This window comes from Leclercia sp. M50 (assembly GCF_037150775.1).
GTDB lineage: Bacteria > Pseudomonadota > Gammaproteobacteria > Enterobacterales > Enterobacteriaceae > Enterobacter.
Window position 1 is genome coordinate 1 of the sequence record NZ_JBBCPK010000033.1, and the last position, 45,646, is coordinate 45,646.

Genomic DNA, 45,646 nt, shown 5'->3' on the forward strand with positions numbered 1-45,646 from the left:
CCCGGGGCGGTCATCGGCACGAAACAGATCGGCCAGGCCCAGAATAGGGTCGGCAGGGGCGGCGGTAATGTTCTCAAACATGACGAAGTTCCATTGTGGTTACGGAAGTGAAATCCGCTATCAGGTTAACGATAGTTCTACAAAATGCCAACCGTTTGCTACAAAAAGCGTGCGGCTTTTCAAAAGTCGCCATTTTTTGCTTTCAGGCATAAAAAAACAGGGCCGAAGCCCTGTTTTTTAGACATATAACAAAGTGGTGTACTGATTAGAACTGGTAAACGATACCTACACCCGCCTGGTCGTCGGTAGACAGGCCAGTTGCTTCGGTGTAGTTGTTGTCGTCCAGCAGGTTGAAGCGGTACGCAGCGTACACGTTCATGTTCTTGTTGAAGTAGTACCAGGTACCCACTTCTACGTATTTCACCAGGTCAGCATCGCCGCCGGAGAAACCGTTACGACCAGTCAGATCTTTACCTTTGGACTGTACGTAACCCACGGATGGACGCAGACCGAAGTCGAACTGGTACTGAACCACAGCTTCAACGTTCTGAGTCTTGTTCGCGAACTCGCCGTCGTTTTCACGGGTCATGTTCTGAGATTCGCCGTACATTACTGCTGCGTACAGGTTGTTTGCATCATATTTCAGGGAGGTTGCCCAGCCTTCAGCACGTTCGCCTTTATTGTCTGCACTCTGCGCAGTAGAGCGGTCAGAGTTAGAGTAGGCTGCGGTTACGTTGAAGCCTTCAGCGAAGTCATAGCCCAGAGAGTAGCTGCCGCCGTCGCCGTTCTGACGGCTGGTGGTGTGGCCAGACTCGTTTTTACCCTGATACTGCAGACCTACTGCCAGGCCGTCAACCAGACCGAAGAAGTCAGAGTTACGGTAGGTAGCCAGACCGGTGCTACGTGCGGTCATGAAGTTGTCGGTTGCCGCCAGGGAGTCACCGCCCCAGATAACGAACATATCGGTAGAAGCCAGCGCATCATAGAACACGCCGTAGTTACGACCGTAGTCGAATGAACCGTAGTCACCAGCTTTCAGGCCTGCGAATGCCAGACGGGTCTTGGTGCCCTGAGCGCCTTCCTGGGAAGAAGCGTCCATGTTGTATTCCCACTGACCGTAACCGGCCAGCTGGTCATTAATCTGAGTTTCACCTTTGAAGCCGATACGCGCATAGGTGGTATCACCGTTGTTGGTGTCACCGTTGGTGGTCCAGATGTGCTCACCTACAGCTTTACCGTAGAAGTCCAGCTTGTTAGCGTTTTTGTTATAGATTTCTGCTGCGTTAGCTGCACCGGCTGCCAGCAGGGCAGGGATAACCACTGCCAGGATATTGCGCTTCATCATTATTTATTACCCTCATTGGTTTTTTTATGACACTCGCCACTGCCGTCAATAAATTCTGTCAATAAATATTTCCGGAACTATTGATGAGAGTTTGGTGTCTTTATGTGTCTGACAGGCATCTTTCCATTCAAATAGCGGTTTCGCTAGCCTGAAAGTGCTACAAACATAAAGAATCAGTTACAATAAGGAAATATGTGTAACTAAATGTGAATTTTAAGGAACTTTGTGAGGCACCTCAAAGTTCAGAGTTGAATGGCTAAATTTAAAGCTTCACATATTCTATCTATATGAATTGCTTATCTTAATTTCAGATAATGACTTTTTTTATGATCCGAAGCATTAGCGAACAATTTTTCTTATTTCTGAAGATGGACGTCTGGATAGCCGGGAGTTTGTGCGAAAAATGTGCTAATGCTTAAGAAAGAGATTAGGCGCAATAAGAATAGGGTTTATTTTTTATTCAAAGATGTTTCATGGAAATAAAGCGTAACACTGTAGAGGATCTGGCGGGGTTGCGCTTTAAAGATGCTGACTTTCAACTGACACAAGTTGACACGGCAGGATAAAATAATGGCCAGCATAGCTGGCCATTGAGTATTACGGGATTAGAACGTTGCGCTGCGCGGAGTACGCGGGAAAGGAATAACATCACGCACGTTCTGAACACCGGTGACATAGGCAATCAGACGCTCAAAGCCGAGCCCGAAACCGGAGTGCGGCACGGTGCCATAGCGACGTAAATCGCGATACCACCAGTAGTCCTCTTTGTTGAGGCCCATTTCAGCCATACGCGCATCCAGCACATCCAGACGCTCTTCACGCTGAGAACCCCCGATGATTTCACCGATGCCCGGCGCCAGCACGTCCATCGCGGCAACGGTTTTGCCATCTTCGTTAAGGCGCATATAGAACGCCTTAATGTCTTTCGGATAGTTTTTAACTACTACTGGCGCCTTGAAGTGTTTCTCGGCCAGGTAACGTTCATGCTCGGAAGCCAGATCAACGCCCCAGTAAACCGGGTTCTCGAACTTCTCACCGCATTTCTCGAGGATCGCGACGGCATCGGTGTAATCCACCTGCGCAAAGTCAGCAGAGACGAAACGCTCCAGACGGGCAATCGCATCGCTGTCGACGCGCTCGGCGAAGAACTTCATGTCGTCTGCGCGCTCGGTGAGCACGGCCTTGAAGACATACTTCAGCATCGCTTCTGCCAGGCCCGCAACATCATTGAGATCGGCGAAGGCCACTTCTGGCTCCAGCATCCAGAATTCTGCCAGGTGGCGGCTGGTGTTGGAGTTTTCAGCACGGAAGGTCGGGCCGAAGGTGTAGATCTTAGACAGCGCACAGGCGTAAGTTTCGCCGTTCAGTTGGCCAGACACGGTCAGGAAGGCCTCTTTACCAAAGAAATCTTTGTCGTAATCCACTTTGCCTTCTGGCGTGCGCGGCAGGTTTTCCATATCCAGCGTGGAGACGCGGAACATCTCGCCTGCGCCTTCGGTATCAGAGGCGGTGATAAGCGGCGTGGAGACCCAGAAGAAACCCTGCTCGTCGAAGAAGCGGTGCAGCGCCTGTGCAAGCGTATGACGAACGCGGGCCACGGCACCAATCATGTTGGTACGCGGGCGCAGGTGAGCCACTTCGCGCAGATACTCGATGCTGTGGCGTTTTGCCGCCATCGGGTAGGTATCTGGATCTTCAACCCAGCCGGTCACTTCAATGGAGGTGGCCTGCAGTTCATAGCTCTGACCCTGGCCCTGAGAAGCCACGATTTTACCGGTGACGACAACGGAGCAACCCGTGGTCAGACGCAGCACTTCCTGATTGTAATTGGGCAGAGAATTATTAATTACGGCCTGTACAGGATCAAAGCAGGAACCGTCATAGACGGCGAGGAATGAAAAGCCAGCTTTTGAATCTCGGCGGGTACGCACCCATCCGCGCACGGTGACTTCGCTGTCAACGGCTACGCGGCCCTGGAGTACGTCGGCTACAGGCACAACGCTCATAATAGTCTCTCTATGTTGTCCAAAAATAAAATCTGTATCCCCCTAAACAGGGGGATATCTATGTTACCTGGCATCCGCCATCAGACAAGCAGATTTCGCAATCATAAGAGAAGAAATAGGAAATAAATAAGAGAAGGGAGCGCGGCAGGCTCCCCGAAGAGATTAGCTGGCGATTTTTACCTGAGGCAGGTCGAACGCTTTGCGCAGTGCCCGCACGAAGGCTTTGTCATGACAGATGGTTTTGCCCGGGCTGTCGGAGAGCTTCGCCACCGGCTTGCCGTTACATTCCACCAGTTTAATCACGATATTCAGCGGTTTTACCTGCGGAATATCGCAGGTCAGACGGGTGCCGATCCCAAAGGCCAGATTTACGCGCGAGGAGAAGTGTCGGTACAGGCCTACCGCTTTTGGCAGGTCGAGATTATCTGAGAAGACCAGCACTTTGCTCATCGGGTCGATGCCCAGCTTTTGATAATGGGCAATCGCTTTCTCACCCCACTCCAGCGGATCCCCGGAGTCATGGCGCAGCCCCTGATAGGCGTTGGCGAACTCAGGCCCGAAATCACGCAGGAAGGCATCCATGGTAATGCAGTCGGTTAAGGCGATGCCGAGCTGCGCCGGATACTCTGTAAGCCAGGCGGCCAGCGCCGCACGCTGGCTGGTCGCCAGCTCCGGACTGATCTGCTGATGCGCCTGGAACCACTCGTGCGCCTGGGTGCCCATTGGGGTCAGGTTCAGACGGCGGGCCAGATCGTAATTGCTGGTGCCGACAAACCACGGCTCCTGCTGCAAACGCTCGACAATGGCCTGCTGCACCTCGCGGGAGAAACGGCGACGGGTGCCAAAATCCATCAGACGGAAACGCGACATATCCAGCGAGTCGGTCAGCCGGGCAAAATCAACCAGCTTCTGTTCCAGCGTCGTCAGAGCCAGTTCAACGCTCGCCTCCGGTGAACGGAAGCGGTGCACCAGCTCGCTGATCACCGCCAGCAGGGGCACTTCCCACATGATCACTTCCCGCCACGGACCTTCAAGGCGAATATGCAGCTTGCCATTATCGTTGCTGATGTTGACCTGTTTCGGGTCGTAGCGGAAATTGCGCAGCCACTGAAGGTAATCTTCTTTAAAGAAGGGCAGGCTGGAAAGCCACTGGAATTCATCATCCTGCAGACGAAGATGCTGCATTGCGTCGACTTGCTCACGGATGGCGTCAGCATAGATCCCCAGCAAATCGTCACCACGGCAGCGGAATTCAGCCGCGACCTGTACGTCGTGGTATTGGTGGAAAACGGCTTGCTGCATATGCAGTTTGTACGCGTCGGTATCCAGCAGCGTATGCAGAACAGGAGAAGCGAATTGAGTCATAGGTGCGCAGTAGCATCCTCTCACGGGAGCGTTTAGTACAATAAACGACTAATGAAACCGCTGGAGTATACCTTGTTTAGCGATTTATTGAACCCCGATCACACCATAAGCCTGGTTCAGGGTCGAGAGCATTTCGTGCCGCGTGTTATAAAAATGTAGCAAATAGAGTGTTTGTGACTGAAAAGATGAACATTCTGCATAGCGCGATTTAGACAACAGGAATAGACTGGTTCGTTATTCGACAAACGATGCAAAAGGTTTTCTATGACACAACAGCCTCAAGCCAAATACCGCCACGACTACCGTGCGCCGGATTACCTGATTAGCGATATCGATCTGACTTTTGACCTGGATGCCACAAAAACCGTTGTGACGGCGGTAAGCCAGGTGACGCGTCACAACGCCACGGCGGTGCCGCTGCGTCTTGACGGCGAAGACCTGACCTTAGTGTCGGTTCATGTAAATGACACCCCATGGACCGACTATAAAGAAGAAGATAACCAGCTGGTGCTGGATAACCTGCCGGAACGTTTTGCGTTACGCATCGTTAACGAGATTAGCCCGGCGTCTAACACCGCACTGGAGGGGTTATACCAGTCGGGCGTGGCGCTCTGCACCCAGTGTGAAGCCGAAGGTTTCCGTCACATCACCTGGTATCTCGACCGCCCGGATGTACTGGCCCGCTTTACCACCAAAATTATCGCCGATAAAGCCACCTATCCGTTCCTGCTCTCCAACGGTAACCGCGTAGGCGAGGGCGAGCTGGAAAATGGCCGACACTGGGTGCAGTGGCAGGATCCGTTCCCGAAACCGTGCTACCTGTTTGCGCTGGTGGCGGGTGATTTTGACGTTCTGCGCGACACCTTCACCACCCGTTCAGGCCGTGAAGTGGCGCTGGAGCTGTTTGTCGATCGCGGTAACCTCGACCGCGCCCCGTGGGCGATGACCTCGCTTATCAACTCCATGAAGTGGGATGAAGAGCGTTTCGGTCTCGAGTATGACCTCGACATCTATATGATCGTCGCCGTCGACTTCTTCAATATGGGCGCGATGGAGAACAAGGGTCTTAACGTCTTTAACTCCAAATATGTGCTGGCGCGTACCGATACCGCCACCGATAAAGACTACCTCGATATCGAGCGCGTCATCGGCCACGAGTATTTCCATAACTGGACCGGCAACCGCGTCACCTGCCGTGACTGGTTCCAGCTGAGCCTGAAAGAGGGCTTAACCGTCTTCCGCGATCAGGAGTTCAGCTCCGATCTCGGCTCGCGGGCGGTGAACCGCATCAATAACGTGCGCACCATGCGCGGCCTGCAGTTTGCCGAAGACGCCAGCCCAATGGCGCACCCGATCCGCCCGGATAAAGTGATTGAGATGAACAACTTCTACACCCTGACGGTGTATGAAAAGGGTTCTGAAATTATTCGTATGATCCACACCCTTCTGGGCGAAGAGAATTTCCAGAAAGGGATGCAGCTCTATTTCGAACGCCATGACGGCAGCGCCGCCACCTGCGACGATTTCGTTCAGGCGATGGAAGATGCCTCTAACATCGATCTCTCTCACTTCCGCCGCTGGTACAGCCAGGCCGGTACGCCGATCGTGACCGTTAAAGACGACTACAACCCGGAAACCGAGCAGTACACCCTGACCATCAGCCAGCGCACGCCGCCGACCGCCGAGCAGGAAGAGAAGTTCCCGCTGCATATTCCGTTCGCCATTGAGCTGTACGATAACGAAGGCAAGGTGATCCCGCTGCAAAAAGGCGGCCATCCGGTGCATAACGTATTGAACGTGACTCAGGCCGAGCAGACCTTCATCTTTGATAACGTCTATTTCCAGCCGGTACCTGCGCTGCTGTGCGAATTCTCCGCGCCAGTTAAGCTGGAGTACAAGTGGAGCGATCAGCAGCTGACCTTCCTGATGCGTCATGCACGCAATGACTTCTCCCGCTGGGATGCGGCGCAGAGCCTGCTGGCGACCTATATCAAGCTGAACGTCAATCGTCATCAGCAGGGGCAGCCGCTGTCGGTACCGGCGCATGTTGCCGACGCCTTCCGCGCCATTCTGTTAGATGAGAAGATCGATCCGGCGCTGGCGGCTGAAATCCTTACCCTGCCGTCGGTAAACGAAATCGCCGAGCTGTTTGAGATTATCGATCCGATCGCTATCGCGACGGTGCGTGAGGCCCTGACCCGTACCCTGGCAACCGAGCTGGCGGATGAGTTCCTGGCGGTCTACAACCACCATAAACTGGACGCCTATCGGGTTGAGCATGCCGATATTGGCAAGCGCTCACTGCGTAACACCTGTCTGCGCTATCTGGCATTTGGGGAGACGGCGCTCGCCGACGAACTGGTCAGCAAGCAGTATCACACGGCCGACAACATGACCGATGCGCTGGCTGCGCTGGCTGCCAGCGTTGCCGCAGAGCTGCCGTGCCGTGATGCCCTGATGCAGGAGTATGACGACAAATGGCACCAGGATGGTCTGGTGATGGACAAGTGGTTCATCCTGCAGTCCACCAGCCCGGCGGCGGATGTGGTGAACAAGGTGCGCAGCCTGCTCAATCACCGCTCGTTCACTCTGAGCAACCCGAACCGCGTCCGTTCCCTGATTGGCGCCTTTGCCAGCAGCAACCCGGCCGCCTTCCATGCGGAAGATGGCAGCGGATACCAGTTTATGGTGGAGATGCTGACCGAACTCAACAGCCGTAACCCGCAGGTAGCGTCGCGTCTGATTGAGCCGCTGATCCGTCTGAAACGCTACGATGAGAAGCGTCAGGCGAAGATGCGTGCCGCGCTGGAGCAGCTGAAAGGGCTGGAGAACCTCTCCGGCGATCTCTACGAGAAGATCAGCAAGGCGCTGGCCTGACAGAAAGCCGGGTCCGGCCTGGGTTCTGTTTTGTAGGCCGGGTAAGGCGAAGCCGCCACCCGGCAGTGCTGTGCGGCCTGATGCCCGGTGGCGCTACGCTTACCGGGCCTACGGTTACCCTCCCTCTCCCTGTGGGAGAGGGTCAGGGTGAGGGCATCAGGCATTAGCCGTAATCAACTGCCGCTCCGTTACCCCACGCTTCATCACCCGATCCAGGACCTCCGCTTCCAGCTCCGCCAGCCGTGCCGAACCCACCCGGCGAGGGCGAGGAAGGTCAATCGTCAGATCCAGCCCAATCTTGCCCTCCTCAATGAGCAGTACCCGATCCGCCATGGCCACGGCTTCGCTCACATCGTGGGTCACCAACAGCACCGTAAAGCCGTGCTCCTGCCATAACGAGACGATAAGATCCTGCATCTCAATCCGCGTCAGGGCGTCCAGCGCCCCCAGCGGCTCATCCAGCAGCAACAGCCCCGGGCGATGGATCAGCGCTCTGGCCAGCGCCACGCGCTGTTTCTGTCCCCCTGACAGGGCGGCAGGCCACTCCCCGGCGCGATTGTCCAGCCCGACGGCGGCCAGCGCCTGTAATGCCTGCGCTTTCCAGTCGCCTTTCAGCCCCAGCCCCACGTTATCGATTACCGGTTTCCACGGCAGCAGTCGGGCATCCTGGAACATCATCCGGGTATCGTCCTGGATCTCCGCCAGCGGGGTGTTCCCGGCCAGCAGTTCGCCGCTGTTTGGCGCTTCCAGCCGGGCAAAAGGGAGCGGGGGGGTGTTTTGCCACCCGCCGCTGCGGCCCACCACCGCCACGAATTGCCCGGCGGGAATATGCAGCTCCAGTTCGTTCAGAATGGTGTTTTCGCCGTAGCGTTTGGTCACGCCATTGAGCAACAGCGGCGTACCCTGGTTTAAGCGAGCTGTATTCATGCGTGTGCCTCCTTTATCGCGTAGGCCGGATTCCAGCGCAGCCAGCGGCGTTCCAGCCACTGGGCGCTGACATCCGCCAGTTTGCCGAGCAGGGCGTAGAGAACAATGGCCACCACGACCACATCGGTCTGCAGGAATTCGCGGGCGTTCATCGCCAGGTAGCCGATACCCGAGTTGGCGGAGATGGTTTCCGCCACAATTAACGTCAGCCACATCAGACCGAGGGCGAAGCGCACGCCTACCATAATGGAGGGGAGGGCGCCCGGCAGGATAACGTGGATAAACAGGGCGAAGCCGGACAAACCGTAGCTGCGCGCCATCTCCACCAGCCCGCGATCGATATTACGGATGCCGTGCCAGGTGTTGATATAGACCGGGAAGAGCGTGCCGAGGGCGACGAGAAAAATCTTCGCCGTCTCATCGATGCCAAACCAGAGGATCACCAGCGGGATCAGCGCCAGATGTGGCACGTTGCGCAGCATCTGGATCGAGGTGTCCAGCAGACGCTCACCCCAGCGGGAGAGACCGCTGATCAGCCCCAGCGTCAGGCCAAACGACCCGCCGATGGAAAAACCAATCACCGCGCGCCAGGCGCTGATCGCCAGATGCTGCCACAGCTCGCCGCTGGCGCTCAGCGACCAGAACGCCTCCACAACGCCCTCCGGCGACGGCAGGATGCGGCTGGAGAGCCAGCCCACGGAGGAGGCCAGTTGCCAGATAAGCACAATGCCTGCGGGAAGCAGCCAGGGTGCAATGCGCAGCAGCCATTTTCGGGAAGAATGAGCCATGCGTTCTCCTTAGCTCTGGGCGACTTTACGCGGAATAAATTCGTTGGCCACCGCTTCGCCCTGCTGCAACAGCTGCTGCGGCTGCGGGATCTCCGGAATGGCGACATCCAGATGCGGGAACAGCAGTTCGCCCACCTTGTACGCCTCCTCCAGATGCGGATAACCGGAGAGAATAAAGCTGTCGATACCGAGGTCAGCGTACTCATTAATGCGCGCCGCCACGGTCGGACCATCCCCCACTAAGGCGGTACCTGCGCCGCCGCGCACCAGGCCGACGCCCGCCCACAGGTTCGGGCTGATCTCCAGATTCTCTCTTTTACCGTTGTGCAGGGAGGCCATTCGGTGTTGCCCCACGGAGTCGGTGCGGGCAAAGGCGGCCTGCGCTTTGGCAATGGTGTCATCGTCCAGATGCGAAATCAGGCGATCGGCGGCCTGCCACGCCTCTTCAGTGGTTTCGCGCACAATCACATGCAGACGAATACCGAAGCGGACTTTACGACCCCGCGCCGCGGCTTTGGCGCGCACCTGTTCGATTTTCTCTTTTACCAGCGCCGGCGGCTCGCCCCAGGTGAGGTAGAGATCCACCTGCTCGGCGGCCAGATCCTGGGCAACGTCCGATGAACCGCCAAAATAGAGCGGTGGACGCGGCTGCTGGATCGGCGGGAAGTAGAGTTTCGCGTCACGCACATGGATATGCTTGCCCTCGAAGGTGACGTTCTCCCCCTCCAGCAGACGACGCCAGACGTGAGTGAATTCAGAGGAGGCTTCGTACCGCGCGGTGTGATCCAAAAAGACGCCATCTCCCGCCAGCTCCTGCGGATCGCTGCCGGTCACCAGGTTAAACAGGGCGCGGCCATTCGACAGACGGTCGAGGGTCGCGGCCTGGCGTGCGGCTACCGTCGGGGAGGTCACGCTGGGACGCAGGGCCACCAGAAACTTCAGGCGTTGGGTCACCGGGATCATCGACGCCGCCACCAGCCACGCATCCTCGCAGGAACGACCTGTCGGGATCAGCACCCCGGTAAAACCAATCCGATCGGCGGCCTGGGCGATCTGCTGGAGATAAGCATGATCCACCGGGCGTGCGCCCTCGTCGGTGCCAAGGTAATGACCGTCGCCATGGGTAGGTAAAAACCAGAACAGATTCAGACTCATGATTTATCTCCTTTCGAGGCAGTGGGCTGCCAGATGCGGTCGCGAATAACGATTTTTTTCGGTACCAGATGGTTGTCGTAAAACAGGTCGGCGGTTTGCTGCTGTAACACGGCGATTTTCGCATCCACCGGTTTGATGACGGTTGGCGGGCGATGGTCAAGGTAGGTAGCAATGACCGGCTCCGGCAGACCCATCGATTTTGCCAGCAGGGCGATACTGGCCTGGCGCTGGCTCTGGGTGAGGGCGTCCGCTTCGCTAAAGGTATCCAGCACGCCCTGAATAAAGGCACCGTTCTTCTCGGCATAGGGGCGTGCGGCAAGGTAGAAAGAGCCGGTCTGTTTAAGGGTTTCGCCATCTTTCAGTACTCTCACCCCCCCCTGCAGCAGCACCGCAGAGTAGTAAGGGTCCCAGATAGCCCAGGCATCGACACTCTTTTGCTGGAAGGCGGCGCGGGCATCCGACGGGGAGAGGTAGACCGGCTGAATATCCTTAAAGGTCAGGCCCGCCTGCTGGAGCGCGCGCAGTAAAAGGTTGTGGGAGCTGGAGCCTTTCTGGAAAGCCACTTTGTGGCCTTTCAGATCCGCCACGCTCTTAATCGGGCTATTTTCAGGCACCAGGATCACTTCGGCTTTCGGTTTTGGCGGCTCAACGCCGACGTAAAGCAGATCCGCGCCGGCGGCCTGGGCGAAAATTGGCGGGATATCGCCCGTGCTGCCGAGATCGATACTGCCTACGTTCAGCGCCTCCAGCATCTGCGGGCCGGCCGGGAACTCAACCCAGGAGAATTTGGTGTCCGGGTAGCGTTTTTCCAGCAGCTGATGGCTTTTCGCCAGCACCATACTGACGCTGCCTTTCTGATAGCCAATACGCAGATTGTCGGGTGCGGGCTCAGCGCCATGCGCCAGGGCGGAGAGAGCCATCAGACTTGCCAGACTCAGGCGTGCGAGGGATTTAAACATGGGCGACTCCTTTCTGAAGACCAAAGGCTGGAACCTGCACGTCGCGGCGATGCAGCGCCTGCCAGAAGGTCTCCAGCGCGCTGTCGAGGCGGGTTTGCAGGTTCGGGGTAAAGTGCGGCTTGTGCTGGTAATCGATGACCTGAGAATCATCGGCAAAGACGCCGTGCAGGATCTCCTGGGCTTTCAGGGCGTTGAGCACCGGTTTCAGGGCGTAATCCACCGCCAGCAGGTGGGCCACAGTGCCGCCCGTCGCCAGCGGCAGGACGACTTTGCCCTCTAACGCGCGCTCCGGCAGCAGATCCAGCAGGGTTTTCAGGGCACCGGAGAACGAGGCTTTATAGATCGGCGTGGCGACGATCAGCCCATCGGCCTCTTTTAACTGTTCATTCAGCGCCTTCAGCGCAGGGCTGTCGAAGCGGGCATAGAGCAGATCTTCCGGGGCAAAATTTTGTAGATTCCAGTGGAACACCTCCACATCCAGAGAGGTAAGCTGCTCCCGGGCGTACTCCAGCAGTGCGCTGGAGCGGGAAGGGAATCGCGGACTGCCGGCCAACGTAATGACGCGCATAGATGCTCCTTATAACCAATTATTCGCTTTTGTCTAACATTGATAACATTTGTTGGCAGTGTGGCACCGCTGGCTTATTCCGCTAAATGATTTATCCGCAAGATAAATGCCGAAAATTGAATAAAGGAGGAGTGAAAAGTAAACGATTGCGCGGCACGGGGCTTTTTTTGCCTCAGGTCAATTCCCTTTCCCGCTGCGATCGCAGATAATACGCCCCCGGTTTGCACACCGGGAATCCAGGAGAGTTCATGTACTACCCCTTCGTTCGTAAAGCCCTTTTCCAGCTCGATCCTGAGCGCGCTCATGAATTAACATTCCAGCAGTTACGCCGTATTACGGGAACCCCGCTCGAAGCGCTGGTGCGCCAGAAAGTGATGGATAAGCCGGTCACCTGTATGGGGTTAACCTTTAAAAACCCATTGGGTCTGGCGGCAGGGCTGGATAAAAATGGCGAGTGCATTGATGCACTGGGTGCGATGGGCTTCGGCTCCATCGAAATTGGTACCGTTACACCGCGTCCGCAACCGGGTAACGACAAGCCACGCCTGTTCCGCCTGGTAGAAGCCGAGGGGCTGATTAACCGCATGGGGTTTAATAATCTCGGTGTCGATCATCTCGTTGAAAATGTGAAAAAGGCCCATTTCGACGGTGTATTAGGCATTAATATCGGCAAAAATAAAGACACGCCGGTCGAGCAGGGCAAAGATGACTACCTGATCTGCATGGAGAAAGTCTACGCTTATGCCGGATATATTGCGGTGAATATCTCCTCGCCTAACACGCCAGGTCTGCGTACCCTGCAATACGGCGAAGCGCTGGACGACTTATTAACCGCCATCAAAAATAAGCAAAATGAACTCCAGGCGACGCACCATAAATATGTGCCGGTCGCCGTTAAAATTGCGCCGGATCTGAGTGAAGAAGAGCTGATTCAGGTGGCCGACAGTTTAGTTCGTCATAATATTGATGGTGTTATCGCTACCAATACCACGCTCGACCGCACTTTAGTTCAGGGGATGAAGCACTGCGATGAAATGGGTGGCTTGAGCGGACGCCCGGTGCAGTTAAAAAGCACCGAAATAATTCGTCGTCTGTCGCAGGAATTAAATGGCCGCTTACCGATTATTGGGGTTGGCGGGATTGATTCAGTCATCGCCGCCCGTGAAAAAATGGCTGCTGGCGCTTCGCTTGTTCAGATATATTCCGGCTTTATTTTTAAAGGTCCGCCGCTGATTAAAGAAATCGTTAATCACCTCTAACCTTTTAGCATGACTGACAACCAGGGCTTTATTTCCAGCTCTGGTTGTTTTATATTCCCGGACTGTTGCTTTATTAGACATAGTAGTCTTTGATTACTGAGGTTAAAAAAACGAAGCGGCAATAAGGACTTTCTTACGACAGGACGTTTCGGGCACGGGAGAGACAGATGCGAATTAAACCTGACGATAACTGGCGCTGGTATTTCTGCGAAGAGCACGATCGTATGATGCTCGATCTGGCCAATGGTATGCTGTTTCGTTCGCGTTTTGCCCGCCGGATGTTAACCCCGGACGCCTTTGCCGATACCGGTTTTTGCGTCGATGATGCCGCACTCTATTTCTCTTTTGAAGAGAAGTGCCGTGACCTGGAACTGTCGAAAGAGCAGCGTGCTGAACTGGTGCTCAATGCGCTGGTGGCGATCCGCTTCCTCAAACCCCAGATGCCAAAAAGCTGGCACTTTCTTGCCCACGGTGAACGCTGGACGCCGGTTATCGGTGATGCCGCCTGTGTCAGCCTGAGCGAAAATGGTGAGCAGGTGAATTTGCTGGTAGTGGAGCCGGGCGACAACGCTGCGCTCTGTTTACTGGCGCAGCCCGCGGTGACCATTGCCGGGCGCACCATGCAGTTGGGCGACCCGATTAAAGTGATGAATGACAGGCTGAAACCGCAACCGGTCAGCTTCAGCCTGGAACAGGCCGTTTAAGCCTCGAGCTGTAACGACGTTTTCGGTACGCAGCTACAGCACAGGATTGTGCCGTCGCTGCCAATGGCCGATTTCTTCAGCGCGCTCACTTCCCCCTCAACCAGCGTAATGCGACAGCATCCGCAAATCCCCGCACGGCAGGAGTAGGGCACGCGAATCCCGGCCTGTTCAAGCTGCTCCAGCAACACCTGCTGATTGTTACCGCGAATGGTCTGCCCCTGCCACTGGATGGTCACCGCCGTTGCAGGCTGCACTTCCACGTCGCTGGCCTCTTCTTCGGCGCCTGCGCCGTAGAGGCGGCCCGGGGCGGTCGAGAGGATCTCCACCTCGTCGCCCACGCGGATCACTCCGCTGGAGCGCGGGATCAGGTTCTGGCCGAAATCGACATCACCATTATCCTGCGCGGTGCGGAAAGATTGCAGGGTTTTTAGCGGTTCGCCAGCCGGGTGTTTCTGCCCTTTTTCCGGGCTGACGGTGGTAAAGATGCAGCGGCTGCAGGGTTTCACGACGTCAAAAATGACCTCGCCGATGCGGATCACTTTCCAGGTGTCCTCTTCCCAGGCGGCAGCGCCGGTCACCACCAGGTTCGGGCGGAACTGCTCCATTTGCACGCTGGCGGGGCAGCGCTGTTGCAGGTCGCGCAGCGAGGCTTCGTTTGTGAGCAGATACGGGAATCCGTCGGCAAAAGAGAGCGGCACCGCGGCAAACTTAGCCACGCGTCGCGTCAGCTCCGGCCCAACCCAGCGGAGCTGAACCGGGCGGGAAAAGAATTCGCTCAGCCAGCGGTTGATCGCGTCCGGGGCGATACGGGCGGTAAAGTGGTTTCCCCAGACTTCGGTGGGCGCATCCGCTGGCGCAAAATCGCTGAAACGGACGATACTACTGGAACCATCCGGCGCAGTCAGATGGAGACCATCCTGAACCGGCGCCGGGATGAAGCGAACCATTTGCGGGAACTGGCGTGCGGTAATAAATGTGCCATCCAGCTCTGTGACCATAAAAATGCGATCAAAGGCAAAACCGCTGACATCGGCAAGGGCATGCGTGAGCCCAATACCGCGCATGGATTTAACCGGATGAATGAAAAGCCTGGATAACGTCGCCACGGCGCAGCCCTCAAATGAAAATAAGCCCTCAACTTTATGACATAGAGCCCAGATTGGCTATAATGCGCAGCAATTTTCTTAGAGTAAAAGTGACGATATGAATTCTCTGTTTGCCAGTACGGCCCGTGGGCTGGAAGAGCTGTTAAAAACTGAACTGGAAAATCTGGGCGCGCAAGAGTGCCAGGTGGTTCAGGGTGGTGTCCATTTTCAGGGCGACACGCGGCTTATTTACCAGAGCCTGATGTGGAGCCGCCTGGCCTCACGCATCATGTTGCCGATGAGAGAGTGCAAGGTTTATAGCGATCTCGATCTTTATATTGGCGTGCAGACTATCGACTGGACAGAGATTTTTGCCCCAGGCGCCACTTTTGCCGTGCACTTCAGCGGCCTGAACGATGAGATCCGTAACAGCCAGTACGGGGCGCTGACGGTCAAAGATGCCATCGTCGACTGTTTCACGCGCAAAAATCTGGAGCGTCCGAACGTCGATCGTGAAAATCCGGACCTGCGCATCAATGTTCGCCTGAATAAAGAAGTTGCCAGCATTGCGCTGGATCTGTGTGGCGAAGGCCTGCACCAGCGCGGCTACCGCGATCGTGCCGGTATTGCGCCGATCAAAGAGAACCTTGCGGCCGCCATCGTGATGCGTTCCGGCTGGCTGCCGGGTACGCCGTTGCTCGATCCGATGTGTGGTTCCGGTACCCTGCTTATCGAAGCGGCGATGCTGGCAACCGACCGCGCGCCTGGCCTGCATCGCGGCGCGTGGGGCTTTAAGGGCTGGGCTCAGCACGACGAGGCCATCTGGCAGGAGGTAAAAGCCGAAGCCCAGACGCGCGCACGTGCCGGGCTGGCAGCCTATGAATCCCGCTTCTATGGTTCTGACAGCGACGCCCGCGTCATTGAACGCGCGCGCAGCAACGCCCGCCGCGCCGGGATCGGCGAGCTGATCGCCTTTGAGGTTAAAGACGTTTCCCAGCTCACCAATCCGCTGCCAAAAGGCCCGTACGGCACGGTAATCAGCAACCCGCCTTACGGCGAACGTCTGGACAGCGAGCCTGCGCTGATTGCTCTGCATAGCCTGCTGGGGCGCACCATGAAGGATCTGTTTGGCGGCTGGAACCTCTCTTTGTTCAGCGCCTCCCCTGAGCTGTTGAGCTGCCTGCAACTGCGCGCCGAGCGCCAGTTCAAGGCCAAAAACGGTCCGCTGGACTGCGTGCAGAAAAATTACCATCTGGCCGAGAAAGAGGCGGACAGCAAACCTGCCACCATCGCGGAAGATTACGCCAACCGCCTGCGCAAGAACCTGAAGAAATTTGAAAAATGGGCGAAGCAGGAAGGCATTGAATGTTATCGCCTGTATGACGCCGATCTGCCGGAATACAACGTGGCGGTCGATCGCTACGCCGACTGGGTGGTTGTGCAGGAGTATGCCCCGCCTAAAACCGTCGATCCGCAGAAAGCCCGTCAGCGTATGCTTGATATTATTGCCGCGACCATCAGCGTGCTGAATATTGCGCCAAACAAACTGATCCTCAAAACCCGTGAGCGTCAGAAGGGTAAAAACCAGTATGAGAAGATGAACAGCAAGGGCGAGTTTATCGAAGTAGGCGAATACAACGCGCGCCTGTGGGTGAACCTCACCGACTATCTCGATACCGGGCTGTTCCTCGACCACCGCATTGCCCGCCGCATGCTGGGCCAGATGAGTAAAGGTAAAGACTTCCTGAACCTCTTCTCCTATACCGGCAGCGCCAGCGTACATGCCGGCCTGGGCGGTGCGCGTACCACTACCACCGTGGATATGTCCCGCACCTATCTGGAGTGGGCGGAGCGCAACCTGCGCCTTAACGGCCTGACCGGCCGCGCGCACCGCCTGTTGCAGGCTGACGTGCTGGGCTGGCTGCGTGAAACCGAAGAGCAGTTCGATCTGATCTTTATCGATCCGCCGACCTTCTCTAACTCCAAACGCATGGAAGAGTCTTTCGATGTCCAGCGCGACCATATTGCGCTGATGAAAGATCTCAAACGTATGCTGCGTAAAGGCGGCACGATCATGTTCTCGAACAACAAACGCGGTTTCCGCATGGATCATGAAGGGCTGGAAAAACTGGGGCTGAAAGCACAAGAGATCAGTCAAAAAACCCTGTCCCAGGATTTTGCCCGTAACCGTCAGATCCATAACTGCTGGCTGATTACCGCGGTCTGAAAGGAAAAGTAAATGTCATTAATTAGTATGCATGGGGCGTGGCTGTCGTTCAGCGACGCGCCGCTTCTCGATAATGCTGAGCTGCATATCGAAGATAACGAACGTGTCTGTCTGGTGGGGCGTAATGGCGCCGGAAAATCGACGCTGATGAAGATCCTCAACCGCGAGCAGGGGCTGGATGACGGGCGCATTATTTACGAACAGGATCTGGTTGTGGCGCGTCTGCAGCAGGATCCGCCGCGCAACGTTCAGGGCAGCGTCTACGATTTTGTCGCCGAAGGCATCGAAGAGCAGGCCGAATACCTGAAGCGCTACCACGAGATCTCGCATCTGGTGATGACCGATCCCAGCACCAAAAACCTGAATGAGATGGCGCGCCTGCAGGAGCTGCTGGATCATCATGGCCTGTGGCAGCTGGAAAACCGCATCAACGAAGTGCTGGCGCAGTTAGGTCTGGAAGCGGACATGCCGCTGGCCTCTCTTTCTGGCGGCTGGCTGCGTAAGGCGGCGCTGGGCCGGGCGCTGGTCAGCGGGCCGAAAGTGCTGCTGCTTGATGAGCCGACCAACCACCTGGATATCGAAACCATTGACTGGCTGGAAGGGTTCCTGAAAACCTTCAACGGCACCATTATCTTTATCTCTCATGACCGTTCGTTTATCCGCAATATGGCGACCCGTATTGTCGATCTCGATCGCGGCAAGCTGGTGACCTATCCGGGCGATTACGACACCTATCTGCTGGAAAAAGAGGAAAACCTGCGGGTAGAGGAGCTACAAAACGCAGAGTTTGACCGCAAGCTGGCGCAGGAAGAGGTGTGGATCCGTCAGGGCATTAAAGCGCGTCGTACCCGTAATGAAGGCCGCGTCCGTGCCCTGAAAGCGATGCGCCGCGAGCGCAGTGAACGCCGCGAGGTGATGGGCAGCGCGAAGATGCAGGTCGAAGAGGCGAGCCGTTCAGGCAAAATCGTCTTTGAGATGGAGAACGTCAACTACCAGGTCGACGGCAAGGTGCTGGTGAAGGACTTCTCCGCCCAGGTTCAGCGCGGCGACAAAATCGCCCTTATCGGCCCGAACGGCTGCGGTAAGACCACGCTGCTGAAGCTGATGCTGGATCAACTTAAGGCAGATAGCGGCCGCATCCACTGCGGTACCAAGCTGGAAGTGGCGTACTTCGACCAGCACCGCGCTGAGCTGGATCCGGATAAAACGGTGATGGACAACCTCGCCGAAGGCAAGCAGGAAGTGATGGTGAACGGTAAGCCGCGCCACGTGCTGGGCTATCTGCAGGACTTCCTGTTCCATCCCAAACGGGCGATGACCCCGGTGCGCGCCCTCTCTGGTGGGGAGCGTAACCGCCTGTTACTGGCGCGTTTGTTCCTGAAACCCAGCAACCTGCTTATTCTTGACGAACCGACCAACGATCTTGACGTTGAAACGCTGGAACTTCTGGAAGAACTGATTGATAGTTATCAGGGAACTGTGATGCTGGTCAGCCACGATCGTCAGTTCGTGGATAACACCGTCACCGAATGCTGGATCTTCGAAGGCCAGGGGCGAATTGGTCAGTATGTGGGCGGTTATCACGATGCCCGTGGGCAGCAGGCACAATCGCAGGCGACAAAACAGTCAAAAGCGAAGGTGGAAGCGGAAGTTGCTGTTCCAAAAGCAGAAAATAGCAAACGCACCACGGCCAAATTAAGCTATAACCTTCAGCGCGAACTGGAAGGCTTGCCGCAGCGTCTGGAAGAGCTCGAAGCCAGTCTGGAAAGTTTGCAGGCTCAGGTGGCAGACGCGTCATTCTTCAGCCAGCCGCATGACTATACTCAAAAAGTTCTGGCCGATATGGCCCAGGCTGAGCAGGCGCTGGAAGAGGCATTTGAACGCTGGGAATATCTTGAGGCTCTGAAAAACGGCGCATAAGTTAAACATGGAGCCAGTATGTGTGAACATCACCATGCCGACCGGCATATTTTATGCTCACAGTGCGATATGCTCGTGGCGCTTCCGGTGCTCGAGCATGGCCACAAAGCGGCATGCCCGCGCTGCGGGACAACGCTGACAACAGAGTGGGACGCGCCGCGGCAGCGTCCTACTGCTTATGCCATTGCTGCGTTGTTTATGCTCTTTCTCTCCAATCTTTTCCCCTTTATTAATATGAAGGTGGGGGGTATCACCAGCGAAGTCCATTTGCTGGAGATACCCCGCGTGATGTTCTCAGAGAATTACGCCAGTCTGGGAACATTCTTTTTACTTTTCGTCCAGATCGTTCCGGCGTTTTGCCTGGTGGTTATCTTACTGCTCGTGAACCGGGCGCATATGCCCGGAGCATTGAAGATCAGGCTGGCGCGGATCCTGTTCCAGTTGAAAAGCTGGGGGATGGCGGAGATTTTCTTAGCCGGTATTCTGGTGAGCTTTGTTAAGCTGATGGCCTACGGCGATATCGGCATTGGCAGCAGTTTTATTCCCTGGTGCCTGTTCTGTATCCTGCAACTACGCGCGTTTCAGTGCGTGGATCGCCGTTGGGCATGGGACGATATCGCTCCTGCGCCCGTATTGCCGCAAACGCTGCAACCCGGCGTGCCGGGAATCAACCAAAATTTGCGCTTATGCGCCTGCTGCACAGCGATCCTTCCTGCCGACCAGTATGTCTGCCCGCGTTGCGCAACAAAAGGGCATGTGCGGCGTAAAAACAGTCTTCAGTGGACCATGGCACTGCTTATTACCTCCATGATCCTCTATCTCCCGGCCAACATACTGCCGATTATGATTACCGACCTGCTGGGCGATAGAATGCCATCGACTATCATGGCCGGGGTTGTACTGCTATGGAGTGAAGGCTCCTATCCGGTTGCGCTGGTGATCTTTATCGCCAGTATTATGGTTCCCACGCTCAAAATGATTGCGATTGCCTGGCTCTGCTGGGATGCCAAAGGACACGGCAAGCGTGACAGCGAGCGGATGCATCTGATCTATGAAGTCGTAGAGTTTGTCGGGCGCTGGTCAATGATTGACGTCTTTGTGATTGCCGTCCTCTCTGCGCTGGTGCGTATAGGCGGATTAATGAGTATCTATCCCGCCATCGGAGCGGTGATGTTTGCATTGGTCGTGATTATGACCATGTTTGCGGCCATGACTTTCGACCCTCGGTTATCCTGGGATCGTGAGTCAGCGTCGAGCCATGAGGATGAATAAAAGCATGGAAAAGAGAAGCGGAGAGGCGAAAGTGCAGAAGGTCAGAAACTGGTCGCCGGTGTGGATTTTCCCCATCGTGACTGCCCTGATCGGTGCCTGGATCCTGTTTTATCATTACAGCCATCAGGGCCCGGAAGTGACGTTAATCACCACCAACGCCGAGGGCATTGAGGGCGGTAAAACCACCATCAAAAGCCGCAGCGTGGATGTGGGGGTCGTCGAAAGCGCGACCCTGACTGATGACCTGACACACGTAGAGATCAAAGCCCGTCTCCACGCTGGCATGGAGAAGCTGCTACATGGCGACTCGGTGTTCTGGGTGGTGAAACCGCAGGTGGGCCGTGAAGGCATCAGCGGTCTGGGTACGTTGTTATCCGGGGCATATATTGAACTGCAACCGGGCAAAAAGGGCGTCCAGCCAGCGGAATATCAACTGCTGGACTCACCGCCGCTGGCACCACCCGATGCGAAGGGGATCCGCGTCATCCTCGACAGTAAAAAAGCGGGCCAGCTGAGTCCGGGCGATCCGGTATTGTTCCGCGGTTATCGCGTGGGTTCCGTTGAAACCAGCACGTTTGACACCCAAAAACGCACCATCAGTTACCAGCTGTTTATCAATGCTCCTAACGATCGCCTGGTGACCAGCAACGTGCGTTTCTGGAAAGACAGCGGTATCGCCGTGGACTTAACCTCAGCCGGTATGCGCGTCGAAATGGGCTCACTCTCTACGCTCTTCGGCGGTGGCGTCAGTTTTGACGTGCCGGAAGGGCTGGATCAGGGCCAGCCGGTGGCGCAGCACACGGCATTCAAGCTCTATGACGATCAGAGAAGCATTCAGGATTCGCTCTATACCGACCATATCGACTACCTGATGTTCTTCAAAGATTCTGTCCGCGGCCTGCAGCCGGGCGCGCCGGTTGAATTCCGCGGTATCCGTCTCGGAACCGTCGCTAAGGTGCCGTTCTTTGCGCCGGGTATGCGCCAGGTGCTGGATGATGACTACCGTATTCCGGTGCTGATCCGCATTGAGCCGGAGCGGCTGATTAATCAGGTTGGCGATACGCCGGACATTGCTCAGCATATCGACGGGCTGATGAAGCGCGGCCTGCGCGGCTCGCTCAAAACCGGTAATCTGGTGACCGGGGCGCTGTATGTGGATATGGACTTCTTCCCGAAAGAGCCGCCGCTAAAAGCGATCCGCGAGTTTGGCGGGTATAAAATTATCCCGACCGTTAGCGGTGGCCTGGCGCAGATCCAACAGCGTCTGATGGAAACGCTGGATAAGATCAACAACCTGCCGCTCAATCCGATGATTCAGCAGGCCACCAACACGCTTAGTGAAAGCCAGGCGACGATGCGCCGACTGCAGGCCACGCTGGATAATCTCAACAAGCTGACCGCCAGCCAGTCGATGCAGCAGCTGCCGCAGGACATGCAGAAGACGCTGCGTGAACTGAACCGCAGTATGCAGGGCTTCCAGCCGGGCTCCGCGGCATATAACAAGATGGTGGCGGATATGCAGCGCCTCGATCAGGTTCTGCGTGAGCTCCAGCCGGTACTGAAAACGCTGAATACCAAGAGCAATGCGCTGGTATTCGAAGCAAAAGAGAAAAAGGACCCTGAGCCGAAGGGGGCTAAATAATGAAAAAATGGCTAATCATCACCGCAGTGGCGCTTCTGACCGCCTGTAGCGCATCAGAGAACAAGAGCTATTATCAGCTGCCGCTGGCAGCGCAGGCGGGCGGGCAAACGACGGCCAGCCAGGGGAACCGCCTGCTGTGGGTCGAACAGGTTGCGGTCCCTGATTATCTCGCCGGTAATGGCGTGGTCTATCAGACCAGCGATGTGCAGTACGTCATCGCCAGCAACAATCTCTGGGCCAGCCCGCTGGATCAGCAGCTGCGTAACACGCTGGTCGCCAACCTTGGCAGCCAACTGCCGGGATGGGTGGTAGCGTCGCAGCCGCTGGGAAGCGACCAGGATACGCTTAACGTCAATGTCACTGGCTTCCACGGGCGCTATGATGGCAGGGTGATCGTCAGCGGGGAGTGGCTGCTAAACCATCAGGGTCAGCTGATCAAACGACCTTTCCATCTGGAGCTGATCCAGCGAAAAGATGGTTATGATGAGATGGTAAAAGTGCTGGCCCAGGGCTGGGCGCAGGAGTCTGCCAGCATTGCGAGAGAGATCTCCCGACTGCCATAAGTAAAATTCATCGCACGGAGCCGCACTTAGCTTGATGCTAATTGCGGCTTTTTTTCGTTTGCCCCTCAGGCGGTTACTTGTGCCGCGTCACAATTTTTGTACAAATGAACTTTTGTGTAGCTCACATTTATGACACTGGCGTGAATTTTGCGCATTGACGCTCGGCGGTAATCAGGGTATTCGTTATCTGTGATTGCACATTTTGTAATCACTGTTTTCTTTTCCACCAGATCAAATAATGAGGGAAACGAGGCATGAAGAGACAGAAACGAGATCGCCTTGAAAGGGCTCATCAACGTGGTTATCAGGCTGGCATCGCCGGACGTTCAAAAGAAATGTGTCCCTATCAGACCTTGAATCAGAGGTCACAATGGTTAGGGGGCTGGCGAGAAGCCATCGGAGACAGGGCAGTACTTGCTTGATAGCGTCTCTTTAAAAAAAGAAACCTCCGCATTGCGGAGGTTTCGCCTTTATATGCTCTGGTAAAAGCAACAATCAGAATGCGGAGGTGTCCTGGAACAGACCCACTTTCAGGTCGTTCGCGGTGTAGATCAGACGCCCGTCGACCAGCACTTCGCCATCCGCCAGGCCCATAATCAGGCGACGGTTAACAATGCGTTTGAAGTGAATACGGTAGGTAACTTTTTTCGCGGTCGGCAGAACCTGACCGGTGAATTTCACTTCACCCACGCCCAGCGCGCGGCCTTTGCCTTCGCCACCCAGCCAGCCGAGGTAGAAGCCAACCAGCTGCCACATCGCGTCCAGACCCAGGCAGCCTGGCATCACCGGATCGCCAATAAAGTGGCAGCCAAAGAACCACAGGTCCGGGTTGATATCGAGCTCTGCTTCTACGTAACCCTTATCGAAGTTGCCGCCGGTTTCCGTCATCTTCACGACACGGTCCATCATCAGCATGTTCGGGGCCGGTAACTGCGGGCCTTTCGCGCCAAACAGTTCACCGCGACCAGAGGCAAGAAGATCTTCTTTTGTATAGGATTCGCGTTTATCTACCATGTTCTCAGTATGCCTTATTTTAGTGAAGGACGCAGGATAGCTAACACGTGTACGCTGAACAAGTCCGATCAGTTTGGCGTGAACCAGTTCAACCAGCGTAACGGCCAGGGATAACGGTGGCGCGCTTCCTGTTGCGTTGCCTGCGCAATACGTTCCTGGATAGTCTGCATCAGTGTGGTTTGCCCCTCGGCGTCCCACTCCAGGTTTGTCAGTAAGGGTAGCGCATCTGTAATGTCTTCGATGGCCCAGAGGCTGAATTGTTCCTCTTCTACCGCCTTCAGCAGTTCCTGACTGAGGCTGAGATGACGCACGTTCGGAAGAGGAATGATCACACCCTGTTTACCGCTCAGCCCACGCTGCTGGCAAACGGTAAAGAAGCCCTCGATCTTCTCATTTAGACCGCCGACCGGTTGCGCGCGACCAAACTGGTCCACAGAACCGGTAATGGCAATGCTCTGATTCACCGGCACATCGGCCAGGGCGCTGATGAGGGCGCACAGCTCTGCCATTGAGGCGCTGTCGCCATCCACTTCGCTGTAGGACTGCTCGAAGGTCAGCGAGGCGGTGAAGGGGATCTGCTGCTCGAGCTGCAGTTCCGACATCAGGAAGGCCTGCATGATCATCATGCCCTTGGCGTGAATATTCCCGCCCAGCTCGGCTTTGCGTTCGACATCGATAAACTCACCGTCGCCGATATGCACGACGCAGCTGATACGCGACGGCTCGCCAAAGGCGCGCGGGTGGCCAGGGAATTCAATTACCGACAGAGCGTTGATCTGCCCGACGCGTTCGCCTTCGGTTTCAACCAGGATCTGCTCAAGCAGGATCTCATCCTGCATGCGATCGGCAAGATAGCCTTCACGCCATTCGCGCTGCACCAGCATCTGGGAGAGCTGTTCGCCGGTGACCGTATCGTCTTCGGTCATGGCTGCGGCTTCACGCAGCTGTTTGCCAAGCCAGAGAGGACAAAGCGGCAGAGTCTCCTGATCGCCGGTATAGCGGACTGCTTCGCGGATCAGCACCGGCCAGGCATCGGCAGCAGGCGTTGGCAGCTGCGCACGCTGGGAGACGGCGTAAACCCACTGCAGCCATTGCTGCATATCTTCAGCATCCGCAATCTGGGTGCTCTCTTCAAACTCGCTGTAGACCACCTGGTCGGCCAGTTCGGGTTCCATCTCCTGGAAATCGGCCAGCGCTTCGCGATCGCCGATGAGCACCACTTTCAGGGTGAGCGGCATAGAGGGCACAGCGACCGGAAGAGGGCGCGACTCGTCGTAGGCCACCCAGTCGAAGCGCTGCTGGCTAACGCTGTTTTTCAGGCGCATCCACAGAAGCGGCTGAGCAAGCAGCGTGCGCAGGGAGATAACCAGCACGCCGCCGTTTGCCTGATGAACCAGACCGGGGTGCAGGGTAAGTTCACCGTTAAACTGGCGCAGACAGCCGAACAGCTGCTCTGCTTCTGTCCAGCCCGCCTGGACGATGTTGCCGGTGACAGCAAAACGGCCATCGGGTACGGTGGCGGGTTCAAAGGTAACGGTATGCCCATCGATGCGGTACTCACCACCAAAGACCGTTCCGGCTTCTGGCTGCAGCTGCCGCATGGCATCTGCCAGAAGATTCAGATACTCCGCTTCGTCTGGCGCTTTCAACAACATGAATGGCGAGGTGGCCCATGGGCTTAACACCTGCTCCAGCGCGTAATGCAAACGGGGCTGAGTGTCGCTGAGGATGTATTCGTCTTCTTTCGCGAGATCTGGCTGTGCAAACAGTTCCTGATAACTGTCGGTATCCGGAACAAGGTCACGCCATGCAAGTTTCGTAATGGTCAAAGTTGATGTTTTTTAGTCAGAAGTAAAACGATGGAGTATACCGTAAGGCGCAGGCTCTGCACATGAGGGAATCGGGGTTTCCGGGCAGGAATGCGTCACCGCGTGTCACAGGATATGATTTCTTTTCAGCAGATTGCTAAAAAACTGATATTCTGAACACAGTTACACGGTCACACTGAGATCGCAATGAAATATCAACAACTGGAAAATCTCGAAAGCGGCTGGAAATGGAAGTATCTGGTCAAAAAACACCGTGAAGGGGAGTTGATCACCTGCTACCTCGAAGCCAGTGCTGCAAAAGAAGCTGTAGATTTATTGCTGACCCTCGAAAATGAACCCATTCTGGTCAATGGCTGGATTGAAAAGCATATTAATCCTGCCTTACTGAACCGAATGAAGCAGACTATCCGTGCGCGGCGCAAACGGCACTTTAATGCTGAGCATCAACATACCCGTAAAAAGTCGATTGATCTGGAGTTTATGGTCTGGCAGCGTCTGGCCGGGCTCGCCCAGCGACGGGGGAAAACCTTGTCAGAAACCATCGTACAGCTGATTGAAGATGCGGAACATAAAGAGAAGTACGCCAGTCAGATGTCGACCCTGAAAACCGATCTCCAGGCGCTGCTGGCCGGTAAAAAGTAGCGTTTTACGTTATTCAGGCAATAAAAAACCCCGCAACATGGCGGGGTTTTTTGTCAGACGATAACTTATGCCGCTGGCTGAGTTACAACGTCTTTGATGCCTTTAACTTCGATCTCTACGCGACGATCTGGAGCCAGGCAGTCGATCAGTGCAGCGCGAGCTTTCACGTTGTCACAGGTAGAACCGGTAACTGGGTTAGATTCGCCCATACCACGTGGGGAGATCTTGTTAGCCGGGATACCTTTAGAGATCAGGTAATCAACAACGGACTGAGCACGTTTCTCAGACAGACCCTGGTTGTAAGCGTCAGAACCGATACGGTCGGTGAAGCCCAGAACCACTACGGAACCATCTTTAGGATCCAGGTTGCTCAGCTGGGTGTACAGCTGATCCAGTGCCTGCTGACCTTCTGGTTTCAGGGTTGCTTTGTTGAAGTTGAACAGAACGTCAGACTTCAGAGTGAAGTGCTTGGTCTGTACTTCTGGAGCCGGTGCTGGAGCTGGAGCAACGATTGGCGCTGCTTCTTCCTGCTGGCCGAAACGGTAGGAAACACCCACGCTCAGCATGCCGTTGTCTGGACGAACACCAACGGTGTTGCCGTCGCCGATGTTGTTAACCCACTGGTATTCCAGACGGGTAGCAACGTCACGGGTCATAGCCCACTCAACGCCACCAGCGAATACTGGGGATACGCCAGTGTCATGGTCGTCGCCAGCGATGCTGTTGCTGGAGTCTGCACGCCATACCATGCCGCCCAGACGGGTGTAGATGTCTACAGCGTCATTTACTGGGTAGCCCAGTTTAGCAGTCAGCTGAACGCCCTGAGCTTTGAATGCGCCGTTAACATTGTCGCCTTTGTAAGGCATACGGCCCAGCCAGTCGTAACCCATTTCGAAGCCAACGTACGGGTTAACCTGATAACCACCGAACGCGCCTGCGCCCAGCTGGCTTTCATGAGTTGGACCGTCGTTGTTCAGAGCGTCGTTATACCAGCCAGTGTCGTGGAACTGAGACCAGCCCAGTTTACCACCAGCGTACCAGGTATTATCTTTCGGAGCGGCCTGCGCTACGGTAGCGAAACCAGCCAGTGCCACTGCAATCGCGATAGCTGTCTTTTTCATTTTTTGCGCCTCGTTATCATCCAAAAATCGCCATGAGAATCTCAATGAGAGTCACGGTTAAATCCTTCACCGGGGGGCGGGGACAAAGAGTAAACCTACCGATATCTTCGGCTTAGGCCGAGCACCCCTGGCGATGTAAAGTCTACAACGTACCTGAAAACTTACAAGTGTGAACTCTGTCAGGCATATGAAAAAAAAAGTTTTGTATACACAATATTTAACATTTATTGCGCAATTTAAGGCGTGCTAAAATGAAGAAAGCCGCGGCAGACAAGACTTTTCGCGGCTTTTTTATAGAGAACCAACGGCGTACAGAGGGCGCAAAAAAAATTCCAGGAATACTCTTATTTTTACTTAATGATACAAATTGGAGTGAATTTTTAGCCCAGAAAGGTGTCCGTTGCCCAGAGCATTCATTCGAATGGGACGCATTATGAAGCCGAGCGCATTACCTTCTTCGGCGGCTTCAGCCAGACGATGTTGCTCCGTTTCCGTCAACTCGTGCGTAAACCAGCCGATCACGACGCTGTAATTTCCGGTACGTAACGCCCTCACCATTGAATCTACAGTATGGCATGGATCCATCTGGCTTATCTGCATCACTTTTGTGAGCGGCAAGCCGGCGGACTGCACCCATTCCCGGCTCAATTTCTGCTGCGGCGTAAGCCACAGCTGCCAGCGCGACTGCTGACCAAGCTGCTGTAACAGTGGCAGCAATAACAGCTGCGTCATCATGGGCTGGTCTTCACGGTAGAGCACTTCACTAATCAGCCCGGTGGAAACAGGCGCAGTAGAATTCAGCGCGCTTTTACCTGCGGTAGAAGAGAAAGTAGTTGAACGGTTTGCATAGCCTGAAGAGTACATAATCAATCCAGCCCTGTAGTTACTGTATGGATATACAGTAACCCCTGTGCGACTAAAGATCAACCTCATTTTCGGAAAGCTCCTCGCAAATTTGGTTTGTAATTCAGTCGTATTGAAAAATCATCTTGCCGTTCAATCATAAGTTACCTATTTTTTGGCTAACGGATCCGTTAACAAGCGACTTCATCATTACTCCATGATTTAAAAGGGAAATATCATGAAAAAGTTATCGTATGAACGGATCTATCAATCAGCAGAATACCTGTCTCCTCTGGGCGAGGTTCAGTATCGTGCCCTGTTTGGCGGTTACACTCTGGCGGTAGATGACACGGTATTTGCCATGGTGTCGGAAGGGGAGTTATACCTGCGGGCCTGTGAAGAGAGTGCACCCTACTGCGTAAAGCATGCCTCGTCTTTCCTGTCGCTGGTGAAGCGGGGGCGGCCGGTGTTGTTAAACTATTTTCGCGTCGATGAAGGACTCTGGCAGGATCGCGAAACGCTTCTGCAGCTCTCGTCGTTTGCGCTGGAGGCGGCGCGGCGGGAGCGCTGCGAACGCTATAAGCGCGAGAGGCTGAAAGATTTACCCAATCTCACCTTTCAGCTGGAGATCCTGCTCTATGAAGCGGGCATCACCAATGAAGAGGCATTACGTGAGCTGGGAGCAGAACAGTGCTGGCTGAAGATCAGAGCGCTGAACAAGCACCTCAGTTACAAGGTGCTGTTTGCGCTGGAAGGGGCGATCACCGGGCTCCACGTCGCTGCGCTCCCGGAAGTCAGACGCCAGGAGCTGGTGGAGTGGTACAAAAAGCTGCCGGTTGAGACGCCCGTCACTCCGGCAGTTGATTAACGTGCTGTTGTAGATGACAAATTTCTGGCAGCAACGCGATGAGCAGACCAATCTGCTGCAGCACCAGAGGCGCCTTGCTCTCTGCGCCCGGCTCAATATGTGAAATGCGTTGCGCCAGTTCGCTTAGTGCCTGTTGAACACGAGGCTCATCCGCCGGACGTTGATGAAGCGCATCATCAACATAGCAGACCGCATCGTCGAGCAACCCCAGGATTGCGGGGTTGTTGAGCCGCTCGCGGTGTGCGCCTAATGCGGCGATATAGCTGGTAAAAGTATGGTTCAGGCACAGCAAACGGAATGCGATTTCACGGGTTTCTGCGGTTGCCCGCGGCTCCGTGGACATATTCGACACCACAGAAGCCAGCTCCGCGTCGCGGTTATAGGCGTCACGCCGGGCTATACGGTACGCCAGACGGTTATCGCGCCCCTGGTGATACTGCTCAAGGATGGCATCAAGATAACGGCAGTTAGCATTCATCGCCTGATCCAGCACCCGAGGCAGATTACGGAACCGCCAGTCTGGCCAGATGAAACTCACTGCAGCCCAGGCAATGGCGCAGCCAATTAACGTATCAATGACGCGCGGCAAAGCTACCTCAAAGCCTTCCCCAAGCAGGTTAAAGCAGAGCAGCACCAGCAGGGTGATAAACATGGTGGCGTGGGCATATTGCACATTGCGAAACGCAAAAAACAGCACGCCGGTGATCACAATTAAGATCAGCTGGCCTTCCAGCGAAGGGACAAAGTAAAGGATGGGTAACCCGACAGCGACCCCTACCAGGGTGCCGAGAATACGCAGCGCCAGCCGATGGCGGGTGGCGTTGTAGTTGGGCTGACAGACAAAGAGGCTGGTAAGCAAAATCCAGTAGCCGTGATTAAGCCCGGTTATCTGTATAAAAGCATAACCAATACAGAGCACCAGCGACATCCTCACCGCATGGCGAAACAGCGCCGATTCCGGAGAAAAATGACGACTTAAACGCAGCCAGATATCGCTAAACCCATGCAGGCTGTCATCCGCAAGCTGGTTATTCACATCATTACCGGGTGTTGCCAGCGCCTGCTCAGATTCGATGGTGGCGAGCTGGGCATCTATGGCGCGTAAGTTATTTAACAGAAAACCCAGCGCTTTCATCTGCTCAGCAGAGGTGCCGCTGGCCTGAACGCGGTCGAGCGCTGCATCCAGGTGGGTAAACGCCCGTTCAAATCGCGGATCGTGCTGATAAGGGGTGCGCAGCAGAATGGAGCGCGACAGCTGCTGGCAGGCTTGCGACTGCATGGACAACAGACGCTGGAAGCGGAACATCACGTCGCTGTAGCGAAACTTTTCGCGCAGATCGGCGTACTGAATATGCGATGAGCTGGCGCGCTCGTGGATATCCTGCGCCACAAAGTAATAATGTAAGGTTCGGCGGGTGCCGCGCTGACCGCGATCGCCGCGTAAACGGGTGAGTAACGATGCTTTTGTCTGGTTTAGTGTGGTCACCAGTTGCCCGTTCGCCAGGGCCAGATCGTACAGCGGTGCCTGGCCATCATCTTCAATATCCGGATCGAAGAGCCGGGACTTTAATTCCAGATAGTGGGCCAGTTGCTCATAGCTGCGGGCCAGATTATCCTGCAACGGGCGAATGGGAAAAATAAGATGCCCGGCGAGCGTCAGCAGGTTATACCAGACCGCGCCCAGCAACAGCAGCACCGGCTGTTGATACCACTGGTCATACAGCGACACCCCCAGCATGGTATAGATGGCAATAAGCAGCGCGCCAAAGGCGATGGTGGCGTAGCGCTGGCCCAGCCCACCCAGCAGAATAAAGACGCTGGTGGAGAGCGTCAGCCCAATCGCGAAAAACCATGGCCACGGGAAGAGCAGCTCAACCGATGCAGAGGCGATAAAAAAGCAGATCAGGGTGATAACCAGATTGCGCAGCCGACCGGTAAGGCGATCGTCCAGGTCGGCCAGCGCACCGGCAACCACCCCCAGCGTCAGCGGGATGGTCAGCTTTACTTCGCCCAGCCACCAGGGCAGGGCGGTGCTGCCACACAGGGCAATAAAGATCCGGGCATTGTAGAGCCAGGCGCTGTTCAGGGTGTAGCGGCGAAGCAGGGGGCTTAGCATGGGCGCGCAGGGTCCTTGTTACGGAAAACGACGGCGGGCGTTGGCTTCCCGCGCGGCGCGGGCCACTTCCACCGGCACAACCCGGCGTCCGACCGGCCATAGAGCGATGGCGGCAATTTTGAAATTGGCGATCCCGACGGGGATGCCAATCAGGGTCAGGCACTGGGCGATCCCCGCCGCAATATGCATCACACACAGCCACCAGCCGAAAAAGATCAGCCACAGAATATTGAGCAGCGTTCCGCCGGTGTTCATCAGCGTACTTTTACTGTCAGGCTCCAGTTCATCCACGTGAACCGCTTCGTTACCGTAAGGCACCAGCGAGAGTTTGGTGATTTCCCAGCAGGAGCGCGTCAGCGGCAGGGTGAAGATCAGCACCACGCTGACCAGCGTCGCCAGCAGCCAGGAGAGGGTAGTGACAAAACCACCCAGCACAAAATTCAAAATATTCAGAACGGTACGCATAAAACCTCAATTCTTGCCGTAATGTTGAAGCCCTGCTGATTGTAACGTTTTTTTGCGCTGGAGCACCTGAAAACTGGCAGTTAAACTGTTATGCAATTATTCACGTCGTGGATCAGGCTGGACATGGAACTGAAAGCAACATCGTTAGGCAAGCGCCTGGCACAACATCCGTACGACAAAGTCGTTCTGCTCAACGCCGGGGTCAAGGTCTCAGGCGAACGTCATGAATATCTCATCCCTTTCAACCAGCTATTGGCCATTCACTGCAAACGCGGCCTGGTCTGGGGGGAGCTGGAGTTTGTTCTGCCCGATGAAAAAGTGGTCCGTCTGCATGGCACCGAGTGGGCGGAAACCCAGCGTTTTCACCACCATCTGAACACGCTCTGGCAGCAGTGGAGTGCTGAAATGAGTGAGGTGGCGGCGCAGGTCCTGCAAAACGCGCTGAATGACATTGCCGCAACAAATGAGCAAAACAGCTGGCTGACGCGGGAAAAAACGCTCGGTTTGCAGCAAAAAATTCGCCAGGCGTTACAGGCCTTGCCATTGTCCGTCTCACGGCTCGACGAGTTTGATAACTGCCGGGAAGCCTGGCGTCAGTGTCAGGCCTGGCTGGAAGACATTGACCAGAGCAGGCTGGCGCACAATCAGGCGTGGACCGACGCCATGCTCAGCCAGTACGCCGATTTTTTTGCCGGTATTGAGTCTTCCCCCCTCAATCCGGCCCAGGCCCGGGCGGTGGTCAATGGCGAGTCGTCGCTGCTGGTGCTGGCCGGTGCCGGTAGTGGCAAAACCTCGGTGCTGGTGGCCAGGGCAGGCTGGCTGCTGACCCGCAATGAAGCCTCTGCCGATCAGATTTTACTCCTGGCCTTTGGCCGTAAGGCGGCCCAGGAGATGGATGAGCGGATCGAGGCGCGGCTGCATACCCGCGACATTACCGCCCGAACCTTCCACTCCCTTGCCCTGCACATCATTCAGCAGGGGAGTAAAAAGGTGCCCGTGGTCAGCGAGCTTGAAAATGACACCGCGGCGCGGCAGAAGCTATTTATCGATGCCTGGCAGCAGCAGTGTAGCGAGAAAAAAGCACAGGCCAAAGGCTGGCGCCAGTGGCTGGAAGAGGAGCTGAACTGGGACGTGCCGGAGGGCAGTTTCTGGCAAAACGAGAAGCTGGCGCGCCGACTGGCACCCCGGCTCGATCGCTGGGTAAGCCTGATGCGCATGCACGGTGGCGCTCAGGCAGAGATGATTGCCGGCGCCCCCGAAGAGGTGCAGGCGCTGTTTTCAAAGCGGGTGAAGTTGATGGCACCGCTGCTTAAGGCGTGGAAAGCTGCCCTGAAAGCAGAAAACGCCGTTGATTTTTCCGGCCTGATTCATCAGGCGATCGTTATTCTGGAGAAAGGTCGTTTTATCAGCCCCTGGAAACACATACTTGTGGATGAGTTTCAGGATATCTCCCCTCAGCGTGCGGCGCTGCTGGCGGCGCTGCGGGCACAGAACAAGCACACCACCCTGTTCGCCGTGGGGGACGACTGGCAGGCGATCTATCGCTTCAGCGGCGCACAGCTGTCGCTGACTACCGCGTTTCACCATTACTTTGGCGAAGGCGATCGCTGCGATCTCGACACGACTTACCGGTTCAATAACCGGATCGGTGAGATTGCCAACCGCTTTATCCAGCAGAACCCGCATCAGCTGGCAAAACCGCTGAACAGCCTCTCGGCAGGGGACAAAAAAGCGGTCACGCTGCTGGCAGACGATCAGCTTGATGCCCTGTTGGATAAGCTCAGCGGTTACGCCAGACCGGAGGAGCGCATTCTGGTGCTGGCGCGCTATCACCATCTCAAGCCCGCCAGCCTGGAGAAAGCCGCGACCCGCTGGCCAAAGTTGCAGCTGGATTTTATGACCATCCACGCCAGCAAGGGGCAGCAGGCGGACTATGTCATCGTCGTGGGGTTACAGGAAGGAAGCGACGGTTTCCCGGCGCCTGCGCGCGAATCGGTCATGGAGCAGGCTCTGCTGCCTGTGACTGAAGACTTTCCCGATGCCGAAGAGCGGCGATTGTTATATGTGGCGATGACCCGCGCCCGCCACCGGGTCTGGTTGCTGTTCAATAAACAGCAGCCGTCACGCTTTGTGGAGATGTTGAAAAACATCGATGTGCCGGTGGCACGGAAACCGTAGGCCGGGTAAGGCGAAGCCGCCACCCGGCAGGGCGGGCATTTACTTCAGACGTTCAGCCAGATAGCGCTGATAATCCGGGATCAGGATCTCCACCGGCGAGTTGAACTGTGGGGATTCGATAATAAAGTCCGCCGTCGACAGGTTAGTGGCGACCGGAATATTCCACACCGTTGCCAGACGCAACAGGGCTTTTACGTCCGGATCGTGCGGTACTGCATTGAGCGGGTCCCAGAAGAAGATCAGCACATCAATCTTTCCTTCCGAAATCTGGGCGCCCACCTGCTGATCGCCCCCCATAGGGCCGCTCAGCATGGCATTCACCTGCAGCCCGGTCTCACGATGGATCAGGTTGCCGGTTGTTCCGGTGGCCGAAAGCTGATGTTGTCCCAGCAGGGATTTATGGCGCTGAACCCAGTTGAGCAGCATCTGTTTGCAGTGATCGTGCGCGACAAGGGCGATATGTTTGCGTTCCGGCAGTGTGCGGGTTGTGAGTTCCATAGTCTCTATCCGTTAGTTAACTGGCTACAGATTACTGGAAGCACCTGACGCTGCAAGAGAAAGGGATAAAAAATGCGGCTCAGGACGAGGGTTGTTGCTTCGCCCATTGCAGGAAACGGCTTCGGGTCTCGGGATCGGCCTGGGCAAACCAGTATTTCAGGCGCTGCTCCGTCATGCTCTGGGATTGCGGTGGCGGCATATCCAGTTCAGACACGCCGGACAAGAGCGTGCTGTCATCGGCCATGGTGGTAGAAAACTGCGGTATCGAGGCGCTCTGCCCGGCTTTGTTATAGCGCTCGGTATCGTACTCGTAATTAACGCCATTCGGCGTATTGGTGATCGCCAGAATATCCAGCTTGACCGGAATCGGGGTCGCGTCACCATCCAGCAATTCGATTTGCGGTGATTTATCAAAAAGTTGTGACTCTTTTTCTGTTTCCAGCCGCGGAAGGCTAAAATTAACCTGACTGATCCGCTGGGTGTTAAAGCTGGCGACCAGAGGAGGGGAGATATAGATGCGCTCCTCGTGATTGCCAAGGCGAATGGTTTTTTCTACCCGGAAGACAATCTGATGCGGACCGTTGTCGAGCTCTATGCTATCGGCGCCGCGCAGCAGGGAACTGGAGACTTTTTTGCCATCAAGTACCAGCAGGTCGATGTCTGTAGAGAGCCGCAGCGTTGTGGCGAAAACGCAAACCGGCATGAGCAGCGCAAACAGACTCCAGGCAATGCCGGTTTTCATAGAGAGCCCTCTTAAAAGACATGCGTCTTGAATAATGTATCAAAATTTTTCGTTAATCATATTTACTAACATATAGACAGGGTCCGGCAATTTGCCCTCATACAGACGTATGGGATGAGAAGATACTTAACGGCGCTGATACCCGGTTTGAACGAGCCAGGAGGAGATAAATGAAAGAGAACAACATAGCTGACATCCTTACCACCACCCGAACTATTGCGTTGGTAGGGGCGAGTGATAAGCCCGATCGCCCGAGTTATCGGGTGATGAAATACCTGCTCGACCAGGGCTATCACGTGATCCCGGTATCACCAAAAGTGGCAGGTAAAACATTGCTGGGCCAGCAGGGATACGGCACCCTGGCGGAAGTACCGGAAAAAATCGACATGGTGGATGTGTTCCGCAACTCTGAAGCGGCCTGGGGGGTGGCGCAGGAAGCCATTGCGGTCGGGGCGAAAACGTTGTGGCTACAGCTCGGGGTAATCAATGAACAGGCGGCGGTGCTGGCACGGGATGCAGGCCTGAATGTGGTGATGGATCGCTGCCCGGCCATTGAGATCCCCCGTCTCGGGATGGCGAAGTAATAAAAAACCCGGTCAGCCGTGGGCTACCGGGTTTTCATTAGTTACGCAGGCGCGGCGCCTGCAACTGTTTGCGGATCGTTTGCGCCAGTTCATCCATCGATGGCTGTTCAGGATGTTCATCCTGCTGTTCGCTACTTAACTGGGCTTCGGCAAGATAGGTATGCACGGCCTGGCCATCGTCATCTTCCATCACCACGTGGTACCAGGGCGCGGCGCGGAGTTCTGCATTCACCGCCAGCTCATCCGCTGACGGCTCGTCGAGAGAATATTCCGGGTCGATATCCACGACCACACCCAGATAACCTAACAGGGAATGGCGGACCTGCTGGCCGATACCGAATTTGCTGGCATTCATAGTCACCTCCCGGGAAATGTTACTTACACTATAGATGTGGGCAACATTCCACTTTTCAAGTTACATGATGCGACAGGCAAATCCTTTCAGATACAGCCCTTCCGGATAGGTAGCGATCACCGGATGATCGGCCGCCTGACGGAACTGCTCTATAAATTGTACATCACGACCAGCATCTACAGCGGCATCCGCGATAATTTTCTGGAATAATTCGTTGGTCATCAGGCCGGAACAGGAGAAGGTCAGCAACACTCCGCCCGGGTTAAGCAGCTGGATAGCGAGCATATTAATGTCTTTATACCCACGACAGGCGCCCATCAGCTGGTTTTTATTTTCCACGAACTTCGGCGGATCCATGACGATCACGTCAAACGTCTCGCCCTGGTCGCGGTATTTGCGCAGCAGCTTAAAGACGTCATCGCGCACAAACTCGGCTTTACTGAGATCCAGCTTGTTCAGCTCGACGTTCTGCTTCGCCACGTCCAGCGCTTCCTGGGACGTATCCACGCTCACCACCTGACGACATCCGCCCATCAGCGCCGAAACCGCAAAACCGCCGGTATAGGAGAAGCAGTTCAGCACGCGCTTGTCGGCAACGTACTGGCGTGTTGCCAGACGGCTGTCGCGCTGATCGAGGTAGTAACCGGTTTTGTGGCCGCCCTGAATATCCACCAGCAGTTTCATGCCGTGCTCTTCGATAGGCAGCAGGGCAGGTGGCAGTTCGCCCGTTACCGGACCCTGTGTCAGTTCCATGCCCTCTTTTTTACGCACCGCGACGTCGCTGCGATCGTAAATGGCACACTCAGGGAACAGCGTCTGCAGCGCGCTGATTAACGCCGCGCGTTGATACTCCGCCCCCGCGCTTAGCAGCTGCAGCACCAGGAAATTGCCAAAACGGTCGATGGTCACGCCTGGCAGACCGTCGGATTCACCGGCGATCAGACGATAGCTGTCCAGCCCGTCGCGTTTTGCCAGCCAGTCGCGCCACTGCTGCGCCTGCTCCAGGCGACGGACAAAGAAGTCGATATCGATGGATTCATCTTTATCAAACGTCCAGACGCGCGCCCGGATCTGGGACGCAGGCGAGTATGCGCCGCGCGCTAACCATTTACCCTGGTGGTCAACGATATCGATGGTTTCACCGAGGCTGGCTTTGCCTTCCATACGGGCAACTGCACCGGAGAAGACCCAGGGATGGCGGCGCAGCAATGATTTCTCGCGCCCTTTGGCTAACACTAAACGTACACTCATAATTTTCTGTTCTGTCGATTCCAGGGAAATGGCGCGTAGAGTAGCACAGATGGTCAGTGGCAATCATCTGCGGACACTATTGAGCGTTTCGGCACATTTTAAAATCGCTCAGGCACATTATGAATTCGTCGTGAGCTTTACAGTGAGGTTTCCGGTTCAGCAAAAGGAAACCACAATGAAAAAGCACATTGCCATCGCCGCCATTACGCTGGCGACAATCAGTTTTACTGCGTCTGCGGCATTGCCGTTTAGTCTCAGCAGTCAGGATATCGCCGACGGCCACCCCTTAACGCAACAGCAGGTTTTTACTGGCTTTGGCTGCAAGGGAGGAAATGCCTCGCCACAGCTGGCCTGGCAGCATCCCCCGGCGGGCACAAAAAGTTTTGCCATCACGGCCTACGATCCAGCCGCCCCCACGGGCAGCGGCTGGTGGCACTGGACCCTGGTCAATCTTCCCGCTCACACGCTGAGCCTGCCCGCTGGCGCCGGAAAAACGAACAGCGATAAATTACCCGCAGGGGCGGTGCAGGGGCGGAACGATTTCGGGTATGCTGGCTTTGGTGGGGCGTGTCCGCCGGAAGGGGATAAACCGCACCCCTATCAGTTCACCGTCTGGGCGCTGAATGTGGATAAACTGCCAATCGACAGTAATGCCAGCGGCGCGCTGGTCGGTTTCATGCTCAACAGCCATGTACTGGCTAAAGCGCAATTAACCGCAACATACGCACGATAAAAGGTGGTCCGGTGCAGGATTTTCATTTTCAACATAATCATCTGACAGCGGCTGAGGTCAATGCCAGCAAAATGCATCGCCTGCACCACGTAAAGCTTTTTTACCCGGCCATTTGCCATATTACACACGGCAGCAAGGTGATTATTCAGGATGAGCGGCGCTTAGTGGCGACGCCGGATGAGCTAATCATTATTCCGGCGAATACCCCAATGGAGATCATTAATCAGCCCTCGCAGGAGCTGTTTCATTCCGATCTGCTGCTGTTATCCCCCGACATTATCGCCGAGTTTAAAACGCGCTACCTGCAATCCTGGCCGCGCGCCAGAACGGACTCGTTGTGTGCTCCGCTCAGCGAAGGGCTGGCCTTTATGTGGAGCAATCTGCTGCATGCGGTGCGGCACGGTTTTCCGGAAGAGCTGCAAAAGCATCAGGCCTTCGGGCTCCTGCTGGCGCTGCTGCATGATGGGGTAGCAGGGCCGCTGCTTATCGAGAGAAATATCAATCTTACCGAGCAGGTACGGCATTTCATCATGGTGTCGCCCGGTAAGGCATGGACCGCGCAGGAGATCGCCAGCCGTCTGGCCGTAAGCGTACCCACCTTGCGCCGACGCTTACGGGAAGAGTCGCAAAGTTTTCGCCAGATTGTGGAGGAGGTACGCATGGCGGTAGCGCTCTCGCAGCTACAGTCGACCCGCCTGCCCATCGGCGAGATCGCCATGCAGTGCGGGTACCTGTCCAGCTCGCGTTTCACGGCCCGTTTCCGCCAGCATTACGGCTGTTTGCCCAAAACGCTACGCTAAACCTGGAGCCATAATTTGCTATTCTTTGGGTTCGGGTCAGGCATGGATAAGGGGAGGGAGTATGGCAAATGTCTGCATCATCGCGTGGGTTCACGGCACGGTTCAGGGTGTGGGCTTTCGTTACAGCACGCAGCGAGAAGCCACGGAGCTGGGGCTGACCGGTTACGCGCGTAATCTGGATGACGGAAGCGTCGAAGTGGTGGCCTGCGGCGAGGCGGAACAGGTCGATAAACTGCTCGCCTGGCTTAAGGCGGGCGGGCCGCGCATTGCACGGGTTGAAAAGGTTCTGTCAGAACCGCATCAACCCGGCCGGGAATACGTGAACTTCGGTATTCGCTATTAAATGCACTTCACGGGCTTAGGCAGACCGGCGATTTTGGTCGCCTGTTTTGCCGGGCCTTTCGGGAACAGACGATAGAGGTAGCGGCTGTTGCCTTTCTCCTCGCCATACTTATTGGCCATCGCTTTCACCAGCATGCGGATGGCGGGAGAGGTGTTAAATTCCAGATAGAAGTCGCGCACAAAGCGCACCACTTCCCAGTGCTCTGGCGTCAGGGCAATAGACTCTTTTTCGGCGATAATCGCCGCCAGCCCTTCGCTCCACTGGCTGGTCTCTTTCAGATAGCCTTCGCTATCGGTCTCAATCTCTTTACCTTTAAAGTTCAGCATAATCATCACGGAATTATCGAAAACCGCAACAGTTTACCAAAAAAGAAAGCCCCGCATAAGCGGGGCTGGTTATAGAGCACTGTCGGTTAATCGCGGCTGGCGAAGCCCAGGATGCTCAACAGGCTGACGAAGATGTTGTACAGCGATACATACAGGCTCACGGTAGCGCGGATGTAGTTCGTCTCACCGCCATGAATGATGTTGCTGGTTTCCATCAGGATCGCCCCGGAGGAGATCAGGATGAACACGGCGCTGATAGCCAGGTGCAGAGCTGGCAGCTGCAGGAAGATGTTCGCCACCATACCGATCAGCACTACGACGATGCCCGCCATCAGCATACCGCCAAGGAAAGACATGTCCTTGCGGGTGGTCAGCACATAGGCAGAACAGCAGAAGAAGACCAGTGCTGTCCCCCCCAGCGCCAGGCCGATCAGATCGCCCATACCGGCAGACAGGTAGGTGTTAAGCATTGGCCCCAGGATGTAGCCCAGGAAACCGGTGAAGGCGAACGCCGACAAAATACCTACCGGCTTGTTAGCCGTTTTGTAGGTCAGGAACATCAGACCATACATACCTACCAGAGTCAGGATCAGCCCCGGCGATGGCAGCATCAGCACGGTGCTGGCGGTGGCCGTCAGCGCGGAGAAGGCCAGCGTCAGGCTGAGCATAAAGTAGGTATTGCGCAGCACCTTGTGGGTGCTGAGTAGCGATGTGCGGTCGCGTGAAGAACTAATAATACGATCCATGAGTCACTCTCTTATGACAGATGTAATTGACGGCAAGAATAGAAAACGACGCGCCGGTTATAAAATGGTTTTACCCATCTTTACTCAGCATCTTAGGTATTGAGGTAGCATGAAATGTTTCGCAATGCGCTCAATGCAGCACAAACCCCGGTTTGTCAGGATTAATCAGATCAAGCTCTTATAGGTCACTGAAATATATTGCCTTATTCCAGCCCCAGCGCTAAGAGTTATTTTGCATCGTCAAAACTAAACTATAAGGCGAAGGACATGAAACCCTCATCACAAGCAACATTTACCCTCTCTTTACTGACGGCAGGCATCCTGTGCGCAAGCACAACGGCGTTCGCCGCCAGTGTACCGGCAGGAACAGAGCTGGCAGAGAAGCAGGAACTGGTCAGGAATAATGGCAATGAGCCGGCATCGCTCGATCCGCATAAAGTCGAAAGCGATGTCGAATTCAATATTATCAGCGATATATTCGACGGGCTGGTGAGCGTCTCGCCGCAAGGTGAGATCCAGCCGCGGCTGGCCGAGAAATGGGAGAACAAAGACAACACCGTCTGGACCTTCCATCTCCGTCCAGGGATTACCTGGAGTGACGGTACAGCGATTACAGCCCAGGACGTAGTCTGGAGCTGGCAGCGGCTGGTGGACCCCAAAACCGTCTCGCCGTATGCCAGCTTCCCAGGCAACATGCATATGGTCAACGCCACCGATATCGCCGAGGGGAAAAAAGCCCCTGATACCCTGGGGGTGAAGGCGCTGAACGACACCACCCTGGAAGTGACGCTGGATCAGCCCAACGCGGCATTTCTTGCCATGCTGGCGCACCCGTCTCTGGTGCCGGTGGATAAGGTCCTGATTGGTCGCTACGGCGAGAAATGGTCCAGGCCGGAGCACTTTGTTGGCAGCGGGGCCTATACCCTCAAGCAGTGGGTGGTCAACGAGCGGATCGTCGCCGAGCGCAACCCGCGCTACTGGGACAATGCCCATACGGTGATCAACAAGGTGACTTATCTGCCCATCACCTCCGAAGCCGCCGACGTGAACCGCTACAGGGCGGGTGAAATCGATATCGCTTATACGCTGCCTATCAACCAGTTCGCGCAGCTGCAAAAAACGCTGGGCAAAGAGGTGGATGTTTCCCCGCAGCTGGCAACCTACTACTACCAGTTCAATACCTCCCGGCCGCCGTTTAACGATCCGCGCGTGCGCAAGGCGCTGAACCTGGCGCTGGATAAAGAGATTATTGCCGGGAAGGTGCTGGGGCAGGGGCAGCGTCCGGCCTGGGTGATTAGCCAGCCGGATATCGGCGGGGTGAAACTGAAAAATCCGGATTACGCCAGCTGGCCTATGGATAAACGCATCGCCGAAGCGAAAAAACTGCTGAACGACGCAGGCTTTAACGACGGCCACCCGCTCAGCTTTAATCTCCTGTATAACACCTCTGAGTCACACCAGCGGATTGCCATTGCCGTCAGCTCGATGTGGAAGAAAAACCTCGGCGTGGAGGCGAAGCTGCAAAACCAGGAGTGGAAAACGATGCTGGATACTATGCATACCCACAATTTTGACGCGGTACGCTACGCCTGGATCGCCGATTTCGACGATGCGGCGACTTTCCTGAATAACTTCCGTACCGGTGACAGTCAGAACACCACCCAGTACAGCAATGCCGCCTATGACGAGGCGCTGGCTAATGCCGCGAAGGCGAAAACCACCGCCGAGCGCGGGGCATTTTACCAGCAGGCCGAAGATCTGCTGGCGCGGGATGTCCCGGCTATTCCGGTCTATCACTACGTGCGCACCCATCTGGTGAAGCCGTGGGTGGGCGGATTTACGCCGGATAAGCTGGGGTACTACTTCACCAAAGATATGTATATCAAAAAACACTGAGCAGTCAGCGCGTGATTTTGTGCTGATAAAATGGTCAGGATGTTGGCTATTCAACCGATTAACCGCATTTTGACTATTTTTCAGGCGAACGATCGCGGGCACGCTTTACAGGGCGCAAGGAGCTGTTTATAGTTCGCCTCATTCTGGAAGTGTGGCCGAGCGGTTGAAGGCACCGGTCTTGAAAACCGGCGACCCGAAAGGGTTCCAGAGTTCGAATCTCTGCGCTTCCGCCAGATTAGATAAGCCCTGCGATAGCAATATCGCGGGGCTTTTTCTTTTGTCGTTTTACCTGTCCGATGACATTATGTCAGTCAACTAAAAACCCGATCTCAATAAATTAAACCCAGTAAACACAAGGATATAACCCGATGACAATGCCATCAGCACCTGCATAAGCAGCGTAAATTTGCTAACCTCAAAGAGGTGATTCCTCACATCCGGATTAATGGAATAGATAAAATATGAGTGAAAATAACACCACCCCCCAGAAGTCTGAAAGCAAGATTAACAAAGCGGTATTCTATACATCTGCTTTGTTAATTTTCCTTCTCGTTGCTTTTGCAGCGATTTTTCCTGACGTAGCCGACAAAAATTTTAAACTGCTGCAGCAGCAGATATTCACCAACGCCAGCTGGTTCTACATCCTGGCGGTCGCGCTGATCTTACTCAGCGTGACCTTCCTGGGGTTGTCGCGCTACGGCGATATCAAACTTGGCCCCGATCATGCCCAGCCCGATTTCAGCTATCACTCCTGGTTTGCCATGCTCTTTTCAGCGGGTATGGGGATCGGCCTGATGTTCTTCGGCGTGGCCGAGCCGGTTATGCACTATCTCTCTCCACCGGTAGGTACGCCCGAGACCGTCACCGCCGCGAAAGAGGCGATGCGGCTGACCTTCTTCCACTGGGGGCTTCATGCATGGGCTATCTACGCCATTGTGGCGCTAATCCTGGCCTTTTTCAGCTACCGGCACGGCCTGCCTCTGACGTTGCGCTCGGCGCTTTATCCCATTATTGGCGACAAAATTCATGGTCCGATAGGCCATGCCGTTGATATTTTTGCCGTTATCGGTACCGTTTTTGGGGTGGCGACCTCGCTGGGTTATGGCGTGCTGCAGGTGAACGCCGGGCTCAATCATCTCTTCGGGGTGCCCATCAACGAAACGGTGCAGGTTATCCTGATCGTGGTCATCACCGGGCTCGCGACAATTTCCGTGGTCTCCGGGCTGGATAAAGGCATTCGTATCCTGTCCGAGCTTAACCTTGGGCTGGCGTTACTGCTGCTGGCGCTGGTACTGTGCCTGGGGCCAACCGTGTTGCTGCTGAAATCCTTCGTGGAAAACACCGGCGGCTATCTCTCCGAGCTGGTGAGTAAGACGTTCAATCTTTACGCCTACGAGCCAAAATCCAGCGACTGGCTGGGTGGCTGGACGCTGCTCTACTGGGGCTGGTGGCTCTCCTGGTCACCGTTTGTCGGGATGTTTATCGCCCGCGTCTCCCGCGGCAGAACCATCCGTGAATTCGTCACCGGGGTGCTCTTTGTTCCCGCGGGCTTCACGCTGATGTGGATGACCGTCTTCGGCAACAGCGCGATCAATCTCATCATGCGCGAGGGGGCAACCGATCTGGCGGATACGGTGCAGCAGGACGTTGCGCTGGCGCTCTTCAACTTCCTTGAGCACTTCCCGTTCTCGTCTGTGCTGTCGTTTATCGCCATGGCGATGGTCATCGTCTTCTTTGTCACCTCGGCCGACTCCGGGGCGATGGTGGTGGATACGCTGGCATCCGGCGGCGAGGCCAATACTCCCGTCTGGCAGCGCATTTTCTGGGCCGCGCTGATGGGCGTGGTGGCGATTGCGCTGCTGCTCGCGGGGGGGTTAAGCGCGCTGCAAACCGTTACCATCGCCAGCGCGTTACCGTTTTCCATCATCCTGCTGATTTCCATCTACGGGCTGCTCAAAGCGCTGCGTCGGGATTTAACCAAACGCGAGAGCCTGAGCATGGCGACCATTGCGCCGACCGCGGCCCGCAATCCTATTCCGTGGCAGCGTCGTTTACGCAATATTGCCTATCTGCCAAAACGATCGCTGGTGAAACGCTTTATGGATGAGGTCATCAAACCGGCGATGATCCTCGTGCAGGAGGAGTTGAGCAAGCAGGGCACGGTGAGCCGAATCAGCGATGCCTCAGACGATCGTATTCGTCTTGAGGTGGACTTAGGCAACGAACTGAACTTCCTCTATGAGGTGAGGCTGCGGGGCTATAACTCTCCGACCTTTGCCCTGTCGGCGATAGACAACGACGAACAGCAGGCGGAGCAACACCGATACTATCGTGCGGAAGTCTACCTCAAAGAAGGGGGACAGAATTACGACGTGATGAGCTGGAACCAGGAGCAGCTGATCAACGATATTCTCGACCAGTACGAAAAGCATCTGCACTTCCTGCATCTGGTTCGTTAACATCATTATGCCGCCTCCTCAGGCGGCATTTTTTATGCCCAACTACGCGGCTATGCCGTGTTTGCACGCCCCCTTTAAAATCCTTCTTCTATACTCAGTTACGTTTAGTGATCTATGCCGCTGTTTTTCTTACTGCCTGAGTTTCTCGCTATTGCCCATGCAAGTCGCAGCCGCATAAATCCACGAGCCTGAATTATTAGTTAATTTTTGTTTTGATAGGGGGAGTTCCTGGTATGTTACATTCTCAATCCTCCCGCGCTGGCACGGTATTGCTGCTGCTGGCAGCGGTCATTGGCGTCGCGGTGGCGTTATACGCCTGGCTGACGCCTCTTACCGGCGTTACCGATACCATCGGTGCGCTGGGCGTCGCCATTGCCAGCGCGGTACTGGCGGTACTGACCTTGATGTTACGTGCCGCATCTGGTCGTGGGGCGCGTATCTTTCTGATTATCGTCACCCTCGTGGTACTCATTGGTATTGGGTTCGCCGCCGCGCTGCTGCACCAGTACATCATTACTGTAGCGATGGTGGTCGGCCTGATTGGTCTGATTATGCTGAGCAGCAAGCCCGTTCACCACAATACCCGCGTCAGAGCCTGAGGAGTCCCACCCGTGTATAACGATAAACACTACCCCTTTATGAAAGTCAGCATGACGGCGCTGGCGCTGCTGATCGCGCCACTCTCTGTGCAGGCGCAGGATAAAGCCACTGAGGCCTCTCAGGGAACGCAAGAAGAGCTCAACGTGGATGCAGCGGATCAGCAGGCGCCGGGAACCACCAAAACCACCGATGAAGCCTCTACCGGGCAGAGTGAGGGACAAAAAGTGGCTTCGGCTGAGCAACCAGCGACCCCGCTGGTGCCCTCTGCCGCCACCTGGGACAGCTTCCACGGACAGCTTAACGCGCAGAAATACAGCCCGTTGACCCAGATCACGGCGGAGAACGTCGGTAAATTGACCAAAATCTGGGAGTTCCATACCGGCGATGTGTCGGATGGTAAAGGCGACACCCCCGCAACCGTCTGGTCAGCAACACCCATTTTTGCTAACGAGACGCTCTATATCGGTACCCCTTTCGATCGCCTGATTGCGCTGGATCCGGGCACCGGGAAAGAGAAGTGGCACTACGACACGAAGTCTTCGCGTAAAGCGCTAACCCAGCCTGTGCTGAAAAAC

General features: G+C 55.6%; 41 protein-coding genes, 1 tRNA gene and 1 pseudogene. 21 read left to right on the forward strand and 22 right to left on the reverse strand.

Annotated features, from left to right (window positions below; translation table 11 throughout):
- From WFM46_RS10135 to pncB, 4 genes are all read right to left on the reverse strand, one after another.
- The coding region (locus tag WFM46_RS10135; RefSeq protein WP_336997585.1) for a hypothetical protein at nt 1-81 on the reverse strand (81 nt) is incomplete at its 3' end.
- 184 nt (nt 82-265) lie between these two features.
- Nucleotides 266-1,345, reverse strand: a complete 1,080-nt coding sequence (locus tag WFM46_RS10140; RefSeq protein ID WP_159339197.1) for a porin — start codon at nt 1,343-1,345, stop codon at nt 266-268.
- Between the two features lie 605 nt (nt 1,346-1,950).
- Nucleotides 1,951-3,351 carry an asparagine--tRNA ligase gene (gene asnS / locus WFM46_RS10145; protein WP_103178939.1) on the reverse strand — a complete coding sequence of 467 codons (1,401 nt, stop codon included), beginning with the start codon at nt 3,349-3,351 and terminating at the stop codon, nt 1,951-1,953.
- 162 nt (nt 3,352-3,513) lie between these two features.
- Nucleotides 3,514-4,716 carry a nicotinate phosphoribosyltransferase gene (gene pncB / locus WFM46_RS10150; protein WP_103178940.1) on the reverse strand — a complete coding sequence of 401 codons (1,203 nt, stop codon included), beginning with the start codon at nt 4,714-4,716 and terminating at the stop codon, nt 3,514-3,516.
- Nucleotides 4,717-4,980: 264 nt separating this feature from the next.
- On the opposite strand from pncB, the gene pepN reads away from it, so the two are divergent.
- Nucleotides 4,981-7,593 (forward strand): aminopeptidase N, encoded by a 2,613-nt coding sequence (pepN, locus tag WFM46_RS10155; protein WP_336997572.1) that lies wholly within the window; start codon nt 4,981-4,983, stop codon nt 7,591-7,593.
- A gap of 156 nt (nt 7,594-7,749) precedes the next feature.
- On the opposite strand, the gene ssuB is transcribed toward pepN, so the two are convergent.
- Genes ssuB through ssuE form a run of 5 tightly spaced genes read right to left on the reverse strand, consistent with a single transcriptional unit; the run spans nt 7,750 to nt 11,990 of the window.
- Entirely contained in the window at nt 7,750-8,520 is a 771-nt protein-coding gene (ssuB, locus tag WFM46_RS10160; RefSeq protein ID WP_336997573.1) for an aliphatic sulfonates ABC transporter ATP-binding protein, read from the reverse strand.
- Nucleotides 8,517-9,308 carry an aliphatic sulfonate ABC transporter permease SsuC gene (gene ssuC / locus WFM46_RS10165; RefSeq protein ID WP_336997574.1) on the reverse strand — a complete coding sequence of 264 codons (792 nt, stop codon included), beginning with the start codon at nt 9,306-9,308 and terminating at the stop codon, nt 8,517-8,519. The genes ssuB and ssuC overlap by 4 nt, the downstream gene beginning before the upstream one ends.
- Nucleotides 9,309-9,317: 9 nt before the next feature.
- Complete coding sequence (gene ssuD, locus WFM46_RS10170) at nt 9,318-10,463, reverse strand: FMNH2-dependent alkanesulfonate monooxygenase (protein ID WP_336997575.1); 1,146 nt, start codon at nt 10,461-10,463, stop codon at nt 9,318-9,320.
- Nucleotides 10,460-11,422, reverse strand: coding sequence for a sulfonate ABC transporter substrate-binding protein (locus WFM46_RS10175; RefSeq protein WP_442913453.1), 963 nt, complete (start codon nt 11,420-11,422; stop codon nt 10,460-10,462). The genes ssuD and WFM46_RS10175 overlap by 4 nt, the downstream gene beginning before the upstream one ends.
- A complete protein-coding gene (ssuE, locus tag WFM46_RS10180) occupies nt 11,415-11,990 on the reverse strand; it encodes an NADPH-dependent FMN reductase (protein ID WP_103178946.1) in 576 nt (191 codons plus the stop codon). Before ssuE ends, WFM46_RS10175 begins: the two co-directional genes overlap by 8 nt.
- Before the next feature lie 248 nt (nt 11,991-12,238).
- On the opposite strand from ssuE, the gene pyrD reads away from it, so the two are divergent.
- Together pyrD and zapC are read left to right on the forward strand one after the other, a co-directional pair.
- Nucleotides 12,239-13,249 (forward strand): quinone-dependent dihydroorotate dehydrogenase, encoded by a 1,011-nt coding sequence (gene pyrD / locus WFM46_RS10185; RefSeq protein ID WP_103178947.1) that lies wholly within the window; start codon nt 12,239-12,241, stop codon nt 13,247-13,249.
- A 167-nt stretch (nt 13,250-13,416) separates the two neighbouring features.
- Nucleotides 13,417-13,953 (forward strand): cell division protein ZapC, encoded by a 537-nt coding sequence (zapC, locus tag WFM46_RS10190; protein WP_103178948.1) that lies wholly within the window; start codon nt 13,417-13,419, stop codon nt 13,951-13,953.
- Here zapC and WFM46_RS10195 read toward each other — a convergent pair.
- A complete protein-coding gene (locus tag WFM46_RS10195; RefSeq protein WP_103178949.1) occupies nt 13,950-15,059 on the reverse strand; it encodes a YcbX family protein in 1,110 nt (369 codons plus the stop codon). The two genes, zapC and WFM46_RS10195, sit on opposite strands and share 4 nt — an antisense overlap.
- A 97-nt stretch (nt 15,060-15,156) precedes the next feature.
- On the opposite strand from WFM46_RS10195, the gene rlmKL reads away from it, so the two are divergent.
- From rlmKL to rmf, 6 genes are all read left to right on the forward strand, one after another.
- Nucleotides 15,157-17,265, forward strand: a complete 2,109-nt coding sequence (rlmKL, locus tag WFM46_RS10200) for a bifunctional 23S rRNA (guanine(2069)-N(7))-methyltransferase RlmK/23S rRNA (guanine(2445)-N(2))-methyltransferase RlmL (protein ID WP_336997576.1) — start codon at nt 15,157-15,159, stop codon at nt 17,263-17,265.
- Between the two features lie 12 nt (nt 17,266-17,277).
- The gene (locus WFM46_RS10205; protein ID WP_103178951.1) at nt 17,278-19,185 is read left to right on the forward strand and encodes an ABC transporter ATP-binding protein; all 1,908 of its coding nucleotides are present in this window, start codon (nt 17,278-17,280) and stop codon (nt 19,183-19,185) included.
- Between the two features lie 18 nt (nt 19,186-19,203).
- Complete coding sequence (gene pqiA / locus WFM46_RS10210) at nt 19,204-20,457, forward strand: membrane integrity-associated transporter subunit PqiA (protein ID WP_103178952.1); 1,254 nt, start codon at nt 19,204-19,206, stop codon at nt 20,455-20,457.
- A 4-nt stretch (nt 20,458-20,461) separates the two neighbouring features.
- Entirely contained in the window at nt 20,462-22,099 is a 1,638-nt protein-coding gene (gene pqiB, locus WFM46_RS10215) for an intermembrane transport protein PqiB (protein ID WP_103181058.1), read from the forward strand.
- Nucleotides 22,099-22,662, forward strand: coding sequence for a membrane integrity-associated transporter subunit PqiC (gene pqiC / locus WFM46_RS10220; RefSeq protein WP_180209733.1), 564 nt, complete (start codon nt 22,099-22,101; stop codon nt 22,660-22,662). Before pqiB ends, pqiC begins: the two co-directional genes overlap by 1 nt.
- A gap of 254 nt (nt 22,663-22,916) precedes the next feature.
- Nucleotides 22,917-23,084: a ribosome modulation factor gene (gene rmf / locus WFM46_RS10225; RefSeq protein ID WP_010429337.1), complete on the forward strand. Its 168-nt coding sequence runs from the start codon at nt 22,917-22,919 to the stop codon at nt 23,082-23,084.
- A 73-nt stretch (nt 23,085-23,157) separates the two neighbouring features.
- Here the strand turns inward: rmf and fabA are convergent, their stop codons facing one another.
- The gene (gene fabA, locus WFM46_RS10230) at nt 23,158-23,676 is read right to left on the reverse strand and encodes a bifunctional 3-hydroxydecanoyl-ACP dehydratase/trans-2-decenoyl-ACP isomerase (RefSeq protein ID WP_000227926.1); all 519 of its coding nucleotides are present in this window, start codon (nt 23,674-23,676) and stop codon (nt 23,158-23,160) included.
- A gap of 68 nt (nt 23,677-23,744) precedes the next feature.
- Nucleotides 23,745-25,505: a Lon protease family protein gene (locus WFM46_RS10235; protein WP_336997577.1), complete on the reverse strand. Its 1,761-nt coding sequence runs from the start codon at nt 25,503-25,505 to the stop codon at nt 23,745-23,747.
- 186 nt (nt 25,506-25,691) lie between these two features.
- Between WFM46_RS10235 and matP the strand changes: the two genes are divergently transcribed.
- Entirely contained in the window at nt 25,692-26,147 is a 456-nt protein-coding gene (gene matP / locus WFM46_RS10240) for a macrodomain Ter protein MatP (RefSeq protein WP_103178956.1), read from the forward strand.
- A gap of 65 nt (nt 26,148-26,212) precedes the next feature.
- Here the strand turns inward: matP and ompA are convergent, their stop codons facing one another.
- Together ompA and sulA are read right to left on the reverse strand one after the other, a co-directional pair.
- Nucleotides 26,213-27,268: a porin OmpA gene (ompA, locus tag WFM46_RS10245; protein ID WP_103181059.1), complete on the reverse strand. Its 1,056-nt coding sequence runs from the start codon at nt 27,266-27,268 to the stop codon at nt 26,213-26,215.
- A gap of 354 nt (nt 27,269-27,622) precedes the next feature.
- Nucleotides 27,623-28,132, reverse strand: a complete 510-nt coding sequence (gene sulA / locus WFM46_RS10250; RefSeq protein WP_103178957.1) for an SOS-induced cell division inhibitor SulA — start codon at nt 28,130-28,132, stop codon at nt 27,623-27,625.
- A gap of 217 nt (nt 28,133-28,349) precedes the next feature.
- On the opposite strand from sulA, the gene WFM46_RS10255 reads away from it, so the two are divergent.
- Nucleotides 28,350-28,979 carry a TfoX/Sxy family DNA transformation protein gene (locus WFM46_RS10255; RefSeq protein ID WP_159339193.1) on the forward strand — a complete coding sequence of 210 codons (630 nt, stop codon included), beginning with the start codon at nt 28,350-28,352 and terminating at the stop codon, nt 28,977-28,979.
- On the opposite strand, the gene yccS is transcribed toward WFM46_RS10255, so the two are convergent.
- Nucleotides 28,960-31,095 (reverse strand): YccS family putative transporter, encoded by a 2,136-nt coding sequence (yccS, locus tag WFM46_RS10260; RefSeq protein WP_103178959.1) that lies wholly within the window; start codon nt 31,093-31,095, stop codon nt 28,960-28,962. The two genes, WFM46_RS10255 and yccS, sit on opposite strands and share 20 nt — an antisense overlap.
- 18 nt (nt 31,096-31,113) lie before the next feature.
- Nucleotides 31,114-31,560, reverse strand: a complete 447-nt coding sequence (locus tag WFM46_RS10265) for a YccF domain-containing protein (RefSeq protein ID WP_103178960.1) — start codon at nt 31,558-31,560, stop codon at nt 31,114-31,116.
- Between the two features lie 123 nt (nt 31,561-31,683).
- On the opposite strand from WFM46_RS10265, the gene helD reads away from it, so the two are divergent.
- Nucleotides 31,684-33,738, forward strand: coding sequence for a DNA helicase IV (gene helD, locus WFM46_RS10270; RefSeq protein ID WP_103178961.1), 2,055 nt, complete (start codon nt 31,684-31,686; stop codon nt 33,736-33,738).
- Between the two features lie 39 nt (nt 33,739-33,777).
- Here helD and mgsA read toward each other — a convergent pair whose 3' ends face one another.
- Entirely contained in the window at nt 33,778-34,236 is a 459-nt protein-coding gene (gene mgsA / locus WFM46_RS10275; protein WP_103178962.1) for a methylglyoxal synthase, read from the reverse strand.
- A 79-nt stretch (nt 34,237-34,315) separates the two neighbouring features.
- Complete coding sequence (gene csgI, locus WFM46_RS10280; protein WP_103178963.1) at nt 34,316-34,978, reverse strand: curli synthesis inhibitor; 663 nt, start codon at nt 34,976-34,978, stop codon at nt 34,316-34,318.
- A gap of 170 nt (nt 34,979-35,148) precedes the next feature.
- Between csgI and WFM46_RS10285 the strand changes: the two genes are divergently transcribed.
- Nucleotides 35,149-35,562 carry a CoA-binding protein gene (locus WFM46_RS10285; RefSeq protein WP_103178964.1) on the forward strand — a complete coding sequence of 138 codons (414 nt, stop codon included), beginning with the start codon at nt 35,149-35,151 and terminating at the stop codon, nt 35,560-35,562.
- A gap of 37 nt (nt 35,563-35,599) precedes the next feature.
- Here the strand turns inward: WFM46_RS10285 and hspQ are convergent, their stop codons facing one another.
- Both hspQ and rlmI read right to left on the reverse strand, forming a co-directional pair.
- Nucleotides 35,600-35,917 carry a heat shock protein HspQ gene (gene hspQ, locus WFM46_RS10290; protein ID WP_103823342.1) on the reverse strand — a complete coding sequence of 106 codons (318 nt, stop codon included), beginning with the start codon at nt 35,915-35,917 and terminating at the stop codon, nt 35,600-35,602.
- Nucleotides 35,918-35,977: 60 nt separating this feature from the next.
- Nucleotides 35,978-37,168: a 23S rRNA (cytosine(1962)-C(5))-methyltransferase RlmI gene (rlmI, locus tag WFM46_RS10295; protein WP_336997578.1), complete on the reverse strand. Its 1,191-nt coding sequence runs from the start codon at nt 37,166-37,168 to the stop codon at nt 35,978-35,980.
- Nucleotides 37,169-37,343: 175 nt separating this feature from the next.
- Here rlmI and WFM46_RS10300 point away from each other — a divergent pair, with 175 nt between their 5' ends.
- The 3 genes from WFM46_RS10300 (at nt 37,344) to yccX (ending at nt 39,044) form a co-directional block, all read left to right on the forward strand.
- Nucleotides 37,344-37,901 (forward strand): kinase inhibitor, encoded by a 558-nt coding sequence (locus WFM46_RS10300; RefSeq protein ID WP_159339190.1) that lies wholly within the window; start codon nt 37,344-37,346, stop codon nt 37,899-37,901.
- A gap of 71 nt (nt 37,902-37,972) precedes the next feature.
- The gene (locus WFM46_RS10305) at nt 37,973-38,701 is read left to right on the forward strand and encodes a helix-turn-helix transcriptional regulator (RefSeq protein ID WP_442913454.1); all 729 of its coding nucleotides are present in this window, start codon (nt 37,973-37,975) and stop codon (nt 38,699-38,701) included.
- Nucleotides 38,702-38,762: 61 nt separating this feature from the next.
- On the forward strand, nt 38,763-39,044 hold the full coding sequence (yccX, locus tag WFM46_RS10310) for an acylphosphatase (RefSeq protein WP_156654232.1): 282 nt from the start codon (nt 38,763-38,765) through the stop codon (nt 39,042-39,044).
- Here yccX and tusE read toward each other — a convergent pair.
- Together tusE and yccA are read right to left on the reverse strand one after the other, a co-directional pair.
- Nucleotides 39,041-39,370 carry a sulfurtransferase TusE gene (tusE, locus tag WFM46_RS10315; RefSeq protein ID WP_336997580.1) on the reverse strand — a complete coding sequence of 110 codons (330 nt, stop codon included), beginning with the start codon at nt 39,368-39,370 and terminating at the stop codon, nt 39,041-39,043. The genes yccX and tusE overlap by 4 nt on opposite strands.
- An 86-nt stretch (nt 39,371-39,456) precedes the next feature.
- Nucleotides 39,457-40,116, reverse strand: a complete 660-nt coding sequence (gene yccA / locus WFM46_RS10320) for an FtsH protease modulator YccA (RefSeq protein ID WP_103823337.1) — start codon at nt 40,114-40,116, stop codon at nt 39,457-39,459.
- 267 nt (nt 40,117-40,383) lie between these two features.
- Here yccA and WFM46_RS10325 point away from each other — a divergent pair, with 267 nt between their 5' ends.
- From WFM46_RS10325 to WFM46_RS10345, 5 genes and pseudogenes are all read left to right on the forward strand, one after another.
- Entirely contained in the window at nt 40,384-42,012 is a 1,629-nt protein-coding gene (locus WFM46_RS10325; protein WP_336997581.1) for an ABC transporter substrate-binding protein, read from the forward strand.
- 145 nt (nt 42,013-42,157) lie between these two features.
- Nucleotides 42,158-42,245, forward strand: a tRNA-Ser gene (locus WFM46_RS10330).
- 228 nt (nt 42,246-42,473) lie between these two features.
- A complete protein-coding gene (locus tag WFM46_RS10335; RefSeq protein WP_336997582.1) occupies nt 42,474-44,471 on the forward strand; it encodes a BCCT family transporter in 1,998 nt (665 codons plus the stop codon).
- A 233-nt stretch (nt 44,472-44,704) separates the two neighbouring features.
- Complete coding sequence (locus tag WFM46_RS10340; protein ID WP_336997583.1) at nt 44,705-45,070, forward strand: hypothetical protein; 366 nt, start codon at nt 44,705-44,707, stop codon at nt 45,068-45,070.
- 12 nt (nt 45,071-45,082) lie between these two features.
- Nucleotides 45,083-45,646 (forward strand): annotated as a pseudogene (locus WFM46_RS10345) (PQQ-binding-like beta-propeller repeat protein); the annotation flags it as partial.

Coding starts and splice junctions, on each gene's coding strand:
- WFM46_RS10140 (WP_159339197.1), bottom strand. CDS start 1,345: ATGATGAAGCGCAATATCCTGGCAGTGGTTATCCCTGCCCTGCTGGCA.
- asnS (WP_103178939.1), bottom strand. CDS start 3,351: ATGAGCGTTGTGCCTGTAGCCGACGTACTCCAGGGCCGCGTAGCCGTT.
- pncB (WP_103178940.1), bottom strand. CDS start 4,716: ATGACTCAATTCGCTTCTCCTGTTCTGCATACGCTGCTGGATACCGAC.
- pepN (WP_336997572.1), top strand. CDS start 4,981: ATGACACAACAGCCTCAAGCCAAATACCGCCACGACTACCGTGCGCCG.
- ssuB (WP_336997573.1), bottom strand. CDS start 8,520: ATGAATACAGCTCGCTTAAACCAGGGTACGCCGCTGTTGCTCAATGGC.
- ssuC (WP_336997574.1), bottom strand. CDS start 9,308: ATGGCTCATTCTTCCCGAAAATGGCTGCTGCGCATTGCACCCTGGCTG.
- ssuD (WP_336997575.1), bottom strand. CDS start 10,463: ATGAGTCTGAATCTGTTCTGGTTTTTACCTACCCATGGCGACGGTCAT.
- WFM46_RS10175 (WP_442913453.1), bottom strand. CDS start 11,422: ATGTTTAAATCCCTCGCACGCCTGAGTCTGGCAAGTCTGATGGCTCTC.
- ssuE (WP_103178946.1), bottom strand. CDS start 11,990: ATGCGCGTCATTACGTTGGCCGGCAGTCCGCGATTCCCTTCCCGCTCC.
- pyrD (WP_103178947.1), top strand. CDS start 12,239: ATGTACTACCCCTTCGTTCGTAAAGCCCTTTTCCAGCTCGATCCTGAG.
- zapC (WP_103178948.1), top strand. CDS start 13,417: ATGCGAATTAAACCTGACGATAACTGGCGCTGGTATTTCTGCGAAGAG.
- rlmKL (WP_336997576.1), top strand. CDS start 15,157: ATGAATTCTCTGTTTGCCAGTACGGCCCGTGGGCTGGAAGAGCTGTTA.
- WFM46_RS10205 (WP_103178951.1), top strand. CDS start 17,278: ATGTCATTAATTAGTATGCATGGGGCGTGGCTGTCGTTCAGCGACGCG.
- pqiA (WP_103178952.1), top strand. CDS start 19,204: ATGTGTGAACATCACCATGCCGACCGGCATATTTTATGCTCACAGTGC.
- pqiB (WP_103181058.1), top strand. CDS start 20,462: ATGGAAAAGAGAAGCGGAGAGGCGAAAGTGCAGAAGGTCAGAAACTGG.
- pqiC (WP_180209733.1), top strand. CDS start 22,099: ATGAAAAAATGGCTAATCATCACCGCAGTGGCGCTTCTGACCGCCTGT.
- rmf (WP_010429337.1), top strand. CDS start 22,917: ATGAAGAGACAGAAACGAGATCGCCTTGAAAGGGCTCATCAACGTGGT.
- fabA (WP_000227926.1), bottom strand. CDS start 23,676: ATGGTAGATAAACGCGAATCCTATACAAAAGAAGATCTTCTTGCCTCT.
- matP (WP_103178956.1), top strand. CDS start 25,692: ATGAAATATCAACAACTGGAAAATCTCGAAAGCGGCTGGAAATGGAAG.
- ompA (WP_103181059.1), bottom strand. CDS start 27,268: ATGAAAAAGACAGCTATCGCGATTGCAGTGGCACTGGCTGGTTTCGCT.
- sulA (WP_103178957.1), bottom strand. CDS start 28,132: ATGTACTCTTCAGGCTATGCAAACCGTTCAACTACTTTCTCTTCTACC.
- WFM46_RS10255 (WP_159339193.1), top strand. CDS start 28,350: ATGAAAAAGTTATCGTATGAACGGATCTATCAATCAGCAGAATACCTG.
- yccS (WP_103178959.1), bottom strand. CDS start 31,095: ATGCTAAGCCCCCTGCTTCGCCGCTACACCCTGAACAGCGCCTGGCTC.
- WFM46_RS10265 (WP_103178960.1), bottom strand. CDS start 31,560: ATGCGTACCGTTCTGAATATTTTGAATTTTGTGCTGGGTGGTTTTGTC.
- helD (WP_103178961.1), top strand. CDS start 31,684: ATGGAACTGAAAGCAACATCGTTAGGCAAGCGCCTGGCACAACATCCG.
- mgsA (WP_103178962.1), bottom strand. CDS start 34,236: ATGGAACTCACAACCCGCACACTGCCGGAACGCAAACATATCGCCCTT.
- csgI (WP_103178963.1), bottom strand. CDS start 34,978: ATGAAAACCGGCATTGCCTGGAGTCTGTTTGCGCTGCTCATGCCGGTT.
- WFM46_RS10285 (WP_103178964.1), top strand. CDS start 35,149: ATGAAAGAGAACAACATAGCTGACATCCTTACCACCACCCGAACTATT.
- hspQ (WP_103823342.1), bottom strand. CDS start 35,917: ATGAATGCCAGCAAATTCGGTATCGGCCAGCAGGTCCGCCATTCCCTG.
- rlmI (WP_336997578.1), bottom strand. CDS start 37,168: ATGAGTGTACGTTTAGTGTTAGCCAAAGGGCGCGAGAAATCATTGCTG.
- WFM46_RS10300 (WP_159339190.1), top strand. CDS start 37,344: ATGAAAAAGCACATTGCCATCGCCGCCATTACGCTGGCGACAATCAGT.
- WFM46_RS10305 (WP_442913454.1), top strand. CDS start 37,973: ATGCATCGCCTGCACCACGTAAAGCTTTTTTACCCGGCCATTTGCCAT.
- yccX (WP_156654232.1), top strand. CDS start 38,763: ATGGCAAATGTCTGCATCATCGCGTGGGTTCACGGCACGGTTCAGGGT.
- tusE (WP_336997580.1), bottom strand. CDS start 39,370: ATGCTGAACTTTAAAGGTAAAGAGATTGAGACCGATAGCGAAGGCTAT.
- yccA (WP_103823337.1), bottom strand. CDS start 40,116: ATGGATCGTATTATTAGTTCTTCACGCGACCGCACATCGCTACTCAGC.
- WFM46_RS10325 (WP_336997581.1), top strand. CDS start 40,384: ATGAAACCCTCATCACAAGCAACATTTACCCTCTCTTTACTGACGGCA.
- WFM46_RS10335 (WP_336997582.1), top strand. CDS start 42,474: ATGAGTGAAAATAACACCACCCCCCAGAAGTCTGAAAGCAAGATTAAC.
- WFM46_RS10340 (WP_336997583.1), top strand. CDS start 44,705: ATGTTACATTCTCAATCCTCCCGCGCTGGCACGGTATTGCTGCTGCTG.